Raw genomic sequence first — 56,336 nt, 5'->3', positions numbered from 1 at the left:
TTGAAGATATCCGCGAAGAATTCGTGCGCGATTTTGTCTTCCCGATGTTCCGCGCCAATGCGCTGTATGAAGGGCTCTACCTGCTGGGAACTTCGATCGCGCGCCCGCTGATCTCCAAGCGTCTGGTTGAGATCGCCGCTGAAACAGGGGCCGATGCCGTGTCACATGGTGCCACAGGCAAAGGCAATGATCAGGTACGGTTCGAGTTGTCGGCCTATGCGCTTAACCCCGATATTAAGGTGATTGCGCCTTGGCGTTTGTGGGACCTGACCTCGCGCACCAAATTGCTGGCCTTTGCTGAGGAAAACCAGATCCCCATCGCGAAAGACAAGCGCGGTGAGGCCCCCTTCTCCGTCGATGCAAACCTGTTGCACACCTCCTCCGAGGGTAAGGTTCTGGAAGACCCTGCCGAGGAAGCACCCGATTACGTGTACCAGCGCAGTGTCCACCCCGAGGATGCGCCCGATGAGCCCGAGATGATCGAAGTCACCTTCGAGCAGGGCGATGCGGTTGCGATCAATGGCGAGGCGATGTCACCTGCAACGATCCTGACCAAGCTGAATGAATATGGCGGCAAGCATGGCATTGGTCGTCTGGATTTCGTTGAGAACCGTTTTGTCGGTATGAAATCACGCGGTATCTATGAAACACCCGGCGGCACGATCTTGCTTGAGGCGCATCGTGGGATCGAGCAGATCACGCTGGATAGCGGCGCAGGCCATCTGAAAGATTCGATCATGCCTCGCTATGCCGAGCTGATCTATAACGGTTTCTGGTTCTCGCCCGAGCGCGAGATGCTGCAAGCCCTGATCGACAAAAGCCAAGAGCATGTCACAGGCACAGTGCGTCTGAAGCTCTATAAGGGCTCGGTGCGCAGTGTCGCGCGGTGGTCCGATCACAGCCTCTATTCCGAAGCGCATGTGACCTTCGAAGAGGATGCAGGTGCCTATGACCAGAAAGACGCGCAGGGCTTTATTCAGCTCAACGCGTTGCGCCTCAAACTTCTGGCCGCGCGGAACCGTCGCCTCAAAGGGTAAGTGCCAAAGCTGGCCGCCCTATAGGGTCGCGGCCAGCCTTGCACCTTGATCAATCGCGCGCTTCGCATCCAGCTCAGCGGCGACATCCGCGCCACCGATCACATGGGGTGCACGGCCATTGGCGCTCAATACGTCAGCCAGCGACCGCTCAGGAATTTGGCCTGCACATAGCACCACCGTATCCGCTTCGATCAGGGTCGGGTGCTCGCGCGCCTCGCCAAAGGTGATATGCAGACCATCAGCATCGATGCGTTCGTAATTCACGCCCGCGATCATCTTCACACCTTTCATCTTCAAAGCCGCGCGGTGGATCCAGCCCGTGGTTTTGCCCAAGCGCTTACCCGGCTTCTCGGGCTTGCGCTGTAGCAAGACAACATCACGCGCCGCAGCATCAGGTTGCGGCCCTTCAGGGGCCAAGCCGCCACGGTCAATCTCGGGGTCGCTGACACCCCATTCCTTGCGCCAAAGCTGCGGCTCCTCGGTCGGGCTTGGCCCCTCATGGACAAGAAACTCGGCCACATCAAACCCGATGCCGCCAGCCCCGATCACAGCAACCCGTTTTCCGACAGGGGCCTTGCCTGCCAAGACATCAATATAGCTCAGCACATTGGGGCCATTCTGCCCCTCAATTTCTGGATCACGCGGGCGCACGCCCGTGGCGATGACGACTTCATCATAACTGCCAAGATCATCAGCCTCAGGGTCAGCATTGAGACGAACATCAATCTGGTGGCGCTCCATCATCGTCTCGAACCAGCGGGTTAGAGCCTTAAATTCCTCTTTTCCCGGTATCTCGCGCGCCATCTTGAGCTGTCCGCCAAGAGAGGCTGATTTCTCGAAAAGGGTCACTTTATGCCCACGCTCAGCGGCGACCATCGCAGTCGCCAGACCAGCCGCACCACCACCGACAATGGCGATGGTTTTTGCGGCATCAGTAGCGTCATAGCTGAGTTCGGTTTCATGGCAGGCGCGGGGGTTCACAAGGCAGCTTGTCAACTTGCCCGAGAAGGTATGATCAAGGCAGGCTTGGTTGCAGGCAATGCAGGGCGCAATTTCATCGGCGCGCCCTTGTTCGGCCTTCACCACGAAATCAGCGTCCGCAAGGAAAGGCCGCGCCATCGAGACCATATCGGCGGCACCCTCGGCCAGAATATCCTCGGCCACATCAGGCATATTGATGCGGTTCGAGGTGATGACGGGAATGCCGACCTTGCCCATCAGCTTTTTGGTAACCCATGCAAAGCCCTTACGCGGAACGCTGGTGGCGATGGTGGGAATACGCGCCTCATGCCAGCCGATGCCTGTATTCAGGATCGTAGCCCCCGCTGCCTCGACGGCTTGGGCCAATTGCACGACCTCGGCATGGGTGGAGCCATTGGGCACCAGATCAATCATGGAGAGGCGGAAAATAATGATGAAATCGGGACCAACCGCTTCGCGCACACGGCGCACGACCTCAATCGCCAAGCGCATCCGATTCTCGTAAGCGCCACCCCAGCGATCGCTTCGCTTATTGGTATGGGTCACAAGGAACTGGTTAATGAAATACCCTTCACTGCCCATGATCTCGACCCCGTCATAGCCAGCCTCACGGGCGCGCGCGGCCGCTGTCACCATATCGGCGATCTGCTTTTCGATCCCCTCTTCATCCAATTCCTTCGGGGGAAAGGGCGAGATCGGGGATTTGACAGGCGAGGGCGCGACACAATCGGGGCTATAGGCATAGCGGCCTGCATGGAGGATTTGCATCGCGATCTTACCGCCTGCCTGATGCACGGCATCGGTGACGGTACGGTGATTTTCGATATCAGCATCGGTGAAAAGACCTGCCGCACCGGGGAAGACACCGCCCTCCTTATTGGGGGCCATACCGCCTGTGACAATCAAAGCCGCACCACCACGGGCCCGCGCCGCATAAAAGGCCGCCACGCGGGGCCAATCGCGTGTCTCTTCAAGGCCGGTATGCATGGAGCCCATCAACACACGGTTTTTCAGCGTGGTGAACCCAAGATCCAGCGGTTCGAATACATGCGGATAAAGCGAATGTGGCATAAGAAATCCTCCCGCATTCACAGCTACAGGCATGGGGGGTATTTTGTCACCTCCCAACGCCGCGTCATTCTCGGAGGATAGGGTTAGTCTTGCTCGGTCTCTGCGCAATGGCGGCGGAAAGCCACTTTGAGCATCTCAAGCTCATCGCGCATCAGCGCAACTTCGGCGCGAATATCTTCATCAAGCGCCTGTCCTGCCATCAAGGTGATCCGGTCCAGCACATCGCCCTCATCAGCTGTGCGTAGGCTTACAACCTGCACACCATCGCTAAGCACCGATACCGGCAACTCGAAATCAACCTGAAAACGGCCCGGTCCTTCATCACTGGGCGTGAGTTTGGCGGTGCCAACAACACGTTCCATATGGACGGCTTCAATGATCGGCGTTGCATCGCCTGCATCAAGGATGCCCTCATATCGCCCGCCGACCAAACGGATTTTTGTAAGCGTCATGGCGCTCAATGGATTGTCCCCCGACTACAGATCTGCGCGCGGTGCGCGCGTCAGATACATATCCCACATGATGATGCGATTCATCTGTGGCCCCTCAAAGATCAGATCAAGCCACATCTTCTCAAGACGTTTTTCATTGATCTTGGAATAGGCCAAGTCAAATTCGGCAACAAATTTCCCGTCCTGTCCCGAAAGCTGGCGCACCATTTGTTCCGTATTCGGCCCATGCTGGACGTTGAGCCGCGCATAGATTTCAATCTGGCGGTCCATATCGGCATACATGGTCATCGAAATGAAATGCCCACGGGTCAGGCCAACTAAGCCGTCATTGGGCAAATCCTGCACCAGTGACATGAACGAGCCATCAAACCGATAAACCTCCAGTTCCAGCCCGTAAGGGGCAGCGTGATGCGGCCCAGAATTCTGACGCTGTCGATAGGAAATTTCAGAACGTGCGCAATCATGGAACAGGCTCATCCCACCGACCAGCTTTTGCGGCGAGCCGACCTGCACCTGCCCTTTCGGAGCCATGGGTTCTGTCCAAGTGGCGGGCCGATAGCTCCAGTCGCATTGCTCGGGCCGTTCGATCCTGTCGTCTTGCCGAGATTTTTTCAGAAGCGCTTTTTCGGTGGCAACCTGCATTCGCGCGAGCTCGGTCTGTAGCCCGCGGGCGCGGTCATTGGCTTCACGCAGGTTATGCGCAGGCAAATCCTTTGCCTTTTGGGTCACCTGCCCAAAGCTCCGCATAACGCGGTCGAGCCGCTTGCGGGCAAAAAATCCATCAAAATCCAGCCCCATATCGGTGGTGCTCCGCGTTTCTTTAAATCTTGAGTGCTTATACTTGCAGGTTTCTAGTTAAATATACGTCGAAACAAGCCAATATTCCTGAGAATTCGTCCACCCGTCACACTGGCAGGTTCACGCGCAGGTTGTGGCCGTTCAAAACTCTGCTCTGGCTCGCTCTGAATTTCAACTGTTTGTGTCGTTTCCGTGCTTTGGCCAGGCAGGTCTGCCCCGGGACCATTCGCGGAGGTAACTGCAATCGCAAAACTGCGCAGTGTCTCGAGGCTTTGATCATTGGTGATCTCTTGATCGGCCAACCCCAAAACGCTGAGCGTTGCGATGCGGTTGCCCAGATCCAGATAGGCGCGCCAGTAATCCTCGCGCACGCCTTCGATACTGCCTGTGCTGCTATCGCGGGCATGCAAGAAGAACACATCCGCTTGGTGAAAGCTGTCCAACACCTCTACGGTTTCGGGGTCTTGATCACGGCTGAGCAGACGGCGGCCGTTTTCCGATGAAAAGAAGCTTCCCAGACTTGGGATAGACTCCCGCAAGGATGACCCCTCGGACGGCTCGGAGATTGAGGCCGTCAGCAAGGCAGGGACAGCGGGTTGCGGCAGGCGCGCGGAATTGGCGATGGCTGCGCAATTGCCCAACAGCACAAAGGCGGTTACGCCGCGATCTTGGGTGGCCTCAGGATCGACACAAAACCCGTCAGGGCCGCCAACTGTCAGCCTGTCAGAGGTGACCTGAATTTCAGTATCCGCCTGCGGCGGAGGCCCGAAACTGCCACCACCGCCACGCCCTCCACAGGCCGCAAGCGTCAAGGTCAGGGCCAGAAGGCCCAGACCTTTGAAAAGATTACAGGTCCATATAGACATGTTTCTCCTCATTGGCGCCGGGATGGGTGACCGCGCCAAAGCGGGCGGACCCGACAAGCTGTGAATATTTCCACAAGGCGCCTGACGCATAGATGGTTTCCTTGGGGCCTTTCCAATTTGCCTTACGCGCCGCCAGTTCGTCATCAGAAAGGGCCACGCTCAATTCACCTGAAATGGCGTTGATCGTAATCATATCACCATTCTCGAGCAAACCGATCGGACCGCAATGGGCCGCTTCTGGCCCGACATGGCCAACACAGAATCCACGGGTCGCGCCCGAGAAACGGCCATCGGTGATCAAGGCAACTTTCTTGCCCATGCCCTGACCGCTCAGCGCGCTGGTTGTGGCCAGCATTTCGCGCATACCGGGGCCGCCTGCGGGGCCCTCATTGCGGATCACGAGAACCTCGCCCTCTTCATAGGTGCGTGCCTTGACCGCAGCGAAAGCTTCTTCTTCGCTCTCGAAAACGCGCGCGGGGCCCGTGAAGACCTGCTCTTCCTCGGACATGCCCGCGACCTTCACGATCGCTCCGTCAGGGGCAAGGTTGCCGCTGAGGCCCACAACACCGCCTGTATCCGAGATCGGTGCCGCAACTTCATGGATCACTTTGCCATCGGCTTGGCGCACGATGATATCAAGCTCCTCACCCATGCTGCGGCCTGTTGCGGTCATGCAATCTTCATGGATCAGGCCCGCTTTACGCAATTCATTCATCACAACGGGAACGCCGCCTGCCTCATAGAGGTCCTTGGCGACATACTGACCACCTGGTTTGAGATCGACAAAATAGGGGGTGTCCTTGAAAATCTCGCAGACATCAAAGAGGTCAAAATCAATGCCCGCTTCATGTGCAATCGCTGGCAAATGCAGGCCCGCATTGGTCGAGCCGCCCGTGCAGGCCACAATGCGCGCTGCGTTTTGCAGGGATTTCAGCGTGACGATATCGCGCGCGCGAATGTTTTTCTCGATCAGGTTCATCACCGCCTCGCCCGAGGCGACACCATATTGGTCACGGCTTTCATAGGGGGCTGGCGCGCCAGAGGAATTCGGCAGCGCAAGGCCGATAGCCTCGGAGACACAAGCCATCGTGTTGGCCGTGAACTGACCACCACAAGCGCCAGCAGAGGGGCAGGCCACACGCTCGAGAACGGCGAGTTGTTCATCGCTGTAATTGCCCGCCTGATGCTGGCCAACAGCCTCGAAAACATCCTGAACCGTGACGTCTTTGCCCTCAAGCCGACCCGGAAGGATCGAGCCACCATAGATGAAAACCGAAGGAACATTCAGGCGCACCATCGCCATCATCATGCCGGGAAGGGATTTGTCACACCCCGCAAGGCCCACAAGCGCATCATAGCAATGGCCACGCATTGTCAGCTCGACCGTATCGGCAATCGCATCACGGCTGGCCAAGGATGAGCGCATGCCCTCATGGCCCATAGCGATGCCGTCTGTTACAGTGATTGTGGTGAATTCGCGTGGTGTGCCATTGGCATGTTTCACACCCATTTTCACCGATTGTGCCTGACGGTTCAGCGCGATGTTACAAGGGGCGGCTTCGTTCCAGCAGGTTGCAACGCCGACGAAGGGTTGATTGATCTCTTCCTCGGTGATGCCCATGGCATAGAAATAAGACCGATGCGGCGCGCGCGAAGGGCCTTCTGTTACGTGGCGGCTTGGAAGTTTGGACTTGTCCATCTTACCCTTCAACATGACGTCTCTCCCTTAAGTCATTCGCAAATTTCCCTTGGAATAGACGCCCCTGTCAAATGGCACAAGCGAGATTGCCGTTTGGGGCTGTTTTAGGGTAGACTTGGCTCAATAAGAAAAAGCAAATCGAGCAGGTCTATGTATTACGCGGCACATGATGCCTTTATCGCCCCCGCCAAGGGCTACCCGCAGATTTGGCGCTTTGTCGTCGGGCTAGGGCTTGCCATAGGGGTTTACGCTCTGGGTATTTTTGCCCTTATGGGGCTTATCGCATTGTTCAATGGCGGCCTGTCTGGCCTCCAGCCTTGGATGCAGCGGATACAGGTCGCCGATACACCAACGGCCACGCTGCTTATTCTGGGAACCTTTATCGGCATGGGCGGCGGCGCAATGCTGGCCACGAAACTGCTGCACAAACGCCCCATCGCAAGTCTTTTTGGCCCCCTTGCCACCATGCAGCGTCAGTTCCTGATCGCGATCGGAGTGGCCGCGATTGTTTTTGCGGCCTCCATGCTGATCCCGACTGATCTGATGCTGCAATCAAATCTTGAGCTGGCCATCTGGGCCTCTTTCATGCCCTTGGCACTTGTGGGTGTCCTTATCCAGACAGGGGCCGAGGAGATCCTGTTTCGCGGCTATATCCAACAACAGCTTGCCGCGCGTTTCTCCAACCCGATTATCTGGATGGTTCTGCCATCGGTTCTTTTTGCCTTGGCCCATCTGGACCCAACAACCTATGGCCCGAATGCATGGCTGATCGTGGCGGCCACTGGCCTGTTCGGCATTCTTGCCGCGGATTTGACCGCAAAGACAGGCAATATCGGCGCGGCTTGGGGGCTGCATTTTGCCAATAATGTTCTGGCGCTTTTGCTGATATCTCTCGATGGTCCTCTTTCGGGTCTAGCGCTTTATGTTATCCCGATCAGCGTCACCAGCGCTGATATCCTGCGGCCACTGATCTATATGGATATGGGGATCACATTCACGGCTTGGGCCGCGATCCGCTATGCCGTGACGAGGTAGGGCACCAGATGCGACATTGATTGCAATTTGTCGCTGAGCATCATATCTCCACCGAAAGACCGGCCAAGCAGGGTATTCCATGAACTGGATCACCAATTACGTCCGCCCGCGGATCAACTCGATTTTCTCGCGCCGCGAGATGCCAGAGAACCTCTGGACCAAATGCAGCGAGTGCGGAACGATGCTGTTCCACCGCGAATTGTCGGACAATCTCAATGTCTGCACAGGGTGCGATCACCATATGGCGATCACACCGCGCGACCGTTTTACAGCTCTGTTTGATGGCGGTATTTTCACCGAAGTGAAAGTTCCCAAGCCAATCGCGGATCCGCTCAATTTTCGGGATCAGAAAAGATACCCTGACCGTTTGAAAGCCGCGCAGAAAACAACCAGTGAGGCCGAAGCGATGCTGGTGGCCGAGGGTGAGATAGGGCGCACGCCGATTGTGGCGGCGGCGCAGGATTTCTCCTTCATGGCAGGCTCCATGGGCATGTATGTGGGAAATGCGATCATTGCTGCCGCCGAGCGTGCGGTGAAACTCAAACGCCCCTTGGTGCTGTTCTCGGCTGCGGGTGGCGCGCGTATGCAGGAAGGTATCCTTTCGCTGATGCAAATGCCGCGCACAACGGTTGCCGTGCAAATGCTCAAAGAAGCGAACCTGCCTTATATCGTTGTGCTGACCCACCCGACCACGGGTGGCGTGACGGCCTCTTACGCGATGCTTGGCGATATCCAGATTTCCGAACCCAATGCCCTGATCTGCTTTGCGGGACCGCGTGTGATCGAACAGACCATTCGTGAGAAACTGCCCGAAGGCTTCCAGCGCGCGGAATATCTGCTTGATCACGGCATGCTGGACCGCGTGACGCATCGCACCAAAATGCGCGATGAGCTGATTACGATCCTGCGGATGCTAACAGGTGAGCCGCCCGCCATTTCGGGCGAGTTGCCCGCGCCCGCTGGCGGCGAGATCAGCGATGCAAAAGCTGATCCGGTGGCATTGCCTGAAGCCGACGAAACACAAGCCGAGCCTGACAAGCCGTGAGCGCGGCATCCTCGGACATCCTCCTTGATCGGATGATGTCGCTCCACCCGAAGGTCATTGATCTGACGCTGGACAGGATGTGGCGCATTCTTGCTGCTTTGGACAATCCACAAACACGCATTCCGCCTGTGATCCATGTTGCAGGTACGAATGGCAAAGGCTCGACCCAAGCGATGATCCGTGCGGGGCTTGAGGGGGCTGGCAAGACCGCCCATGCTTATACCTCGCCGCATCTGGCACGGTTTCATGAACGCATCCGCCTTGCAGGTGCGCTGATCGATGAGGCGAAGCTTTCGGATATTCTGGATCGGTGTTTGGCCGCCAATGGCCCCGATCCCATCACCTATTTCGAGATCACGACTGCCGCTGGCTTCGTCGCATTTGCAGAAACCCCTGCCGATTACACCTTGCTGGAGGTCGGGCTTGGCGGCAGGCTTGATGCGACCAATGTGGTCGATGCGCCTGCGCTCAGCGTGATCACCCCGATCGATCTCGACCATCAACAATTCTTGGGCGATACCATCACCGCGATTGCAGGTGAGAAGGCGGGCATCATCAAGCGCGGTGTGACTTGCGTGGTCGGGCCACAGCAGGACGAGGCGCTGGAGGTGATCGAGACCACCGCCGCCCGCCTTGGCGCACCCCTTTTGGTGCATGGCCAGCATTGGCATTTCTGGGAAGAACGTGGCCGCTATATTTTTCAAGATGAAAACGGCCTTCTGGATTTACCGATGCCCAATCTTGCAGGCCCCCACCAGATGCAGAATGCAGGCAGCGCCTTGGCGGCCCTTCGTCATCTTGGCTTTGATGAAGACGCCTGCGAGGCCGCTGTGACCCGTGCGCAATGGCCCGCAAGAATGCAGCGCTTGCAAAACGGGCCATTGGTCGAGGCGGCAGCACAGGCCGAGCTTTGGCTTGATGGCGGGCATAACCCGCATGCCGCGCGCGCCGTTGCACGTACTTTTGAAGGCCTGCCTGAGCGTCCGACCCATTTGATCTGCGGCATGCTCAACACCAAGGATGTGACGGGTTTTATGGCCCCGCTGGCGCCGTTCACTCAATCGTTGCATGCGGTCTCGATTCCGGGTCAGGCGGCAACCCTTGCTGCCGCTGAAACCGTTGCGGCAGCCAAAAGCGTGGGCATCAAAGCGGTGGAAGCGGCCTCCGTGGCCGAGGCCTTGGCCCAGATCACTGCCGAAGATGCCACGGCACGGGTTCTGATTTGCGGATCGCTTTATCTTGCTGGTGAGATCCTCAAGGAAAACGGGTGAGCCCGCCCTTGACCCCAACAGCCAAGCGACCCATCTTTTCGCTTATGCGTCTGACTGCCCTTTTTCTATCCCTGCTGGTCGCGGCCAATCCCGCTCAGGCCGCCAAATTCCAGTTCTGCTGGATTGGAAGTTCGGGCTATACAATGCGCGGTTCCATCAGCTTTCCTGACACGCTTCTGGATAGCGGGATCATCACGCAGGACGAGGTCACGGATTTTGCGATTTACGGATATCTCGACAATTTCCCGATTGGCAGTTGGCGGCTTGATCAACGCACAACCCAAACCACTTGGGAGCTGTATTTCGACACGACCGCGTTGGAGTTTCCCATGGGCGGTATCGCGCTTGATCAAAGCTATCAGGCATGGAACGCCAATGGTGAGGTGAATGATTGCGGCGAAGGCGGGTTCGGCTTCAATGGTGGGAATTGGGCGCAGGATGTCTGCATCAACAACACTTGGATCGAAGACAGCTCGATCATCCCTGACACGCCTTTGCCCGCCTTTCCCGAAGGTGTGGAAATCCGCTGCGAAGCCGTGCTGAACCTGAGCTAGAGGCCTGAGCGCTCAAGCATCATTGCCCCAATCCGCACTTTGCATTTCCCGCAAGCGGCTGGCCGTGCGCTCGAACTCGAAACTGCCTGTGCCTTCGAGATAGAGCCGTTCAGGCGTATCAGCCGCCGAGACGACCAAGCGTGTCTTGGCCTCATACAGCGCATCAATCAGGGTGACAAAGCGCTTGGCCTCGTTGAAGTTTTCAATGCCCAATTGCGGCACATCTTCAAGGATCAGCAGTTTCAAAGCCCCCGTCAGGGCAAGGTAATCCGCAGGGCCCAAAGCCTTGCCGCATAATTCCCAAAAGGATGCGCGCGCCATGCCTGCCCAATACCGCTCCAGCACGACATGGCGGCCTTTGACCTCGAGGGTTAGAGCCTCCTCATTCGCGCCCGTCAGATCGCGCCAAAGCTGATCAAGCCTTTGCGTCACGTCGCTGGACAGGGGCGAGAAATAAACATCCTCGCCCGAGAGACGATCCTGCCTGTAATCGGTATCGGCATCGAGTTGCACGACATTGAGCCGTTCCTCCAGCAGCGCGATAAAAGGCAGGAAGAGCTGGCGGTTCAACCCGTCCTTATAAAGCGCGCTTGGATGGCGGTTCGAGGTGGTGACCACCATCACCCCCGCCTCAAAAAGCCGCTCGAACAAGCGCCCCACGATCATCGCATCGGCGATATCAGTGATCTGCATTTCATCGAAACAGAGAAGGCGGATAGTCTTGGCAATCTTATCGGCCACGGGTTTGATCGCGTCATCCACACCTGTTTTGCGGACCTCATGCAATTCGGACTGGATTTCCTGCATGAAGGCATGGAAATGGACGCGACGCTTTTCGGTGATGCCCGCATGGGCAAAGAACAAATCCATCAACATGGATTTCCCGCGCCCGACCCCGCCCCAGAGATATAACCCCGACGGCTCGGATGTTTCTGCTTTGCGGAAACGGTCAAGAAAGCTTTTGCGCTGAGATGTGTTCAGTTTCTCGCGCAACGCATCCAGTTGCAGCAGGATCGCGCGCTGCTCGGGATCAGGCCGCAAAAGGCCCTCCGACACGCGGGTGTCATAGATCGCTTGAAGATGCTGCGTCATGGTTTGTTGGTCATCCGTGCTTGGCTCCTCCATGACATAGATAACGGTATCTTAAGTGTCGAATAAGAATCTCTCATTTGACCTGCATGCCGTTCCACATCATGGTCGCGCTACTCAAAAGGACAAACGGCATATGACACGTCAAAACACGCTTTTTACGCCCGTCTTGATCGGCGGCTGCGTTATTATCATGCTCAGCTTTGCTATTCGGGTGAGTTTTGGCGTTTTCCAAATTCCAATTGCCGAGGAATTCGGTTGGCTGCGCGCCGAGTTTTCGCTCGCGATTGCCATCCAGAACCTTGCATGGGGCATTGGCCAGCCGCTCTTTGGGGCCTTTGCCGAAAAGTTTGGTGATCACCGTGCGATCATTCTGGGGGCTTTGCTCTATGCGGCGGGTCTCGTTCTGTCCTCTTTCGCAGTCAGCCCAGAACAGCACCAATTCCTCGAGATATTAGTGGGCTTCGGCATCGCTGGTACAGGGTTTGGCGTTATTCTCGCGGTGGTTGGGCGGGCGGCGTCGGATGAAAACCGTTCCCTCGCTTTGGGCATCGCCACTGCGGCAGGCTCGGCTGGTCAGGTTTTCGGCGCACCCATGGCCGAGTTCTTGCTGGGTCAATTTCCTTGGCAAACTGTGTTTTTGATTTTTGCAGGAATCATCCTTGCCTCGCTTCTGGTCTTGCCAATGATGCGCTCACCCCAGCCCGTGTCGAAAGCCGCACTGGAAGAGAGCATGGGAACCGTCCTCAAGAAGGCGTTCCGCGATCCATCCTTTACACTGATGTTTATCGGGTTTTTCTCCTGCGGGTATCAGCTGGCTTTCATCACCGCGCATTTCCCTGCTTTCGTGACCGAGCTTTGCGGCCCAATCGCACCAGGTGGAATGCTGCATAGCATTGGCATCACGACAACCTCGGCCCTTGGGGCGGTGGCGATCTCATTGATCGGTTTGGCCAATATCGTGGGCACCATCACAGCGGGCTGGTTGGGCAAACGCTATACCAAGAAATACCTGCTTGCGGGCATCTATGTGGCGCGGACCGTTGCGGCGGGCCTGTTTATCATGATGCCGATTACGCCCATGTCGGTGATCGTTTTCTCGATTGTTATGGGCGCGCTCTGGCTGGCAACCGTGCCGCTGACATCGGGCTTGGTGGCCTATATCTACGGGCTTCGCTATATGGGCACGCTCTATGGCATCGTGTTCTTCAGCCACCAATTGGGCGGCTTTCTGGGCGTATTCCTTGGCGGTTGGCTCTATGACATCTATGGCGATTACACTGCCGTATGGTGGGTCGGCGTGGGGGTTGGCGCGCTCTCGGCGATTGTGCATCTGCCAATCAAGGAAAAGCCATTGGGCGCACGCGAGGTTGCGGCCTAAAGGTTATCCTCGATCGCGGCGGCGACATCCTCGGGCCAAAGATAGGGCAGGCGATGGTCGGCCCAGTCAAAGATCACATGGCGGGCCTTGGGGTTGATCTTGCGCAGCGCGGTGAGCGCTTCAATCGGGATGACCCTGTCCTGCTCGCCCCACATCACCAGCATCGGAATGCCCGTTTTCGCGATCAGCATATGGTCTTCGGCCATATCCTCGGAAAGGAAATTCCGCTGGCTCGACAAGATCGCCTCAAGAGCGCCTTCCACGCGCAAATCCTCGCGTATCCACGCGTTGATATCTTCCTCAAACGGGATGTCCGAGGTGGTGCGGCCATATTGCCAATAGCTCAGCAAAGGCCCGATCACCTCCATCATCCAATCGCCCAGATAGGGGAGCTTGGCGGCAAGATCATAGAAACGGCCAAGCTCGACCCCGAGGCCCGTTGGGGCCAGAAGGATCAGGCGGTTAACGGTTTCAGGCGCCTCAACTGCGCGGGCAGTCGCCAAGGCACCACCCATGGAATACCCCAAAAGCGTGACACGATCCGTGATGCCTTGTGAGGCAAGCAATTCCCGCAATTGGCGCATAAAAAACTCGCGCGTCTGCTCACCCTCCACACGGTCCGAGCCACCGCGCCCATAAAGATCATAGCTCAGCACTCGGTAGCCCTGATCGATCAAGAGCGGGATCAGCGGTGCGAAGGCATAGGATGGCGTGCTCAATCCGTGGATGCAGACAATGATCGGCCCTGTCTCGGGCCCATGCCATTGGAAATGCGTCTCGCCATCTTGAAGCTGCACAAATTGACCAAGCGACACCTCTTTGCGTGCGGATAGCGGCACGAGGGTGACATGCGCCAGCAAATACGCGCCCGCCATCAAGGTGATCAATATGAGCAGCAGCCAGATCATGCGCGCCTTACCTCTGCCTCCACGCCTCGAGGATATAGCGGGCCGCCATCAGGTCGAGATGCGCACCACCCCCATTTTTGAACAAGGTGATCTCGTCATCAGATCTACGGGTGAAACCGCCGCTTGGCAGATCATAGTAATCGGCCTTGATATCCCCCTCCGAGACCACGCCTGCGGCCAAGGGAATTTTCAGCTCGCCAATATGCCCGATGGTGGTGGCGCGGCTATCCACGAAGACGGTTGCGCGCGTCAGCGCTGTGTCATCCGCTTCGCGCATATCGGGGCGATAGGCTCCGATCAGGTCCAGATGCTGCCCCGCGCGCAGCCAGTCACCTTTGATCACGGGGTCGGTCGACATTGTGGCGCAGGTGATGATGTCCGCCTGCGCAACCGCCGCCTCGAGGTCGGGGGCTACGGTCACATTCTCGAGGCTATCGGCAAAGCGTTCGGCCCCTTCGGTTGAGCGGTTCCAGATCAAAAAGCGCGCCTTGGGAAAGATAGCGCCATAGGCCGCATGAAGCGAGCGCCCCACAGTTCCTGCGCCTACGATCAGGATAGTATCACTGTCAGGGCGGGCCAGTTTGCGGGCTGCCAATAGACTGTCACCTGCCGTTTTCCATTTGGTCACAAGGTGGAAATCAACCAAGGCCTCCAACCCACCATCCAGATCAGAATAAAGGTTCACCGCGCCATTAACCGTCGGCTTTCCCGCTGCCTTGTTTTGAGGGAAAATCGTGGCGGTTTTGACCAATTGGCCCATCCCGTCGATCCATGCCGCCCGCGACAGCAGGGTATCGGGATCGCGGTAGAGAAACGTATCGCCTATCTCGGCACGCGGCAGGGAATGGCCCGCCTCCAAAGCATCGGTCAAAGCGCGCCAGTCAAGGCAGGCTTCCGCCTCTGGTCCGACGATCTCAATGCTCATGGGGCCGCTTCCTGCGCGGTCAGCAGACCATGGGCGACCAATTCATTGGCCCACCCTTCAGGGGTCTCGAAGAGATGCGCATTCCAACCACGGGCGCGGGCAGCCTTGATATTATCCACACGGTCATCCGCAAACAGCAGGCGGTCAGGCGCGATGCCTGAATGCTCCTCCACCATCTCGTAGATCCGCGCGGCGGGTTTGATCACGGCCATATGACCCGAGACATAGGCATGGTCGAATTCATTGAGAAAGTCGAAATGGGTCTGGGCATAGGCGAAGCTTTCGATCCCAAAATTCGTCAAGGCAAACACAGGCACGCCTTTGCCCTGTAATACGCGCATCAGCTTGACGGAGTGGGGGATAACGGGCTGCGCAAGCTCGATCCAGCGGTCATGCCAAAGCCGGATTTCATCGCGGAACTCGGGATAGGCCTCGGCGGTTTCATAAATGACATCTTGGAACCCTTCGCCCAGATCCACACGGTCATTCATGCCATGCAGATCAACCGTGGAAAACATGGCCTTGCGGCGGGCCTCACCGATTTCGCGGTCATAGAACCGCTCGGGCTGCCATTCGATCAGCACATTGCCGATGTCGAAGATAACGGCATCGATCTTGGTCATTCGCGCGCTCCGTACAAAGCCTCGGCATGGAAGGTGATATGATCTTCCATGAAGGTCGAGATGAAGAAATAGGAATGGTCATACCCCTCCTGCAAACGCAGGGTCGCGTTTTGACGTCGGGCGGCGATGGCTTGCGCCAAGGCCTCGGTCTTCAACAGGTCACCGAATTGATCCGCCGTTCCCGTATCGATCAAGACAGGGCCAGCAAAGCCCGTCTCCTGCATCAAAAGCGTCGCGTCATGCTTCGCCCATTGGGTCGTGTCCTCGCCGAGATAGGCGGTGAACTGCTTGCGGCCCCAATCGCTTTCGGTGGGGTTACAGATCGGCGCAAAGGCCGAGACGCTGGTGAAACGGTCAGGCAAGCTCATGGCGATGGTCAGTGCGCCATGCCCGCCCATGGAATGGCCCGTGATCGCTTGGCGTGTTTCGTCAAGCGGGAAGGTCTCGAACAGGGCTTCGGGCAGGTCTTTGGTGATGTAATCCCACATCTGGAAATGCTCGGCCCATGGGGCTTGCGTTGCATTCACATAGAAGCCTGCGCCTTGGCCCAGATCATAGGCCTCGTCATTGGGAACACCTTCGCCACGCGGTGAAGTATCGGGAAAAACCAGCGCAATGCCCTGTTCCGCGGCCCATGCCTGCGCACCCGCTTTGACCATCGCGTTTTCATGGGTGCAGGTCAGGCCGGAGAGGAACCACAAGACAGGAACGGGGCCATCCTGCGCCTCGGCTGGTAGGAACAGGCCAAAGGTCATATCCGTGCCAGTGGCCTTTGAGGCATGGCTATACACGCCTTGCATGCCGCCAAAGCAGCGGTTCTCTGAAATGGTTTCCATTCTACCCTCCATCTGTTGCGCCAAGGGGTAACGCGGCAAGGCAAAGGCGGCAAGCATCGCTTAGGGCAGAACGATGCCCGCAACACCCGACACCCAGCCAATGACCAGCGAGACCGTCACAATGCTGATCGCCGTTGAAATCAGGATCGAGGCCGAGACCCGCTGCGGCGCCACCCCGTAATGTTGCGCCAGCATATAGACATTGCCCGCCACTGGCAGCGCCGCCGCAGAGATCATCACAGCCGCATCAAACAACGGCAAGGGGAATATCAGCAAGGCCGCAATCCCCACTGCCAAAGGATGCAGGGCCAGTTTGCAAAATGAAATCCAAGCGGCAACCGAGACACGTTCGGCCGATTTGCCTGCAAGCGATGCACCGATTGCAAAAAGCGCACCTGGTGTCGCTGCCGCCCCGAGAATGGCAACGAATTCATCTACCACTGCGGGCAGCTCTATCTCGGCACCCGAGACGGCCAAGCCTGCCACCATCGACATGATCATCGGGTTTTTCACAAGCCCCATGCCAACCGTTTTCAAAATACCAAAAGACATGCGCCCGTCGCGACTGCCCGTGATCAGGATCACGATGAGACTGGAGAACACGATCAGATCCAGCGACAGCACCATCAAGACAGGGCCAGCAGCCGCAGGCCCGAGCAGCACGATCAACATCGGCACGCCCAGAAAGCCTGTATTGCCGATCACGGCGCATTGCGCTTCGATGGCGGCTTCTGTGATGGGGCGTTTGCGCAAAAACGCGACCCCCATCGCTAGGAAATAGACGACAAAACACCCCGTCAAATAGGCCGCGACGAACCACCAATCGAGAATCTCGGCCAAGGACAGGTTTGCGGCAAAGCGGAACAGCATCGCCGATAGTGCGAAATAGAATACGAATTTGGTGAGATAGGCCGTGGCCTCAGAGGTGAAGAACCCTGTTCGACCTGCCTGAAAGCCAAGCGCGATCAGCGCAAAGAAGGGCAAAGTCTTGAGGAAAATATCTATCATAGAAATTGGCTAGTCCAATGGCGAGGGACTGTCCAGAAATTGCGAGGGCGAAAAACCCGCAGCGGCGTCTTGAAAAGCAAACGAAACAGTTTAGTTCTGTTTTGTGGGTGGCAGGGCGAGAGCTGCTCCCCCCAGTGTTATATCTCGCCTTTCCCTTGCCCCTGAGGGACGCCATCCACCCCCTCTGGCAACCGCTATACCTGCCAGACCGGAGTGTTCAGCCAAGCTGGACACTCCGCAAGGGCGGGGCGATGGTTCATGTCTATTGCTGTAACTAAACTGTTCAGTCTATATACGGATGGAGGGAAGGACACCGCGCATATGAATATCGAGCCACAAATTAAGAAAGGTCGGAAATACGACCAAGTTGTTGCAGGTGCGCGCGATGTTTTCATGCGAGAAGGCTATGAAGGGGCCAGCGTCGATGTGATTGCACGCGATGCGGGCGTATCCAAAGCAACGCTCTATTCCTACTTCCCAGATAAACAACAATTATTCATGGCCGTCCTCCAGATGGAGTGTGACCTGCAACGCCGCGCACAGATGGATATCGAGTTTCTCCAACGCGATGTGCCTGATGCGCTGCACCACCTCGCCTGTTCGATGATGCAATTCCTGCTCTCCGAAACAGGTTTGGCGATGTTCAGGGTCTGCGTGGGCGAGGCGAACCGCTTTCCCGAGCTTGGTCAGGCCTTCTACGAAACAGGGCCCCTCACGGCGCAGCGCCAAGTGGCTGAATATCTCCAAACCGAGAAAGCCGCCGCCTTTCTGGATATCCAAGACCATATGACAGCGGCCGATACATTCATGCAGCTTTGCCGCACGGATTTGATGCTGCAACGCCTCATGCGGGTCAGTGGCGCTCCAAGCGAAACTGAGATCAAGAACACGGCATCCGAAGCCGTCACAACCTTTCTTGCGCGCTACCGTCGGGGCTGAGCGGTTATGCTCAAATAGCCTGCGGGAATAGCGTTTCCTCAAAATCATTACATTGCGCACGCCCGTGCCATAGCGCGCGGATTGCTTCACCGCGCAGGGCATTTGTACCGCTTAGGTAAAAGGCGCCCGCCACAGGCTGTTCAGGCACGGTGATGCGTTGCATGAGGTAGCCACATACCCGCACCTCCAGAACCTCACCTGTCGCATTCGTCAAAAAGCGATCAAAACGCATGGCAGCAGTGGTTTTGAAACGGAAGAATATATCAGTGATCCCGCCGCTTTCAGACATCTCGATCGCGGTGATTTCGCGGGGGCCAATCGGCAAAGCCGCTTCAGGCAAAACAAAGCTCACAACAGGGTCATAGTCCCGTGGCAGGCTTGGGTTTTCGATCTCTTGGGCGGCGGCACAGATCGGCACTGAAACCAAACCAAGAATTGCGAATACCGCAGCCCGCATGCCCTGCGCCTATTCCAGCGATTTGAACATCACCAAAGCATCGACATAACCGAGCTTTGGGTGATTGAAGGCTTTGGGCAGGCGGCCAACCGTCTCGAACCCTGCGCGCTTCCATGTCTCGACGGCGCGGGTATTGCTGGACACCACGAAATTATACTGCATCGCGCGGAAACCCTGCGCCTTGGCCTCATCCAAGGAATGGGCAAGCATGGCCCGCGCGACGCCTTTGCCTGCCGCATGCGATGCAGTGATATAGCCGCAATTGCACACATGCGCGCCCCCGCCCGCTTGGTTGGGTTTGATGTAATAGGTGCCAAGCAAGACATCCCCATCCTCGGCCACGAAAACCGATTTCTCAGCTGCTGTCCAAAAAGCGATCGCATCACCGCGCGAGATATCGGGATCAACGGTATAAGTATCGCCCGCGCGAAAAACCGGCTCGAGCATATCGCCCAGAGCCGGTTTGTCGGTATCCCGCAGGGGACGGATTTGCATGATCAGTACACCACCACGGCGCGGATGGATTTGCCCGCATGCATAAGGTCAAACCCTTCATTGATCTTATCCAGCGAAAGCTGATGCGTGATCATCGGATCAATCTCGATTTTGCCATCCATATACCAATCAACAAATTTCGGCACATCGGTCCGGCCTTTCGCGCCACCAAATGCGGTGCCTTTCCAGACACGCCCTGTGACCAGTTGGAAGGGCCGCGTGGAAATCTCGGCCCCTGCTGGCGCCACGCCAATAATCACCGAGACACCCCAACCGCGATGCGAACATTCCAACGCGTCACGCATGACCTGAACATTGCCCGTCGCATCGAAGGAGTAATCCACGCCACCGATCTGGTCGATATCGGTCTTGGTGATCTTCATGATCTCTTCCACAACCGTTCCCGAGATTTTCGTCGGGTTCACGAAATGCGTCATGCCGAATTTCTTGGCCATCTCGGCTTTGTCATCGTTCAGATCGACACCGATGATCTTATCCGCGCCCGCCATGCGCAGGCCTTGGATAACGTTCAAGCCGATGCCACCCAAACCGAAGACAGCGGCGGTGGAGCCGATCTCGACCCCCGCAGTATTGATCACCGACCCGATCCCCGTGGTCACGCCACAGCCGATATAGCAAATCTTGTCAAAAGGCGCGTCCTCGCGAACCTTGGCCAGCGCGATCTCGGGCATCACAGTGTGGTTCGCGAAGGTGGAGCAGCCCATATAGTGATAGATCGGCGTTCCATCGAGCATAGAGAACCGCGTGGTTCCATCAGGCATAAGGCCCTGACCTTGGGTATTGCGGATTGCGGTGCAAAGGTTGGTTTTGCCCGACAGGCAGGAATAGCACTCGCGGCATTCAGGCGTATAAAGCGGGATCACGTGATCACCGGGCTTGAGGGTTGTGACGCCTTCACCAACCTCCATGACGATGCCAGCCCCTTCATGGCCAAGGATCGCGGGGAAAAGCCCTTCAGGGTCCGCGCCCGACAGCGTGAACTCATCTGTGTGGCAAATACCTGTGGCCTTGATCTCAATAAGAACCTCACCCGCTTTCGGGCCTTCAAGGTTCACTTCCATCACTTCAAGCGGTTTTCCGGCCTCAATGGCGACGGCGGCACGTGTACGCATTTTAAAGTCCCTCCCAGTATGTAATTGAATTTCAAATTATGGAAACGGCAGGCCAGCGCAACCTCAAATAGAGGGTGGCAAAGTATATCTCTTGCAGGATCACCCGATTCCACCTATATGCATTTCAACACAGGCGCGCGCGGGTCCAAACCGAACGCTCCACCGGAAACGTATAACGGGCTCTGTGCCCGTTTTTTTGTGCTTAGAGATATGTCTGAACTAATCGCCAAAACCACAATGGACCGCCGCATGGCCGAGATCCTGACCCCGTCAATCGAGGGTATGGGCTTTGAGGTTGTGCGCATTCGCGTGATGGGTGGGGAAACCAAAACCCTGCAAATCATGGTCGAGCGCCCCGATGGCGGCATTGATGTCGATGAATGTGCGCAGGTCTCCAATGCGGTCTCTGCCATTCTTGATGTCGAAGACCCGCTTGAGGATGCCTATGCGCTTGAGGTCTCCAGCCCCGGCATCGACCGCCCGCTGACGCGCCTCAAGGATTTCGAGACTTGGGAAGGCTATGAAGCCAAGCTCGAGACGACCGAAATGATCGATGGCCGCCGCCGCTTCAAAGGCGTTTTGGCGGGGTTTGAAGGTGACGAGGTTCTAATCAATCTCGAACAGGGCAAAGAGACCGTGACCATCGGCCTGCATATTGACCGGCTTTCAGATGCAAAGCTGGTTCTGACAGATGAACTGATTTCGGAAATGCTGCGCCAACGCAAGGCAGCCGGAATTGTAGACGAGACCAAATTCGACGATATCGAAGAAGAGCCTACACAGGCGGAGGACTGAGACATGGCGATTACATCAGCAAACCAGCTGGAGCTTCTGCAAACAGCCGAGGCTGTAGCCCGCGAAAAGATGATCGACCCCGAACTGGTGGTTGAAGCGATGGAAGAGAGCCTCGCACGGGCCGCCAAGTCGCGCTATGGTTCCGAGCTTGATATCCGCGTCTCGATTGACCGCAAAACAGGCAAGGCAACCTTCACCCGTGTGCGCACCGTTGTCGAAGAGGTCGAGAACCATTTCATCGAAATGACCGTTCGCGATGCCAGCGCGCATAAAGAAGGTGCCGTTGTTGGTGATGAAATCATCGACGAAGTTCCCCCCGTTGAAATGGGCCGGATCGCGGCGCAATCGGCCAAGCAGGTTATCCTGCAAAAGGTCCGCGAAGCCGAGCGTGATCGTCAATTCGAAGAATTCCAAGATCGGGCTGGCACCATCATCAATGGTGTCGTCAAGCGCGAGGAATATGGCAATGTGATCGTGGATATCGGCCGCGGTGAAGGCGTTCTGCGCCGCAACGAAAAAATCGGCCGCGAAAGCTATCGCCCGAATGACCGTATCCGTTGCTTCATCAAGGATGTCCGCCGCGAAGCGCGCGGCCCGCAGGTTTTCCTAAGCCGCACCGCGCCAGATTTCATGGCCGAGCTGTTCAAGATGGAAGTGCCTGAAATCTATGACGGCATCATCGAGATCAAAGCCGTCGCCCGCGACCCTGGTTCGCGCGCCAAAATTGCCGTGATCTCCTATGACAACTCCATCGATCCTGTTGGCGCTTGTGTTGGTATGCGTGGTAGCCGCGTGCAGGCCGTTGTGAACGAATTGCAGGGCGAGAAAATCGATATCATTCCATGGAATGACGATGCGCCAACTTTCCTTGTGAACGCGCTTCAGCCTGCCGAGGTCTCCAAGGTTGTTCTGGATGAAGACGCAGGCAAGATCGAGGTTGTCGTTCCTGATGAGCAGCTTTCGCTTGCGATCGGTCGTCGTGGTCAGAACGTGCGTCTGGCCAGCCAGTTGACTGGTCTCGATATCGACATCCTCACCGAGGAAGAAGAAAGCGCGCGCCGTCAGGCCGAATTCGCGGAACGCACCAAGCTGTTCATGGATGCGCTCGACCTTGATGAGTTCTTCGCACAGCTTCTGGTCTCCGAGGGCTTTAGCTCGCTCGAAGAGGTTGCCTTTGTCGAAGCCGAGGAATTGCTGACCATCGATGGTGTCGATGAAGCCACCGCTGGCGAATTGCAGGCCCGTGCCCGCGACCATATCGAAGAGATAAACCGCAAAGCTCTGGAAACCGCCAAAGAGAAGGGCGTCGAGCAGTCGCTTATTGATTTCGACGGTCTCACTCCCCAGATGCTGGTGGCGCTTGCCGAAGACGGCGTGAAAACGCTTGAGGATTTCGCGACCTGTGCGGATTGGGAACTGGCTGGTGGCTGGACCTCGGTCGGTGGAGAGCGTGTGAAGGATGAAGGCTTGCTTGAATCTTTCGATGTGAGCCTTGAAGAAGCCCAGAACATGGTCATGACAGCCCGCGTTCAGCTTGGCTGGGTCACCATCGAAGAGCTGGAAGCAGATGCAGCAGCCGCTTCGGCCGCCGCAGCTGGCGACAGCGAAGAAGAGGAAGCCGGAGCCTGAGCGCAGGCGCCGGTAGAGGACGCACCCGATGTCCAGAGGTGGCCGACCCAAATCAAGCGATGACGCAGAACGTCGTTGCATCGCTACAGGCGAAACCCAGCCAAAGGCAGGGTTGATCCGCTTCGTGGTTAGCCCTGACGGGTTGGTCGTGCCGGATGTGCTTGAGAAACTGCCCGGGCGGGGGATTTGGGTCAGCGCCGATGCTGATGCTTTGGCCCTCGCGATTAAAAAGAACTTGTTCTCGCGCTCGGCCAAGCAGCAGGTGCAATTGCCTGATGATCTGGCTGACCTGGTTGAACGGGGCATTTTGCGCCGTGTGACCGACCTTTTGGCCTTGGCGCGCAAATCTGGCGCCGCTGTCGTCGGGTTCGAGAAAGTGAAAGACTGGCTGGCCTCCCGACCTGTTCGGGTGCTGCTACAAGCCTCGGACGGGTCCGTTCGGGGGAAATCAAAGCTTTGGACGCCCGAAGGCGCACGCTATTTCGATTGCTTGAGCTCAGATGAATTGGGTTTGGCATTTGGTCGCCAAAGTGTGATACATGGCGCGCTTGCGACTGGTGGACTCGGCAACCGTGTTGTAGAGGAAGCAGCAAAGTTGCAAGGCCTGCGTAAGGCGAGCGGCGGTGATACCGCCGGGAAGGAACAGAAAGACGCATGAGCGATCAAGACGGAAAGAAACCCCTTGGCCTGTCGGGCGGTGCCCGCAGCGGACGCGTGAACCAGAGCTTTTCACGTGGCCGTACCAAGACTGTTGTGGTGGAAACCAAGCGCAAGCGGGTCGTAGCACCCAAACCCGGCTCGGGCGGCGGAAGCACGGATGGTGGCAGCAGCAATGTCGCGAATTCCGAGCTTGAACGCCGTATGAAGGCCCTTCAGAATGCCAAAGCCCGTGAGGCCGAGGATCATCTGAAGCGCAAGCAGGACGAAGAGGAGCGCGAAGCAGAACGCGCCCGCCGTCGTGCGGAGGCCGAAGCCAAAGAACGTGAAGAGCGTGAACGCGTAGAAGCGATCCGCGCCAAGGAAGAAGAAGAAGCACGCGCCAAGAAAGAAGCAGAGGCCCGTCGCAACGCGCCTGCCGCTGCAGCGCCTGCGGCTCCCGATCCCGCCGATGCACCTGTCGGAGCGTCCGCGCCTCGGGGTGGCGGCAAGGCGGCCCCCGCGTCGCAGCAGCCGCCGCGTCGCAAAGAAGAAGACGACCGTGGCCGTGGCCGCGCTGCCGCCGCTGATCGTGAGCGTCGCTCAGGCAAGCTGACCGTGAACCAAGCCCTCACCGGTGGGGAAGGTGGACGTCAGCGCAGCATGGCCGCGATGAAGCGCAAGCAGGAACGCCAACGTCAAAAAGCAATGGGCGGCATGGTCGAGCGCGAAAAGATCGTGCGCGACGTAAAACTGCCCGAGGCGATTGTCGTATCGGAACTGGCCAACCGTATGGCCGAGCGTGTGGCTGATGTTGTGAAATCTCTCATGAATATGGGAATGATGGTCACGCAGAACCAGACAATCGATGCTGATACCGCAGAACTGATCGTCGAAGAATTCGGCCACCGCGTATCGCGGGTTTCCGATGCCGATGTGGAAGACGTGATCAAGGCCGTTGAAGATGATGAAGGCACGCTTAAGCCGCGCCCACCCGTCATCACCATTATGGGCCATGTCGACCACGGCAAAACCTCGCTGCTGGACCGAATCCGCCGCGCCAATGTTGTGTCTGGGGAAGCCGGTGGCATTACCCAGCATATCGGTGCCTATCAGGTCACGACCGAAGGCGGCGCGGTGCTCAGCTTCCTCGATACACCTGGCCACGCGGCCTTTACCTCGATGCGTGCACGTGGTGCGCAAGTTACTGATATCGTGGTCTTGGTCGTTGCGGCTGATGACGCCGTGATGCCCCAGACCGTCGAGGCGATTAACCACGCGAAAGCGGCAAATGTGCCAATGATCGTTGCCATCAACAAGGTTGACCGCCCCGCGGCCGATCCGATGAAAGTGCGCACCGATCTGCTTCAGCATGAAGTCGTCGTCGAACAGATGTCGGGTGACGTTCAGGATGTCGAAGTCTCGGCCCATACGGGTCAGGGCATTGACCAACTGCTCGAAGCCATCGCGCTTCAGGCGGAAATCCTTGAACTGAAAGCCAACCCTGATCGCAACGCCGAAGGTGCTGTGATCGAGGCGCAGCTTGATGTGGGTCGCGGCCCTGTTGCAACCGTTCTGGTTCAGCGCGGCACGCTCAAACAAGGCGATATCTTCGTTGTGGGCGAGCAATGGGGTAAGGTCCGCGCGCTGATCAATGATCAGGGCGAACGCGTGAAGGAAGCCGCTCCGTCGGTTCCAGTCGAAGTGCTCGGCCTCAACGGCACACCTGAAGCAGGCGATGTTCTCAACGTGGTCGAAACCGAGGCGCAAGCCCGTGAGATCGCAGAATATCGTAAACAAGCAGCCAAGGACAAACGTGCCGCCGCGGGCGCTGCAACCACGCTTGATCAGCTGATGGCCAAGGCCAAAGCCGATGAAACCGTGAACGAACTGCCCATCTTGGTGAAAGCGGACGTGCAGGGCTCTGCCGAAGCGATCATTCAGGCGATGGAAAAGATCGGCAATGATGAGGTGCGCGTGCGCGTGCTGCATTATGGCGTTGGTGCGATCACGGAATCAGATATCGGCCTTGCCGAAGCTTCGGGCGCGCCCGTGATCGGCTTCAACGTGCGTGCAAATGCCTCTGCGCGTAACTCCGCCAACCAGAAGGGCGTGGAGATCCGCTATTACAGCGTGATCTATGACCTTGTGGATGACGTGAAAGCGGCCGCCTCTGGCCTGCTCTCGGCTGAGGTGCGTGAGAACTTCATCGGCTATGCCACCATCAAGGATACGTTCCGCGTAACCGGTGTTGGTACAGTGGCTGGTTGTCTTGTCACCGAAGGCGTTGCCCGCCGCTCGGCAGGTGTGCGTCTCCTGCGTGACGATGTGGTTATCCACGAAGGCACGCTCAAAACGCTCAAGCGTTTCAAGGACGAGGTCAAAGAAGTCCAGTCCGGTCAGGAATGCGGTATGGCTTTCGAGAATTACGACGATATCCGCAAAGACGATGTCATCGAGATTTTCGAGCGCGAGGAAGTCGAACGCTCACTCGCCTAGAACCTGATTTCTTACTGAGAAAACACCATAAGGGCGCCCGTTGCGGCGCCCTTTTTCAATCGACCATCTGGTTGGATTGCTCAGGGTTCATCCACCAAATCGCGATGTTGAGCGCGCCTGCATAGCTGGCCCAGATCAGGTAAGGCACAAAAAGCCACCCTGAGAGAGGATCAAGCTGAAAAAAGCTCAGCATAGTGCCCAAGACCGCCGCCCAAAGGCAGGCAATCACCACAACCCCCGCTTTGATACGACGAAGCCCGAAGAAAACGGGCGTCCAAAGCGTGTTCAATGCGATCTGTAGGGCCCAGAAACCCATGCCATAAGCACTGTCGTCCAAAACCGCCACGCGGGACGCCGCATAGGCGGAGCTGAGATAAAGCACGGTCCAAGCAACGGGGAACAACCAGTTCGGCGGGGTCCATACAGGCTTGGACAGATCGCGATACCACGCCCCCGGTGGAAACAGGGACCCAGTGGCTGCTGCCGCGCAACATGCCCCAAAGAAGATAATGAATATTGAAAATTCCATAAGAGGTTAGATAGCCCTCTTAGGCATTTCTTTCCAGCCCTTCATCGCTTCGGTCGCGGGCCTCCAATTGGGCCAGCACCGAGATCACGTTTTCACCCCATGCAGATTTTGCAGGCGCTTGACGCGCGGCAGCCTCCACGAGGAAAGCTGTTTCGGGCAAAGGCCTTGCATGTAAAACGGCACTATTTGGCATTATAGACACTATTCCAGCCCGCAAAACAGATAGCCCCAGCAGCCCCAGCTTTTGCCCTCGGGTCGTGAAGGCGCGTTGGGTGATACTATCATGCCCGTTGCGCACAACCTTTCGCCCAATCGCGTCATAGCAATGCCGCGCAGCAAAGATTCCAGGGCGGGAGGAAAGCGGCAAAGCACCGATCCCGGCCTCAGAACGTTGGTAGAGCCGCGTCGCCTCGGCCAAAAGACGCCGCGTGATACGCCTGACTGATGGCGAAGCTTTGGGGTCGGCAAGGAAGGCCTCAGGATCAAGTCCTTCCTCGGCCATCCAATCTGTCGGCAAATAAAGACGGCCTGCGCGCGCATCCTCGCCGACATCGCGGCTGATATTGGTCAATTGCATCGCAACACCAAGATCGCAGGCGCGGGCCAAGGCATCGGCATCGCGCACTTTCATCAAAACACACATCATTGCGCCGACAGCCGAAGCCACCCGCGCCGAATAGGACCTCAGATCAGAGAGCGTCGCATAGCGATGCTCCATCCCGTCCCATGCAAGCCCTTCCAGCAGCGCTTCGGGAAGCGCGCGGGGCATGTCATAGGCCTCGATCAAAGCCGTAAAAGCACGATCAGCCGCCGCATTCTGGGGGCGGCCCGCATAGGCAAGGTCAAGCCTGTCGCGCAGACGCAAAACGGCGGCCGCTTTTTGATCATTTAGATCAACTTCATCATCCGCAATTCGGCAAAACGCGTAGAGCGCCAAGGCTGGATCACGGACCTTTGCGGGCAACAGCTTGGATGCCGCATGGAAGGAGTATGACCCTTCCCTGATCGCATCACGGCAATATTTAAGATCGGCATTATCAATCATTCTGCAGCGACCTTAAATGGCTTTGAAACGGCTCTATTGCGCAGATTAGGCACTAATTTATCCAATACTTCTGCAGACGAGATCACCCCCGGCAAGCCCGCACCAGGATGGGTTCCAGCCCCCACAAGGTAGAGGCCCGGTACCTCTTCCAACACATTATGCGGCCTGAAATAGGCGCTTTGAAGGATGCGGGGTTCGATCGAAAAGCCCGAACCGTTGGGGCTGAGATAGCGGGTCTGAAAATCCTCAGGTGTGAGCATTTCTGACGCGGTGATATGCGCCTCCAATCCCGGCAAAAGCTGATCTTCGAGCACGGCCTGAACCTTCTTGCGATAGGTCTCGGCCATCTCGGCCCAATCGACGGGGTTATCAAAGCCTAAATGCGGAACAGGCGAGAGGGCATAGAATGTATCATCACCCTCAGGGGCGCAGCTAGGGTCAGTGACTGTGGGCCGGTGGACATAGAGGCTCATATCCTCGGACAGCTTTCCATTGATGAAGATGTCATCCACCAAACCACGGTAGCGCGGGCCGTTCAGAATGGTGTGATGGCCCACATCCTTCCACTTATCGCGCGTGCCCTTGGTGCCGAAATACCAGACAAACAGCCCCATCGACCAACGCGTGCGGTCCAGTTTCTGGTCCGTCCAGCGTTTGCTGGGAATATTCCGCATCAAACGCGAATAGGTATGGCCCGCATCGGCATTGGACACGATGATATCCGCATCAAGCTGCTCGCCCGTTGCCAGCCTGACACCGGTGGCGCGACCATTGGTGCAGAGGATCTCGTCCACCTCTTCCCCCATACGCAGCAAGCCGCCCTGATCGGTAACCACATTGGCCATCGCTTTGGCAATCGCAGCAACACCACCCATGGCGTAATGCACGCCAAATTCCTTCTCGAGATGGCTGACCAACGTATACATGGAGGTCACGCGAAACGGGTCGCCACCGATGAAAAGCGGGTGAAAGCTGAAGGCCATGCGCAGGCGTTCATCCTTGAAGCGCTTGGCGGCATGGGCATAGACCGAACGGTCGGCGCGTAGCATGGCAAATCGGGGCAGGACCTTGATCAGATCCCAGAGCTTATGCATGGAACGACGGCCCAGATCTTCAAACCCGAACCAGTACCGCTTTTCGCTATCCTTGAGGAAACGGTCATAGCCCTTCCCCTCGCCGGGCGAGAGGCGTTCAACTTCCGCGCGCATCGCATCACTGTCTTGGCAGGCGGTAAAACTGGACCCATCCGGCCAGCGGATTTCGTAAAAAGGCTCCATCGGGCGAAGATCGACCTCGGCCTCGAAATCGCGGCCACAAGCGGCCCATAATTCTTTGAAAACCTGCGGCACCGTCACGATGGTTGGGCCGAGATCGAAACGGTACCCATCCTTGTGAATGGCCGATCCGCGCCCACCTGGCATATCCAGCTTATCGATTATCGTGACGTCATAGCCTTTGGCGCCAAGCCGCATGGCCGATGCCAAGCCCCCAAGGCCCGCGCCGATGACGATGGCCTTTGCGGGGGCCTTTGCTGGCGCTGCACGCAGATGTGTGATGTTTTCCATGCAATTATCGTAGACTGTCTAGTTTGATTTACAACATAAGATATCTTCACCACAGAAATTGCTTGGTTTTTTCTGATAAGACTATCCAGAGCGGCTCAATTCTGTAAGTATAAGTTGACACATGGAAAGACCGGCCATGCAATCTGTGACACTTAGTTTGTTTAGATTCAGCAGCGTTTCAGCGCGTCTTTGGGCTTTTGGCCAAATGGCGACCGCACGATTCGCCCTCAAAGCGATCCCCGAGATCAGCTTTTTCAAACTTTGCGGCTCAGGCACGGGCGAAGGATTCACACCTGTGCCCAATACGGAAGTCTATGCAATTCTCGCCACTTGGCCCAATCAGGATACCGCGCGGCGCGTCATGCAAAGCGCGCGCATTTTCCGCCGCTATCACGCGAAAGCCAGCGAGGCGATGACCCTGTTTATGACAGCGCAATCCGCACGCGGAGAATGGGCGGGGCAAACCCCTTTCAAACCGCTGGTCAAAACAGTTAACGGTCCGATCGCTGCGCTCACGCGCGCCACGATTCGTCCGAAAATTCTGTTGCGCTTCTGGGGGCGGGTTCCCGCGATTTCACAGGTGATCGGGCAAGACCCCAATGTCATGTTCAAGATCGGCATCGGCGAGATGCCTTGGCTGCACCAAGTGACATTCTCGATCTGGCCCGACACCCACAGCATGGCGCAATTCGCCCGTGCCGATGGCCCGCATGCGCGCGCAATTTCCGCCGTACGCTATGAGGGCTGGTTCTCGGAAGAGCTCTACGCACGATTTCAGGTTGATGCGGTAGAAGGCCAATGGGATGGCCACGCAGCCCTGAGCCAAGACATAAAACCAAAGGATATCGCCGCAGAATGAGACATGCATTTCCATTTTCCGCCATCGTCGGCCAAGAGGATATGAAGCGGGCGATGATATTGACCGCCGTTGATCCTGGCATTGGTGGCGTTTTGGTGTTTGGCGACCGTGGCACAGGAAAATCTACGGCGGTGCGCGGGCTGGCAGCCCTTCTTCCCCCGATTACAGCGGTCGAGGGATGCCCCGTGAATTCCGCCACTCAAGACGATATTCCCGATTGGGCAGAGGTCACCAAAACCGATCTGATTGAAAAGATGACCCCTGTTGTCGATCTGCCCCTTGGCGCGACCGAGGACCGTGTGGTCGGCGCTCTGGATATCGAAAAAGCGCTGAGCAATGGCGAAAAGGTCTTTGAACCTGGCCTATTGGCGCGCGCAAACCGTGGCTATCTCTATATTGATGAGGCGAACCTGCTTGAGGATCATATCGTCGATCTGCTTTTGGATGTCGCACAATCGGGTGAAAACGTGGTCGAGCGAGAAGGCCTTTCGATCAGACATGCCGCACGCTTTGTCTTGGTCGGGTCAGGCAACCCCGAGGAGGGCGAATTGCGCCCCCAGCTTCTGGACCGTTTCGGCCTATCGGTCGAGGTCACCAGCCCCAAAGACATTGAAACGCGCATCGAGGTGGTTCGCCGCCGTGATGCCTTTGACAGCGACCCCCAAGGCTTTCTTGCGACATGGGCCAAAGCCGATGCCGCCCTTCGCGACCAAATCGTTGAGGGCCGCAAACATCTGGCCTCGCTTGAGGCAAGCGATGATGTGTTGCGCGATTGTGCAACGCTCTGTATCGCGCTCGGCTCGGACGGGTTGCGCGGAGAGTTGACGCTTTTGCGCACGGCGCGGGCCTTGGCCGCATTTGAAGGGGCCAAAGCCATCACCCGCACCCATCTGCGCTCCATCGCGCCTTTGGCGCTTAGCCATCGTCTGCGCCGTGATCCTCTGGATGAGGCAGGCTCGAACACGCGTGTGACCCGCACGGTGGAGGAGGTGCTTGCATGAGCGAGCAGGGCGAGGAACGGTGGATCAGGGCCAATCTTGCCTTGGCCTGTTTCCTTGTGGACCCGAGCGCGCTTGGCGGCATTTGGCTCAGGGCACGCTTTGGCCCTGTTCGGGATCGGTTTCTTGACGGGCTGACCAAAGGGTTGAACGGCACCAAACCGCGGCGCTTGCATCCCGCTATGGGCGATGATGCCCTGTTTGGGGGCGTTGATCTGACGGCAACGCTGGCACAGGGCGCGGTTGTCAGAACGCAAGGGCTGCTTGGGCAATCTGGCGTGGTGATCCTGCCAATGGCGGAACGCGCCCAAGCGGGTTTGGTTGCGCGGCTTTCGGGTGCATTGGATGCGGATGCCAATCTGGTTCTGGTGGCCTTGGATGAAGGTGCAGGCGAGGAAGAACGCCTTGGGCATGGTCTGACCGAGCGTTTGGCGATCCATCTTGATCTGGACGGCTTGGCCATTGGCGATGCACCTGAACTGGAGCTTGATCTGCCCGGTTTAGAGGACGCCCGCGCGATTCTTCCTCAGGTCATTTTGCCTGATGAAGCGATCTCGGAATTGACGCAGGTTGCGGCACGGCTTGGCGTCACCTCCCTTCGCGCCCCGCTTCTGGCATTGGCCGTTGCCCGCGCATCTGCGGCGCTGTCAGGGGACGTCGAGGTTGGACCAGCCGATCTTCAGACAGCGGTTGAACTCGTCCTTGCACCGCGCGCCACGCAATTTCCCGCCCCTGACGAAGCGGACATGCAAGACAGCCCATCTGACCCTCCTCCCGATCCGCCTGAACAGGAGGATCAAGAGGAAACCTCCGAGCAGGAAGAGCCAGCCCTGCCCCCGACAGAGATGCTGCTGGAGGCCGCCAAAGCGATGTTGCCACCCGATCTTCTGGCGCGTCTGGGTGCGGCGCGGGCCGCGCGCTCTGCGAAATCCTCCTCAGGGTCTGGCGCAAAGAAAAAGGGGAATAATCGGGGCCGCCCGCTGCCATCGCGCACGGGTTCCATCGGGAATGGCGCGCGGGTTGATCTTGTGGCAACCCTGCGCGCCGCCGCCCCTTGGCAAAAAATGCGGCGGGCCGCATCGGGCCAGTTTGAGCGCTTGCATATCCGCGCCTCGGATCTCCGTATTCGCCATTATGAAGAAACCTCCGAACGCGCGATTATCTTTGTGGTGGATGCATCAGGTTCCTCGGCCATGGCGCGTATGTCAGAGGCCAAGGGTGCCATCGAAATCCTGCTGGCCGAGGCCTATTCCCGCCGCGATCATGTGGCGCTTGTTGCCTTTCGCGGAACAGGGGCGGAGGTGTTGCTGCCACCGACACGCTCGCTTGTGCAGACCAAAAAGCGCCTTTCGGCCCTTGCGGGCGGGGGCGGCACACCGCTGGCTGCTGGCCTGAAACTGGCGCTGGAACTGGGCGAGCTGGCCCGCAGCAAAGGCATGACGCCATCTGTTGCAGTTCTGACGGACGGGCGCGCGAATGTCTCTCTCATGGGTGAGGCCAACCGCGTCACAGCGGCCGAGGATGCAACCGCCATGGCGCGGGCCATTCGGGTCAAAGCCTTCTCAGGTCTGGTGATTGATACAGGGCTTCGCCCGACCAAAGGCTTGGGTGAACTGGCCAGTGAGATGGGCGCGCCCTATCTGCCGTTGCCCCGCGCTGATGCACGGTCACTCTCTGCGGCCGTGGAAACAGCGCTTTCGATCCAATGACGAAGCCTCCACCAGATTGGCCCCATGCTGAGATGAGCCAGATTTTGCAGGTAATGCCTCATCGCTGGCATGTGCAGATCATGGGCGAGGGGCCTGATCTTTTGCTCATCCATGGGGCGGGTGCTTCGACCCATTCGTGGCGGCATGTGATCGGTCCCCTCTCAAAGCAGTTTCGTGTCACGGCCTTTGATCTTCCAGGCCAAGGCTATACCCGCGCGGGAACGCGCAGCCGATGCTCCCTGCCTCTGATGTCCGAGGATATCGCAGCGCTTGTATTGGCCTTGAGGCTTGAGCCCAAGGTGATCATTGGCCATTCGGCAGGGGCGGCTTTGGCCTTGAGCCTGTCGCGTAATCTACCAACCCCACCCCGCCAGATCATCGCGATCAATGGCGCTTTGGAGAATTTCAAGGGTGCAACAGGCTGGTTGTTTCCCTTCTTGGCCAAGCTTTTGGTGTTTAATCCGCTGACAGGGCTTTTGCTGTCGCGCGGGGCAAGTGACGCCAAGATCCGCCAATTGCTATCCTCGACAGGGGCAAAAATCGATGAAGACGGGATCATGCTGTATCAACGGCTGATGTCGCAACGCAGCCATATTGAGGCCACCTTGGCCATGATGGCGCAATGGTCGCTGGAGGAATTGACCCGAAATCTACCAGATATCCCGACCCAGACCTTGTTTTTGCATGGCGCGAAAGACCTCGCCGTTGCGCCTGATGTTGCCCGCCGTGCAGCTCAGGCAATGCCGAATGCGACGCTCCAGATCCTCGAAAGGGTTGGTCATCTAGCTCAGGAAGAGGCACCCGATCAGGTGATTGAGGCGATCTTGGCCTTTACCGACCAGATTGCCGAAACAGAACAGGCGGCCCAAAGGACCGCCCGTTGAGGTAGATTAAAGCGCTATTTACTCAGCCGAGAGGCTGGCAAGATAGGCGTAAAGGTTCACAGCATCTTCTTCCGAGCGAACACGGAAGGCCATCGCGCCGCGCGCCGAGCTATCGCCCGTTGCTTCCCGAATATAGCCAGTCGGGTCCTGCACATAGGCCACGAAGGACTCTTCGGTGATTGTCCCGCCGGTTTCACCCAGAGCCGTCAGGCCAGGGGACCAGCGGAAATCCTCGATGCTGGCCCATCCACGTCCTGCGACACCATAGAGGTTCGGGCCAGTGCGCGCATTGCGGCCAGCCAATGTGTCGCCTGCGTCATTCACAACGACATGGCATGCGATGCATTGACGGAACGCAGCCTCGCCCGCTTCGGCATCGCCAGTTGCGGCATGGCCATCGGCCATCGCCATCGGTGCGCTTAGCAGCATAGCTGCGGTCGCGATCATCAATTTGCTCGTCATCTTAGAAATCTCCCAATTCATCTAGCTCACGGTCACTATAGGTAACCCGTTTTAAAGAAGGTCCAGAGGTTTTTTTGTAATCATGCAACAGCATGTGCGATTGCACACTGTTTCCAAAGGGTTTTGAGCGCCATCACAAGATATTCAATATCCTCATCTGTGTGCAGCGGGCCTGGTGTAAAGCGCAAACGCTCGGTGCCTTTTGGAACGGTGGGGTAATTGATCGGCTGCACGTAAATGCCGAATTGCTCCATCAGGATATCTGACAGCATTTTGCATTTCACAGGGTCTTTTACCATCACCGGAATAATATGGCTGGGGTTATGAACATGCGGAATGCCTTCGGCATCCAGACGCGCGCGCAGGCGTTCCACCTGCCGCTTTTGCATATCGCGCTCAAAACTCGAGGTCTTGAGATGACGGATCGAGGCTGTGGCGGCAGCCGCAACCGCAGGCGGCAGGGCAGTGGTGAAGATAAAACCGCTTGAAAAGCTGCGGATGAAATCAACCAAGGCATGAGAGCCCGTGATATAACCGCCGACAACGCCGTAAGCCTTGCCAAGGGTGCCCTCAATCAAGGTGATACGGTCCATCAGGCCTTCACGCTCGGCCACACCGCCGCCGCGCGGGCCATACATGCCAACCGCATGAACCTCGTCAATATAAGTCATCGCGCCATGCTTTTCGGCGACCTCCACGATCTCCTTGATCGGGGCAACATCGCCATCCATGGAATAGACGCTCTCGAAGGCGACGATCTTGGTGGCATTGGCGGGAAGGGCCGCAAGCTGGCGGTCAAGATCCTCGACATCATTATGTTTCCAGATTTTCTTATCGCAGCGCGCATGGCGGATACCTTCGATCATCGAGGCATGGTTCAACGCATCCGACAGGATCACCGCATTGGGCAAACGGCTGCCAAGCGTCGACAAAGCCGCCCAGTTCGACACATAGCCCGAGGTGAACAGCAGCGCCTCTTCCTTGCCATGCAGATCAGCGAGTTCACGCTCAAGGATTTTGTGGTGATGCGCATTGCCCGAGATATTTCGCGTGCCGCCCGCACCTGTGCCACATTCCTTGACGGTATCAACCATCGCCTGCACGACATCAGGATGTTGACCCATGCCGAGGTAATCATTCGAGCACCAAACCGTCACATCATCTTGGCCGTCACCATGGTTTTGAACCCGCGGAAACGCCCCGCATTTGCGTTGAAGTTCAGCAAAGACGCGGTAGTTGCCCTCTTCTTTCAGTTTGTCCAATTGCGTCTGGAACAGTGTGTCAAATTTCATCGGGCATCCTCGCTGTGTAGTCGTGCTAGGTTTGGGGGGCTTATCGCCCCTGTCTCTCGCTGCGGCAGCATCCAGCGCCACAGGCGTTCATCAGGCAGGGGGAGCACCATGAACCAGTGCTCCAACAAGGCCAGCGCAGTCAGCGCGGCAATCAGGGCATACCCCACGATCTCACCTTGGTCTTGCGCCGAAAGGCAGCTTGCCAGCGCCAAGCCAAGTGCAAGGCTGAGGCCAGTTATGGAGATCGGGAAAAGCCAATTCATCCGCGCGATACGGAAATGCGATGGCAGGTGATGGAGATGATCTGGAATAAACTCCAGATTGATTTTGCGCACACCCAGATAAAGATTCAGCTTGGCGCTGATGCGCGCCACAAATAGCAGCGTGAAGGTCAAAACACCGACCTGATTTTCAGCCCCGAAGGACATCAGGACAAGCGCCACCACCATAAAGACCAGCAGCAATTCATGATAGGCAATGGTGCCCCAAGCGCGAATGAAACGTTCCCATTCAGGGACACCGTCGCGCAGAATATTGCGGTTTGGGCCCGTGATTACACCCGCCAGAAAGGCCAGCTCGACCCAGCCCCAAAGGGCAAGGGCCGAGAGAAAGCCGATATAGGCGCCCGTGACCGAGCCATCCTCCAGAGTCTCGATAATGCCGATCGCGCCGATGATCAGGAAAGGCGTGTTCATCAGCACAGACCAAACCCGCGCATGCGGGCCTTCCTTATCCGCACGCCGCACCGCCACAAGGATCGCTCCGGTGGAGAACCACCAGAGAAACAGGGCCACGAGGGCCGCGATCCAGGGCGAATGCAGCATCAGTAAGCGGGCTCCATGCGGACGCTTTCGGGAAGCTCATGCTTTTTGACGGGGATCAAATAAAGCGACACAAACGCCATACCCGCCCGAAGGCTTGCGAAACCGCGTTTCAGGAAATTGCCGTTCTTCTTGGCCTCGGCCAGATCGACATTTGCCTTTTGCAACGCTTTGAGCCCCTTCATCCAGCGCGGATGATCGATATCAAGCGTGATCGGGAACACTTGCGTGGAGATCGCGCTGGTTTTGCGGAAGACCTCTTGGCCATACCAATCAGGATCAACGCCAAGCGCTTCATGGAAAGCAGGGCGCTGGTGGTCACGCACATACATCGTTGCATAGACCGCCGTCAGGAAGAACTTGATCCAAAGGACATTCCTGCCGCTGGTCAGTTTGGGGTCGGTCTTCATCAGCAGGGCAAATGCCTCGCCATGGCTGAACTCATCATTGCACCATTCACGGAACCATTTGAAAATCGGGTGGAAGCGCAATTCAGGGTTCTGCTCAAGGTGGCGGAAGATCGTTATATAGCGCGCATAGCCGATCTTTTCCGACAGATATGTCGCGTAATAGATGAATTTCGGCTGGAAATAGGTGTATTTCTTAGCCTGAGTCAGAAAGCCGAGATTAACCGCAATCCCAGCCTCGCGCAGGGCATCATTGATGAAACCCGCATGGCGCGCTTCATCGCGGGCCATAAGTTGGAACAATGTGGTGATATCCTCATTGGACCCGCGGCGCTTCATTTCCTTGTAGAGCACACAGCCCGAAAACTCGGCCGTGCAGGACGAGACCAGAAAATCGATGAATTCGGCCTTGAGTTTGGGCTCCATCCCGTCCCAATCAACCTTGTCCCAATCCTCGGTTTTCTTGAAATGCCCCTTATTCGGGTCTGCTTTCATCTGGGCGATCAGCGCGTCCCATTCCTCGCGAACAGGGCTGACATCGACCGCGTCCAATTCATCGAAATTGGTGGTGTAAAACCGCGGTGTCAGAAGGGTGTTCTGCAAGGCAAGTGCTGTTGCGCTTTCGCTATCGGTGATGGGCTGGTCGTAATTCTTGGCGGCCAGAGCCTCTTCGACAGTGCTTGCATCGGCGGAGTGGTTGACTTGAACATTCATACCGAAACCTCCTCGGAGAAACTGAACTCGCAAAGCTCCATGAACTCGAAATCGCCTGTGGCGCGGGTCCAGAGCTGTTCCAGCTTCGAGGCACGCTTGATCGTCGCCATGCGATCCTCGATCACGACCTCGCCATAAGGCGCCATCACGGGCGCGCCATGCACTTGCACTTCATCGCCTGGATTGATGGTTGCGCCGTTCAGAAACTTCACATGCGCATATAGGCTTTCAAATTTATGGCTCACTTCCACTTGGCAGGGAGCCGTCTCGATCTCTCTTGTAAACAATCCCATTGGTCATTCCTCCAGCAGGCGGGCAAAGGCCCGCTCGTTATCCGCGCCAAAACCCATGAGCTCGGCTCGGAAATCGGTGAAGTCATCGCGAAGGCCAAGACGCCCATCGCTAAAACGCACGAGGCGGATCGGATCGGACCCAGTCATGCCCAATGGGGCACGATTGCGTTCCAGAACCCGATAAACACCCGCGATGAACCCACCTTCGGCTTCATCAAGTGTAGCGATCACATTGCCGTCGAGATCCAGCACACGGGCCGAGCCGTCCATTGATCCGAAGATGCGGATCAGACGTTCTTGCGCGATTGGAACCTCGGCCACACTTGGTGGCATGGCTTCGAGCGGCCGGTCTGTCAGCCGCGCATAAGCCACAATGATCATTACACAGACACATAAAATAAACATCGCCCGCACGAGCAGAGTTGGAATCATCTCCTTGTCGCGTGTGACGAGCTTTTGTTCTTCAACATTTGCCATGATGAGACCCCCCCTATTCCGCAGCCACAGCATCACCCGAGGTCACACGTTCCACACGGGGCGTGTTCACTTCGGTTTCTGCTGCTTGGGCAAGAATCCCTGCAATTTTCTGCGCATCACGAATGCAACGCAGAGCAGGCTCGGGCTGTTTCATCCGCCAAGGGCGGATATGCGGCCATGTATAGATATAGGACAGGCGCACATTGTCTTGAGCAAGCTCCATCGCGATCGTCCCTGTGCCGTCTTTGCGCAGGGCAAGTGTCGCGTTGGAAATCTGCCTGAAGGGCAGGTTCAAGGTCATGGTCAAAGCCGCCCCGATGCGCATGGCAACGCGGCGGTTGGTGATCGTGTAGACTGTTGACTTGGCTTGCACGATGGAAACCACCAAAAGCAGGACGCAAACAAGCGCACCAAGAACAAGAAAGAAGGAGGCTGCCGTTGCGCTTTCGGTCCAGCTTGTTGTGGCCGCACCAGCAATGGTTCGCCACGCAAAGAGAAACCCGAAATACCCTGCAACCCACCAGAAGTTCAGAGCATCCTTGGCAAGAGCAAACCATTCCGGTTGCCCCTGCCAAAGGATCTCTTCACCCGAAGGGAGGTTCTCGGGTAATCCACGGACAGGCTCGGTCTGAAAGTCGTCGTGGGACATTGGTCATTCTCCTTCTTAACAACAGTATTAGAGAAGCGGGTCTGTCCGCTCCTGAGATGCGTAGAGAATGCCGCCAGCATAATAGCCGGAGATCTTATCCTCTTCGAGCAAGGTGACTTGGTTGGGTGATTTGATCGTGGGCACATTTTTGAAATGCTTCCCGAAGATCGAATTCACCTTCACACGGTTCGAGCGTACCAAGGCCATCTGCATCGGGATCAAACGCTTGCCACCGCCATTTGCGGCATCAAGCTCAACCTCCAGATAGCGGATCAATTGCTCGGGCGCGTCGATCCACATATCGCAGATTTTGCCGACAATCTCGCCGTCGCCCGCGACAACTGGCAAATCACGCGGGTCGTAGCCTGCGCTGATCTGGAAGTCCTCGGTATGGCTCATTGGCACGATCTTGGTATGGCCATGGCCATCAAGCTCGGGCAGGTCACGGCGCTTTGCCCATGACGCAGGCCCGACACCATCGATCATCGGGTCACCGGTTGGATCGAAGGGGAACCCGTTGGTCTGGCTGCTTTGACGCAAGGCAACGTCACCACGGCTCTGGAAATCCTCGCCGGGCAGGGTCACTTCACCGCGACCATGCATAAGCTTGAAGGTTTTTTCCTTGGGCAGCGGGAATGGCCCCTGATTGGCGGCCTGCGTGCCGTCATCATTTTCAAGCGGGTAACCTTCCCGCATGTTTTCAGTCTGGAGATAGTAGATGAGTAGGGCAAAAAAGACCCAGAATAGCCAGATAGACAGGCTAGCCAGATCAAAATTGCCGAAGAATGTAGCTTCCATGAGTATGTCCTCCGAATGCGGCGTTTACTAAGTGGGTAGGTCGGCGAGCCCGATCTTGCCGGCCTCCCCAGGTCTGGATTCACGCACGGTCCGCACCAGCGGCCCGAGAGCAACGAGCGTTGCAAAGAGCAACAGAATTTCGAAATGATAGACGACGGAATAACCCGTCGCGGGGCTCTCCAAGGCGCGCCCGAGCGTGCCCGAGATCGCCAATTGGTTCACGCCATCGCGCATCGCACCGCCAATCGCGATGGAAAGACCGGCGGCGGTCGCCTGCGCAGCGCCCCAAGCGCCCAAGGCAAGGCCGCGCCCTGCACGGCCCTTGGCCGGCATGGTCATCGCGGCGGTCAGCGTCGAGATCGCAAAAAGCCCACCCCCGAAACCGATGATGCAGGCCCCGACAAAGAACAGCACCTCGGATTGCATCGGGTTCGAGAAGATAACCGCGCAGAAGGCAATCACACCTGCAAGAATGCCGCGCGCACCCATGCGGTAGGGGTTGATCCCATCTGACAGCCAGTTCGAGGCAAAGCCAAATCCGATCAAGGCACCGGCGGCCCAAGTGGCGGTCAACATCGTGGTTTTCGACACCGACAACCCAAGGATTTCGCCGCCATAAGGCTCAAGCAGAACATCCTGCATATTGAAAGCCATCGTGCCAAGGAACACGACCACCAAAAGCCGCCCTGCGGGGCCACCTTTGGCAAAATCATTCCAAGCATCACGGAATTTCGGGTTGGGGGCGGCGCGCTCCTCTTTGGTCATGGGGCGCACGCGCTCCTGCTTCCAAAGGGCGATTGTATTCAGCACCAAGGTGGCGACAGCCGCGCCTTGCACAACCTTGATCAGCGTCAGGCCCGAGAAATCACGCAGCAGATACCCGATGATCAGCGCCGATGCGCCCATCCCGATCAGGAACATCACATAAAGCAAAGCCACAACGCGCGGGCGGGTCTCCTCGGTCGCGCGGTCCGCTGCAAGGGCAAGACCTGCCGTTTGGGTCATATGCATGCCCAAACCCGTCATCACAAAGGCAACACCCGCAAGCGCTTCGCCTGCGAAAGGAACATTATGGACGACATCGCCCCCCAGAACCAAAAGGCTGGCAGGCATGATCGCAAGGCCACCAAATTGCCAAAGCGTCCCGAACCAGAGATAGGGAATGCGCTTCCAGCCGATGGCGCTTTTGTGGTGATCAGATTTGAAGCCCAAAAGCGCACGGAAGGGCGCGATCAACACGGGCAAGGCCACCATCATCGCAACCAAAGTGGCAGGCACCGAAAGCTCCACGATCATCACGCGGTTCAAAGTGCCAAGCAGCATAACACCCGCCATACCAACCGAGATCTGGAACAGGCTCAACCGCAAGATTTGATCCAGCGGCAGACCCTCGCTCGCGGCATCCGCGAAGGGCAGATATCTGGTTGAGACGCGGGACATCTTGCTCATCGCGCATACTCCAGACAGGTGGAGATGTAGAAGCCGCGGCTGACGCGCTCAATCTCTGAAATAGTGCCTGTTGCGCCGTTTAGAGCCGTTTTTTTGGCGAGACTACGCGGTGCATGCGGGATCATGGTGGGTGAGCGATCCGAGCGTGGGAAGAGTTTTCCAATGCCAAAGAACGCCATCAGGAACGGCGTGCGCGGGGCCACTGTAAAGATGATGGAGGACGAAACACGCGGGCAAAGACCTGCCAGTGCACGGCCCAGATCATCAGCCTCGTAATAGATCATCGAATCCATCGCCATGACGTGATCAAACGCGCCCAAGCTTTCCGACAGCATATCGCCTGAGGTGAAACGCACCTGATCGGACAAATGCGCAGGCAATCTCTTGCGCGCGATCTCGACCAATTGCGGCGAGATATCGATGGCAACCACTTCCGCACCGCGCGCGGCCAGCTCGGCTGTCATCTGGCCAGCGCCACAGCCTGCATCAAGAATGCGTTTCCCGCGCAAATCCTGTGGCAAACGCCCCAACATGATGCCGCGCATACGGTCGCGCCCTTCGCGCACCGTTTGCCGAATACCAGAAACGGGCGCGTCCGAGGTCAGACGCTCCCATGTCTTGGTGGCCGTCCGGTCGAAATAATCCTCAACCCGATCGCGCGTTGCGCCATATGTTGGCGTTGCAACCATCAATCAAACCCCAGCAATTCAAAGATATGACGATCTTCCAGCGGCGCAGGGGCCAAGGGGTCGGTGCCTGCATAAAGACGCTCGGCCAAGCGGATATATTCCGCGCGGCATTGCACGATGTCTTCCTCATCGGGCATTTCAAACAATGTCTTTTTCTTCAGACGTGACCGACGGATGGCATCCACATCAGGCATATGCGCAATGCGCTTGAAGCCAACCTCATCGCAGTAGCGATCAACCTCATCGGTATCCTTGCTGCGATTGGCCACGCAGCCCGCCAAGCGGACGCCGTAGTTTTTCGATTTGGCCTGAACCGCGGCAATGATGCGGTTCATCGCATAGATCGAGTCAAAATCATTCGCCGTAACGATCACCGCGCGATCAGCATGCTGCAAGGGTGCCGCGAACCCGCCGCAAACCACATCGCCCAAGACATCGAAAATCACGACATCGGTGTCTTCCAAAAGGTGATGCTGTTTGAGCAGCTTAACCGTCTGGCCAACAACATAGCCGCCACAGCCCGTTCCCGCAGGCGGGCCACCTGCTTCGATGCACATCACACCGTTATAGCCTGTTGCCACGAAGTCTTCGGGGCGGAGTTCTTCGGCATGGAAATCAACATCCTTAAGGATATCGATCACCGTTGGCTGCAAATGCCCTGTAAGCGTGAATGTGCTGTCATGCTTGGGGTCACAGCCAATCTGCAGAACCCGCTTGCCCAATTTGGAGAAGGCCGCCGAAAGGTTCGAACTGGTCGTCGATTTTCCGATACCGCCCTTGCCATAAACCGCGAAAACGGTGGCGCCCTCGATCTTCATCGAAGCGTCTTGATGGACCTGAAGCGATCCCTCGCCATCTTCGCCTTTGGTCAAAACAGGCGGAGCACCAAGACCTTTGGCGCGGAGCCCGTCTTGCTCGCGGCTATTGGCACGTGCCGCAGGGGGGTGTTTATCATCCAACATCGGTCATTACTTCCTATTCTGCAGCCATTGTGAGGCCCTCAAGGCGGTCTTCCAGCTCATCTGCCCCAGCCTGAAGGGCGGCAAGCGTTGCCTCGTCGGGTTGCCAGTAATCCCGCTCGAACGCTTCGAGCAGGCGATTTGCCATGCGGGCCGAGGCCTGCGGGTTCAACTCCGCAAGACGGCGGCGCATCTCTTCATCCAGAACAAAGGTCTCGCTGAGCCGCTGATAGACCCAAGGTTCGACCTGTCCTGTGGTGGCCGACCAACCAAGCGTATTGGTCACCTGCGCCTCGATCTGGCGCACACCCTCATGGCCATGCTTGAGCAGGCCTTCGAACCATTTGGGATTCAAGCTGCGCGCGCGGGTCTCAAGCGCGACCTGATCTTGCAATGTGCGCACCTTGCCTTCACCGCGTGTCTGATCACCGATGAAAACGGGCGCTTCACTGCCCTTTGCCCGCTTCACAGCGCGCGAAATGCCACCAAGCGTGTCGAAATAGTGATCAACGGTGGTCACACCCAATTCAACAGATTCAAGGTTCTGATAGGCAAGATCGACATCGCGCAGGGTCGCTTGCAAAAGGCCCGCGTTTTTATGGGCTTTTCCATCGCAGCCATAGGCAAAGCTTTTGCGGTTCTCATAGGCTTGCGCCAGCTCGTCTTCCTCGCCCCATGCACCGCTATCGACCAAGGCATTCACATTGGAGCCATAGGCCCCTTCAGCATTGGAAAAGACACGCAGCGCGGCCTCTTCCATGGAGCAGCCCATCTTCTCGACATAATCGAGCGCATGGGCACGAACGAAATTCATCTCCAAAGGCTCATCAGCGGTTGCCGCCTTGAACGCCGCCTCGGCCAGCATCTTGGTTTGGAGTGGCAGCAGATCACGGAAAATCCCCGAAAGGGTCATCACCACATCAATCCTCGGACGGCCAAGCGCCTCAAGCGGTATCAAATCAGCGCCACAAAGCCTGCCATATCCGTCAAAGCGGGGGGTCGCCCCCAATAGCGCCAGCGCCTGCGAAATAGGGCCACCATCAGATTTGATATTATCCGACCCCCAAAGCACCAAAGCCACCGAACGCGGCATGGCACCTGCGGCCTCCAGCAAGCGATCCGCCTGTTTCGCCCCGTCTTGCAGCGCGAAGGCAGTTGGCATGCGGTAAGGGTCAAAGGCGTGAATATTACGACCGGTTGGCAAAACCTCGGGCGAGCGGATCAAATCACCACCCGGAACAGGGGCGATATAGCGCGCGGACAGCGCGCGCATCAGGCCTGAAAGCTCGGTTTCCTGACGCAGCATTTCAGCCATTTTTATCTGCGTTTCAGGGGTCTGATCGGCCATAACGCGCAGATGCTCGGTGATCTCGCTCTCGGCCATGGGGCGGCCAACAATATGCAACCCATCAGGGATCAAGGCATCTTCGGTTTCCAGCAGCTTGAGCCATAACCGATCAGGATCATGCCCCTCCAGATCCACGGCTTCCGCCTGCATGGCAATCAAATCAAGCATCTCAGCACGCTCATGCGCGTCAGGCGCCATGGAGCGGAACCGCATCAGGCTATCCTTGAGATCCTGCAGGCCCTTATAGAGCCCCGACGCCGCCAGAGGGGGCGTCAAATGCGTAACCGTAACCGCGTTCGAACGGCGCTTGGCCAGCGTCGCCTCGGATGGGTTGTTGGATGCATAGAGGTAGATATTGGGCATCGCGCCGATCAAACGATCAGGCCAATCCTGCGCCCCAAGCCCCGCCTGTTTTCCAGGCATGAATTCCAAAGCACCATGCATTCCGAAATGCAAAACCGCATCGGCCTGAAAGCTGTTTCTCAGCCACAGATAGAAGGTCGCGAAGGCATGGGTGGGCGCAAAGCCGCGCTCGAACAAAAGGCGCATCGGGTCGCCTTCATACCCAAAGCCGGGCTGGACCCCGACAAAGACATTACCGAATTGATGGCCAAGCACAAAAACGCCGCGCCCATCAGATTGCACCTTTCCGGGCGCGGGGCCCCAAACGGCCTCGATCTCGGCAAGCGGCGGTGTGGTGCGCACAATCGTATCCGCATCCACATGAGCGGCGACATTGGCATCCTGCCCGTATTGCTTGGAATTGCCGTTCAAAATGGCATCGCGCAGATCGTCAACGCTGGCGGGAACCTCAAGCGAATAGCCATCACTTTTCATCTGGTTGAGCGTATTCCAAAGGCTTTCAAACACACTAAGATAGGCCGCTGTCCCGACCGCGCCAGCATTAGGTGGAAAGCCGAACAACACGACCGCAACCTTCTTCTCGGCGTTTTCCTTGCGCCGCAGCAGCGCCATGCGCTTGGTCTTTTCGACCAGGCTGCCGATCCGCTCATGGCAAGGCGCCATCGCTTTGGTTGAGGAAGTGCTCTGGCACATATGGCGACAGCCTTGGCACCCATCTGTGCCATGACGCCCGCCAAAAACAGTCGGATTGGTTGCGCCGTCAATCTCAGGCAGAGCCACAAGGATCGTCGTCTCAACAGGCCCCAAACCTCCTGATGAGGCCGCCCATTGCCCCAAGGTTTGAAACTCGATCGGATGCGCCGCGATATAGGGCAGATCCAACTCTTTGAGAACTTCAACCGCAGCGGGGCTGTCATTATAGGCAGGTCCACCGATCAGGCTAAACCCCGTCAGCGACACCATTGCATCAACCTTGCCGCCTGCGAAATATTTCGAAATGGCAGGGCGCCCATCAAGCCCACCCGCAAAAGCAGGAACAACCGCAAGCCCTGCCTCCTGCATCTGGCGGATCACGCCATCATAATGTGCGGCATCCGATGCCAACACATAAGAGCGCATCATCAACAAACCGACCGTAGCAATCGGGTTTTCAGGCTGCGGCAGGTCAGCAACCTCAGTGGTGATCCGACCACCAGGAAGATCGGGGTGATACAGACCCACTTCAGGGTAATCGATCGGCGCATTGGCGGTCGCGCCATGCAAGGCCTCATCCTTGGCATAACGCCCGATCAGAAAGCGGACCATCTGCTCGACATTGTCATCCGAGCCACCGAGCCAATATTGCATGCTCAGGAACCAAGCGCGCAAATCCTGCGATTTACCTGGAATGAACTTCAAAATCTTCGGTAATCGGCGCAGCATCCGCATCTGCTTTTCACCGCTGCTGGCAGAGGGCGATTTCGCCCCGCGCAGCTTCTTCAGCAGCTTCATCGGGCCAGATGTGGGCTTGGACATATCCAAATCGCCCATGCGCGTGATGCTCACGACCTCTTTGGCCGACACCATACCAATCATCGCATCGCACTCATTCCGGCGCGCTTGCAGATCAGGCAGGATCGCCGTGATATGCTCTTCAATAAACAGAAGGTTCGCGATGATGATATCGCCATGCCTGATCGCCAGCCGCGCCTCTTCAAGCGCCTGCTGGTTCTCCGCCCATTCCGCGCTGGCATGAACCGAGACATTCAGGCCAGGGAACTCGGCCGCCAAACGCTCGGAAACCCGCGCGGCGGGTCCTGCAACATGGCTGTCCATCGTCACAATCACGACGCGGTAGCCGGGGATATGATCACCGTCACCGCGCATAATGGGCCTTTGCTTCATAAAGCGTATCGACGCTGATTTCCGCGACCCCGCGCTCGGCGGCATAGCTCTCGGTATTACGCTTGGCCTTGCCCCGCACAAAGAAGGGGATCTTTTTCAATTCACGCTCGGCGCAAGCAAGCCACACCATTACATCACCACTAAGGCCCTCCGCTTCCCCCACAGGCGCTGCGGCGTCCTTCATCTTTCCAGAAATACGAATATCCCCATCGGCCATATCCGCTGCCGTCAGAGGTTTAGGCGCATGGCCCCCATGATGGCTGGGGCCCGCCGCATCGTGAAACTCGAAATCCTCACGGAACATCGCCAGTAGATGCTCCTCCAGCCCCATCACAAGCGGGTGGATCCATGTATCGAAAATCACATTCGCGCCTTCCCAGCCCATCTGGGGCGAGTAGCGCGCAGGGAAGTCTTGCACATGCACAGGCGCCGAGATCACAGCGCATGGAATGCCAAGGCGCTTGCCGATATGGCGCTCCATTTGGGTCCCAAGGATCATCTCGGGCGCGGCATCCTCGATGGCTTTTTCAACCTCGAGGTAATCATCCGTGATCAGCGCGTCCAAACCGAATTCTTTGGCCAAAGCACGGATCGGGCGGGCGAATTCGCGGTTATAGCAGCCCATACCGACCACTTCGAAACCCATCTCGTCGCGCGCGATGCGGGCGGCAGATTGAACATGGGTCGCGTCACCAAACAGGAAAACCCGTTTACCCGTAAGATATGTAGAATCAACCGATTTACTCCACCAAGGCTGGCGCAGTCGGCTGAGGTCTTTTTTAGGTTCTATTCCGCAGATTTGTGCCACTTCTGCAACGAAATCATGCGTCGCAGCCACACCAATTGGAACTGTCTTCGTGAATGGCTGGTCGCAAACGCGCTCAAGATGGCGCGCGGCGGTTTCAGCATGTTCAGGATACATCAGAACATTGAAATGGGCTTGGCCCATCTTGGTGATATCTTGCGGTGTCGCATCAAAAGGCGCGACGACATTGATGCCCACGCCCATTTCCCAAAGCAGGGCCTTGATCTCCTCGATGTCATCGCGGTGGCGAAAGCCCAGCGCCAATGGTCCGATCAGGTTCGCCGTAACCTCAGGCGTGCGTTCCATCGGGCGCGCCAATGCTTTGACGATCTGGTAGAAGGTCTCATCCGTGCCGAAATTCTCTTTGCGCTGATAGGATGGCAGTTCCAGCCCAATGACGGGCACGGGCAGCCCCATGGTTTCGGCAAGACCGCTTGGATCATCCTGAATCAGTTCCGCCGTGCAAGACGCGCCAACAATCAGGGCCTGCGGCTTGTAGCGATCATAGGCCTCCTGACAGGTCTTCTTGAAAATACCCGCCGTATCGGCACCCAGATCACGGCCTTCAAATGTTGTGTAGCTGACAGGCGGGCGGTGGTCGCGGCGCTCGATCATCGTAAAGAGAAGATCGGCATAGGTATCGCCTTGGGGTGCATGCAGCACAAAATGCAGGCCCTTCATGGCGGTGGCGACACGCATCGCGCCGACATGGGGCGGGCCTTCATATGTCCAGACCGTCAGCTTCATTCTGCGGCCTCCAGCTTCAAAAGCTCGCGGCGGCGCACAGGGCGCGAGAAGAGGCCAGCCAGATCGCCAGCTTGCTCGTAGAAATGCACAGGGGTGAAGACCAGTTCGATCGCCCATTTCGTCGTCAGCCCCTCCGCCTCAAGCGGATTGGCAAGGCCGAGGCCACATACCGTCAAATCGGGCCGTGCGGCACGTACACGATCAAGCTGAAGATCGACATCCTGACCTTCCGAGATCACAGGGCCTGCGGGCATCAGATCAAGGTCGGGGCCAACAAGGCCTTTGTGGATATAAGGCTGGCCAATCTCGATCGCGTCCATACCGCATTCGCGGGTCAGGAAACGCGCAAGCGGGATTTCCAATTGGCTATCAGGCATGAAGAAAACGGATTTGCCGCTCAAGACAGCAGAGGCCGAGGCAATGGCCTTGCGCGCACGGGCGCGTGGTGCGGCGGTGACCTTTTCAAACAGATCGTCGCTGACACCAAATTCATCGGCAATGGCGCGCAACCAAAGCGTTGTGCCTTCCTCGCCGAATGGGAAAGGCGCTTGGATCATCCGTGCGCCACGCCGCTCAAGCGCTGCGGCAGTATCGCCCAAAAACGGCTGGAGACAGGCAAACACTGTATTGCTTCCCACCGCTGGCATTTCACCTGCGCGCGGGGCTGGTAGAACGCGAACAGGACCAATGCCCATCGCCTCAAGCAGGCCAAGCGCCTGATCTTCGACCACATCGGGCAAAGCACCAACAAGGAGCAACTCACGCGTGTCACTGGCGGGCAGAACAGGCACCATCGAGGCAAGGCAGGCATCCTCGCCTTGTGTAAAGGTCGTCTCGATCCCGCTGCCGGAATAATTCAGTACCCGCACATGAGGCGCATGTTCGATGGTCAGACGTTCTGCCGCGCGGGCCAGATCCAGCTTGATCACCTCAGAGGGGCAGGAGCCCACTAAGAAGAGCTGCTTGATATCGGGACGGCGCGACAGAAGGCGTGCAACTTCGCGGTCCAGCTCCTCATGGGCATCGGCCATACCAGCCAGATCGGTTTCCTCAAGGATCGCAGTCCCAAAGCGCGGTTCGGCGAAGATCATCACGCCAGCGGCGGATTGCAGAAGATGGGCACAGGTGCGGCTTCCGATCACAAGGAAGAACGCATCCTGCATTTTGCGATGCAACCAGATGATACCCGTCAGGCCACAAAACACCTCGCGCTGGCCCCGCTCCTTCAGAACGGGCGCATCGCGGCAGGTTTTGGCGGCAATCGGGGCGGGGTTGTTCACAGCTCACCCTCCAACCGCGCCATGCGCAGCTTCCAGATGAATTGGGCAGCGTTGATCACATAGGCAACATAGGCAGCCAGCGCGATGACCATTTGCTGCTCATGCGGCCAGCCCACGATCAGCGCCCAGACATAGGTCAGGTGCAGCGCGATCACGGCAAAGCTAAAGACATCTTCCCAGAAGAAGGCAGGCGCAAAGAGGTATTGCCCGAAGACGACCTTTTCCCAAATGGCACCAGTCACCATTATTGCCAGCAGAACGCCTGTCTTGAGGATGATGGAGATCGTCGCGGCCTCATAGCCCAGCCCCGTCCACATGAAGCGCAGCACCAGCGCGAGAGAGACAAGAAATACGACGAATTGAACGGGTGCGAGAATGCCCTGAACCAGCGTCCACACCGTAGCGTCACGCCGTGCACGTTCTTGCGCGGTGTACAGCCTCCGTGACGGGGCGCTGGTTAGCGTCTGAGCAGTCATTCCACACGATTCCTTTGGGCATTTATAGTGCCGCTAAGTCAAAGCTACGCGTGTGAAGGGCAAAGTGTCAATTTATATTTACACTATTCTCGAGTCTTTCCCGCTGAAAACGACCCTTTAGAGAAAGCCATTTATTGTATTATTTTCATATAGTTAGAAAAGTAATTCCTGCTGTTTTCTGGCAAAGGTGGGCCTAATCCCGATTTACTGTCAGTTTTCTTTGACACCACCCAAGCAATAGTGGACACTGACTCCATAGGCTGTACTCGCCTTGTGCTCGAAATTCTGCTGTAATGCGGGTACGGAACCCTCGGAGGGGTTGCACATGACCTTAGCCGATTACGACCCAACCACTCGCGTTTCTGATACCCATGGCTCCCATATCGCGGCCTTGGCGCGGAAAGCGCTCGAAATACTGGCCAAGGAGAAGACCCTTGCGCCAGGCAGTGTGGCTGAGCATTTGGACAAGTTATGTGACGCGTTTCTCTCGGATGATCCGTCCCTCCGAGAGAAAACCATCCAGCGCATTCTAAGCGAGAATATTTCTTCAACAGAAATCATAGATCACATCATCCCCGCCGCCTCCCGATTGATCGGCGAGCGTTGGGTGAATGACGAGATCGGGTTCGCGGATGTGACGATTGCCACGATGCGGCTCCAAGATGCCGCCCGTTCCCTGATGTCAGAGGGTCCGCAAGGCGTTGTCGACCCGCTTGGAACGGTGCTGTTGATCATTCCCAAAGGCGAGGATCATTCCTTGGGTGCGGTGATTGCGGCCGATCAATTCAAGCGGCACGGTTACGAGGTTGACCTCGTGGTCGGAAAGCACGCGCTTCAGATTTTCGAAATGGTGCGGCAAAATCGTTATTCTCTGGTTGGAATAACGGCAGCAAGGCTTAAAACCCTTGCAGAAATTAAGGTTTTAGTTGAAAGGGTACGTACGGGTGTTCCATGGCGAGTGCCAATCGTAGTTGGCGGGCCAATCGTACTGACCGACATCGATGTGCAAGGTGATACAGGTTCTGACCATGTCGGCTCTGATATCCAGCAAGTTTTAAGTATGTGTAACCTACAGTCAAAAAACAAATTTGGCATTGAGGCAGAAGCAGAATGAGCTTGATTGATCTATATTGTTATTCACTTTTGGGGACGGGATTTCGAGAATGAACAGCCGCGGCGACTTCTGGAGTGAGGCCACTGGCTTTCAAATCGCTCCGAAGCAATTCAGCGACATTGTTGCGACCGCTGCCGATATCGCTCTGGTATTGGACCAGAACGGTATCATTCAGGATGTTCTGGCGAACCCTCTCAACATGACCTTGGGCAAATTCGATCACTGGAAAAATCGGGATGTACGCGATTTTCTAACCATTGATAGCAAGCCAAAGGTTGAAAAGCAGCTGGCACGCCTTTCATCGGGCGAGGTCGATTTCGTCGACGGGATTGAGATCAATCACAGCGATAACGGCGCTTGGGAATTCCCCGTGCGCTACACCTTGCACAAAGCGAATGACGAGAACCTCTTTCTCATGCTTGGCCGCGATATGCGCCCCGTTGCGGAATTGCAGCAGCGTTTGGTCAAGGCGCAGATGGCGCTCGAAAAGGATTACGAGAGCCACCGCGATTACGAGACCCGCTTCCGCGCCGTTATGGAAGCCACGCGTGATGCCTTCATTCTGGTGGATGTAAAATCAGGCCGGATCACCGAGGCGAATACCTCTGCCACTGAATTGCTCGGTGCCGAGTCCGAGGCGCTTAGCGGGCTTTTGGTTGCGCAGGAATTTATCAGCCAGTCGAGCACTGATCTTATTGCGATGCTGGTCGATGGCTCTACCGACCGAGAAGACAAGCCGATTATTGTTGGAACAAAGCGTCTCGGCAGCGATATTGTTGTCTATCCAACCCTGTTCCGCGCAGGTGGCACAAAGACACTATTATGCCGATTAGAGACTGTTGGAAGCTCGGAAGCTGTTGCCAATGAACTGGCTGGCACCCTTTTGTCGATGTTCCGCAACGGGGCGGATGGCATTGCTATCACTGATCCACATGGCGTGATCCGTTCGGCCAATGAAAGCTTCCTGTCCATCTGCGATATCGGTCAGGTTTCCGAGGTTCGTGGCCGTTCGCTGGCCGATTTTTTCGTGCGCGGTGGCGTCGATCTGAAAGTCATGATGGATAATGCATCCCGCTCAGGCCAGATGCGCAATTATTCAACACGGATATCGACGGCTTTCGGCTCCAAGGTCACCGTCGAGATTTCGGTCACCAAGCTGAGCGCGCCAATCGATAACGGGTTTGCCTTCTCGATCCGCGATACCTCGCGGCTTGAGGTTATCCGTGAATCTGGCGCCGCAATCGTTTCAGCTGATGGGCAGCCATCTAATGAAGCCGTTGAGAATGTGGTTGGGCTTGTAGGCTCCGCGCCCTTGAAGGAAATTCTGGCCGCAACAACCGATGTCATTGAGAAGATGTGTATCGAAGCAGCCATTTCCCTGACCAATAATAACCGTGTGGCCGCCGCCGAGATGCTCGGGCTGTCGCGGCAGTCTCTCTATGTGAAACTCCGGAAATACGATATTCTGGATCGGCACGAAGAGAGCTGAAACGATGTAAACCTAAGTTTACACTTGCTCAGACTCATATTGTCATTCTAATCTGACAGTATGAGTGTAACGACCCATGTTCAGACCCATATACCGCCCCGCACCCTACCGGAGCCAAAGGCAGTTCTAACGCTGCTGAAACCCATCACATGGTTCCCGCCGATGTGGGCCTATCTCTGTGGGGTGATTTCCGCAGGCGTTGCGCCTTCGGGGCATTGGCTGGCTTTGGGGCTTGGTGTGATATTGGCAGGCCCCGTTGTTTGCGGGATGAGCCAAGCGGCCAATGATTGGTGCGACCGCCATGTTGATGCGATCAACGAGCCAAATCGCCCGATCCCCTCAGGCCGTATTCCGGGGCGTTGGGGGTTGTGGATTGCCCTGATCATGTCGGCTGGTGCATTGCTGCTGGCGACGGCCCTCGGCCCTTGGGGGTTTGGGGCCACCATCGTAGCGGTTGCTGCGGCTTGGGCCTATTCGATTGAACCGATCCGGCTGAAGCGTTCAGGCTGGTGGGGGCCAGGATTGGTGGGCCTGTCCTATGAAACCTTGCCATGGTTCACGGGGGCCGCTGTTTTATCGGCTGGGGCACCATCTTGGCCTGTTGTGATCATCGCGCTGCTTTATGGCATCGGGGCGCATGGCATCATGACCCTGAATGACTTCAAAGCATTGGAGGGCGACCGCCAGACGGGCGTCAATTCCCTTCCCGTCACCCTCGGCCCCGAACGCGCGGCAAAGCTGGCCTGTTGGGTCATGGCCCTGCCGCAAGTGGCTGTGATCGGCCTGCTGTTTTACTGGGATCGGCCTTGGTTTGCCTTCTTCATCACTGCCGCCCTTATGGCCCAATTCCTTGCCATGACCGTTTTGCTGCGTGATCCGAAAGGCAAAGCCCCATGGTATAACGGCACAGGCATCACGCTCTATGTGTCAGGCATGATGGTTGCGGCCTTTGCGATCCGAAGCTTTGAGGCATGGCCATGACCCTGTCTTGGCTTCAGATTATCCGCATGGGGCTGGTGCAGATGGCGCTTGGCTCCATCGTGGTTCTGACAACATCGACTCTGAACAGATTGATGGTAGTGGAATTGTCCCTGCCCGCCGTTCTTCCTGGCCTATTGGTCGCCCTTCACTACGGCATCCAGATCACGCGGCCACAATGGGGGTATAAATCCGATATGGGCGGGCATCGTACCCGTTGGATTATTGGCGGCATGGCCGTGCTTGCCCTTGGGGGGCTGACAGCCGCCTATGGTGTCTTACTTCTTGAAACCTCTTTCGCCCTAGGCATGGCGGTTTCCATTCTCGCTTATGCCGCGATCGGGTTAGGGGTGGGGGCCTCGGGCACCTCGCTACTGGCCTTGCTGGCCACAGCCACGGCCGAGCACCGCCGACCTGCCGCCGCCACCATCACATGGCTGATGATGATTTTCGGCATCGCCATTACGGCTGGTGTGTCGGGCCAATTCCTTGACCCTTACACGCCGCTACGCCTGATGCAGGTGGTGGCAGTTGTCACAGGCGGTGCTGTTCTTCTGACATCGCTGGCCGTTTGGGGCATCGAGCGGCGCGTGACAGCGCGGCGCGAAGCCGAAGCCATGCCCTTCATGGACGGCCTGCGCGAAGTTTGGGCCGAACCCAAAGCCCGCCGTTTCACCATTTTCGTTTTCCTCAGCATGACCGCCTATTTCATGCAGGAACTGATCCTTGAGCCCTATTCGGGCCTTGTGTTCAATTTCACCCCTGGTCAGTCGACAACCCTGTCAGGCGCGCAAAATGGCGGCGTCTTTCTGGGTATGGTTCTGGTCGGATTGGCAGGTACCGCGCTGCGCTTTGGCACGCTGCGGTCATGGGTCGTGACTGGCTGCATCGGCTCGGCTGCGATGCTGGTTGTAATCTCGGCGCTTGGCCAGATCGGACCATCGGCACCACTTTTGCCAACAGTTGTGGCTTTGGGCTTTTTCAATGGCATGTTCGCCGTTGCGGCCATCGGTTCCATGATGGCGCTTGCCGGCGTGGGGCGCGATGCGCGCGAAGGCACCCGCATGGGACTTTGGGGCGCGGCCCAAGCCATTGCGGCTGGTTTCGGCGGATTGGCAGGTGCAGCCCTTGTTGATCTGGCCCGCATCGGCCTGAGCGATGCCTCTGCCTTCGGCTCCGTCTTTATCTTCGAGGCGGCTCTCTATCTCGCCTCTGCTTTCATGGCCCTCCGCATGATGGAGGGCCGCCCTTCGGCCCAAACGCCAAATGGTGTTCCAGTACCGGGAGAATGACGATGAAATATGATGTAGTTGTTGTGGGTGGAGGCCCTTCTGGGGCCACGGCTGCCGAAGATCTCGCCCGTACTGGCCATAAGGTCGCGCTGATCGACAGGGCGGGGCGGATCAAACCCTGCGGCGGGGCGATCCCGCCTCGTGCCATTCGCGATTTCAACATTCCCGAAGACCAGCTTGTCGCCAAGATCACCACCGCAAGGATGATCTCGCCCACAGGGCGGCGCGTCGATATTCCCATCGAGAATGGCTATGTCGGCATGGTGGATCGGGAACATTTCGATGAATTCCTGCGCTGCCGTGCCGCCGAAGAAGGGGCCGAGCGCCTGACAGGGACCTATCTCAGGATCGAGCGTGATCGCGAGACAGGAACCAATGTAATCTACCGCGACAAAACCAGCGGCGAGGAACGGCGGCTGAACACCGATCTTGTGATCGGCGCTGACGGCGCGCGCTCCAATGTGGCGCGGACCGAGATCAAGGGCGGAGACCGTATTCCTTACGTGATCGCCTATCACGAGATCGTCGAGGCGCCTGGCCCACGCGGCGAATACGACCCTGACCGTTGCGATGTCATCTATGACGGGCGGATCAGCCCCGATTTCTATGGCTGGGTTTTCCCACATGGGAAATCTGCCTCAATCGGGATGGGTTCAATGGTGAAGGATGTTGATCTCAAGAAGGCCACCGCCGATCTGCGCAAAGCCTCGGGGCTTGAGGATTGCACCACAATCCGCCGCGAAGGCGCGCCAATCCCGCTGAAACCTCTGGATAAATGGGATAACGGGCGCGATGTTGTGCTGGCAGGCGATGCGGCAGGTGTTGTTGCCCCCTCATCTGGTGAAGGTATTTTCTATGCCATGCTCGGGGGCCGCGTTGCCGCCACCGCCGCTGCCGCCAAGCTGCAAACAGGCATGATCAAGGACCTGCAACTGGCCCGTAAAATGTTCATGCGCGACCATAAAAGCGTCTTCAAGGTCTTGGGTGCGATGCAGAACGCCTATTACAAATCCGATGATAGACGCGAACGCTTTGTCTCGCTTTGCCATGATGTGGATGTGCAGCGCCTGACCTTCGAGGCTTATATGAACAAAGAGCTTGTGAAAGCCCGCCCGCTTGCACATCTTAAAATCGGCGTTAAGAACCTCGCCCATCTAACAGGGCTGATACCAGCGACACGCGCATGACAGTAATGATCCCAACATGGGTGGATGGCACCCTAACGCCAGTGGAAAAGCTCGAGGCCCATCAAAAGGGTCTCAGGCATAAGGCGATTTCGGTGTTTTTGATGCGTGGCGATCAGGTGCTGCTGCAACAGCGCGCGCTATCAAAATATCACACCCCTGGCCTTTGGGCGAATACCTGCTGCACCCATCCTTATTGGGGCGAGAACGCGCTGGATTGTGCGACGCGGCGCTTGGCTGAGGAGCTTGGGCTGATTGAGGTATCGCTGATCTATAAAGACACCGTCGAATACCGCGCCGATGTCGGCAATGGCCTGATCGAGCATGAGGTGGTTGATATCTTTATCGGTGAACTGGCCGCGGGCCATGAACCCGTTCCCGAACCAAGCGAGGTTATGGATACGATCTGGCATCCTCTTGGCAGCTTGGCTGATGAGGTTTCAGCCCGCCCGAAAAGCTTCACGCCTTGGTTACAGATTTACCTGCGTGAACACGCCGCAAAGATTTTCGGGGAAGCGGCCGTTTAAGCGAAACCACGTGTTAAACGGGCCATCGCCGCGCCAATCAGGCGCGGCTTTTCTGTTCGAACCCTGCAACCGTCACACCAAGCGCGTC

Annotated in this window: 54 protein-coding genes (2 of these 54 cut by a window edge); 21 read left to right on the top strand and 33 right to left on the bottom strand. The window is 57.2% G+C overall.

What is annotated here, in order from left to right; translation table 11 throughout:
* Window positions 1–1,037: the 3' portion of an argininosuccinate synthase gene (locus tag ACTYEO_RS06590; protein ID WP_449322918.1), read on the top strand. The gene continues 190 nt to the left of window position 1, outside the view; the window shows 1,037 of its 1,227 coding nt (coding positions 191–1,227); its start codon lies off the left edge, out of view; the stop codon is at window positions 1,035–1,037.
* A gap of 18 nt (window positions 1,038–1,055) precedes the next feature.
* On the opposite strand, the gene ACTYEO_RS06585 is transcribed toward ACTYEO_RS06590, so the two are convergent.
* The 5 genes from ACTYEO_RS06585 to ilvD form a co-directional block, all read right to left on the bottom strand.
* Entirely contained in the window at window positions 1,056–3,089 is a 2,034-nt protein-coding gene (locus tag ACTYEO_RS06585; protein WP_449322917.1) for an NADPH-dependent 2,4-dienoyl-CoA reductase, read from the bottom strand.
* 83 nt (window positions 3,090–3,172) lie between these two features.
* Window positions 3,173–3,541, bottom strand: a complete 369-nt coding sequence (locus ACTYEO_RS06580) for a hypothetical protein (protein WP_449322916.1) — start codon at window positions 3,539–3,541, stop codon at window positions 3,173–3,175.
* 24 nt (window positions 3,542–3,565) lie between these two features.
* Entirely contained in the window at window positions 3,566–4,339 is a 774-nt protein-coding gene (locus tag ACTYEO_RS06575; protein WP_449322915.1) for a DUF6478 family protein, read from the bottom strand.
* Window positions 4,340–4,392: 53 nt separating this feature from the next.
* Window positions 4,393–5,205, bottom strand: coding sequence for a hypothetical protein (locus tag ACTYEO_RS06570; RefSeq protein ID WP_449322914.1), 813 nt, complete (start codon window positions 5,203–5,205; stop codon window positions 4,393–4,395).
* On the bottom strand, window positions 5,186–6,919 hold the full coding sequence (ilvD, locus tag ACTYEO_RS06565; protein WP_449322913.1) for a dihydroxy-acid dehydratase: 1,734 nt from the start codon (window positions 6,917–6,919) through the stop codon (window positions 5,186–5,188). The genes ACTYEO_RS06570 and ilvD overlap by 20 nt, the downstream gene beginning before the upstream one ends.
* A gap of 135 nt (window positions 6,920–7,054) precedes the next feature.
* On the opposite strand from ilvD, the gene ACTYEO_RS06560 reads away from it, so the two are divergent.
* The 4 genes from ACTYEO_RS06560 to ACTYEO_RS06545 all read left to right on the top strand — a co-directional run bounded on the left by ACTYEO_RS06560 (window position 7,055) and on the right by ACTYEO_RS06545 (window position 10,809).
* Window positions 7,055–7,939, top strand: a complete 885-nt coding sequence (locus ACTYEO_RS06560; RefSeq protein WP_449322912.1) for a CPBP family intramembrane glutamic endopeptidase — start codon at window positions 7,055–7,057, stop codon at window positions 7,937–7,939.
* 79 nt (window positions 7,940–8,018) lie between these two features.
* Window positions 8,019–8,984, top strand: coding sequence for an acetyl-CoA carboxylase, carboxyltransferase subunit beta (accD, locus tag ACTYEO_RS06555; RefSeq protein ID WP_449322911.1), 966 nt, complete (start codon window positions 8,019–8,021; stop codon window positions 8,982–8,984).
* A 32-nt stretch (window positions 8,985–9,016) separates the two neighbouring features.
* On the top strand, window positions 9,017–10,255 hold the full coding sequence (locus tag ACTYEO_RS06550; RefSeq protein WP_449323009.1) for a bifunctional folylpolyglutamate synthase/dihydrofolate synthase: 1,239 nt from the start codon (window positions 9,017–9,019) through the stop codon (window positions 10,253–10,255).
* Between the two features lie 44 nt (window positions 10,256–10,299).
* Window positions 10,300–10,809, top strand: a complete 510-nt coding sequence (locus ACTYEO_RS06545; protein WP_449322910.1) for a hypothetical protein — start codon at window positions 10,300–10,302, stop codon at window positions 10,807–10,809.
* Window positions 10,810–10,821: 12 nt separating this feature from the next.
* On the opposite strand, the gene zapE is transcribed toward ACTYEO_RS06545, so the two are convergent.
* Window positions 10,822–11,934 carry a cell division protein ZapE gene (gene zapE, locus ACTYEO_RS06540; protein WP_449322909.1) on the bottom strand — a complete coding sequence of 371 codons (1,113 nt, stop codon included), beginning with the start codon at window positions 11,932–11,934 and terminating at the stop codon, window positions 10,822–10,824.
* 100 nt (window positions 11,935–12,034) lie between these two features.
* On the opposite strand from zapE, the gene ACTYEO_RS06535 reads away from it, so the two are divergent.
* The gene (locus tag ACTYEO_RS06535) at window positions 12,035–13,279 is read left to right on the top strand and encodes an MFS transporter (RefSeq protein WP_449322908.1); all 1,245 of its coding nucleotides are present in this window, start codon (window positions 12,035–12,037) and stop codon (window positions 13,277–13,279) included.
* Here ACTYEO_RS06535 and ACTYEO_RS06530 read toward each other — a convergent pair.
* From ACTYEO_RS06530 to ACTYEO_RS06510, 5 genes are read right to left on the bottom strand one after another with little or no spacing between them, the layout of a single operon-like run.
* Window positions 13,276–14,187, bottom strand: a complete 912-nt coding sequence (locus ACTYEO_RS06530) for an alpha/beta fold hydrolase (RefSeq protein ID WP_449322907.1) — start codon at window positions 14,185–14,187, stop codon at window positions 13,276–13,278. The genes ACTYEO_RS06535 and ACTYEO_RS06530 overlap by 4 nt on opposite strands.
* A 7-nt stretch (window positions 14,188–14,194) precedes the next feature.
* Complete coding sequence (locus tag ACTYEO_RS06525) at window positions 14,195–15,112, bottom strand: ornithine cyclodeaminase family protein (protein WP_449322906.1); 918 nt, start codon at window positions 15,110–15,112, stop codon at window positions 14,195–14,197.
* Entirely contained in the window at window positions 15,109–15,735 is a 627-nt protein-coding gene (locus ACTYEO_RS06520) for an HAD family hydrolase (protein WP_449322905.1), read from the bottom strand. The genes ACTYEO_RS06525 and ACTYEO_RS06520 overlap by 4 nt, the downstream gene beginning before the upstream one ends.
* Window positions 15,732–16,571, bottom strand: a complete 840-nt coding sequence (gene fghA / locus ACTYEO_RS06515; RefSeq protein WP_449322904.1) for an S-formylglutathione hydrolase — start codon at window positions 16,569–16,571, stop codon at window positions 15,732–15,734. The genes ACTYEO_RS06520 and fghA overlap by 4 nt, the downstream gene beginning before the upstream one ends.
* 60 nt (window positions 16,572–16,631) lie before the next feature.
* Window positions 16,632–17,579 carry an AEC family transporter gene (locus ACTYEO_RS06510; RefSeq protein ID WP_449322903.1) on the bottom strand — a complete coding sequence of 316 codons (948 nt, stop codon included), beginning with the start codon at window positions 17,577–17,579 and terminating at the stop codon, window positions 16,632–16,634.
* A 258-nt stretch (window positions 17,580–17,837) separates the two neighbouring features.
* Here ACTYEO_RS06510 and ACTYEO_RS06505 point away from each other — a divergent pair, with 258 nt between their 5' ends.
* Window positions 17,838–18,518: a TetR/AcrR family transcriptional regulator gene (locus tag ACTYEO_RS06505; RefSeq protein ID WP_449322902.1), complete on the top strand. Its 681-nt coding sequence runs from the start codon at window positions 17,838–17,840 to the stop codon at window positions 18,516–18,518.
* 10 nt (window positions 18,519–18,528) lie between these two features.
* Here ACTYEO_RS06505 and ACTYEO_RS06500 read toward each other — a convergent pair whose 3' ends face one another.
* The 3 genes from ACTYEO_RS06500 to ACTYEO_RS06490 are packed head-to-tail and all read right to left on the bottom strand — an operon-like array spanning window position 18,529 to window position 20,603.
* On the bottom strand, window positions 18,529–18,975 hold the full coding sequence (locus ACTYEO_RS06500; RefSeq protein ID WP_449322901.1) for a hypothetical protein: 447 nt from the start codon (window positions 18,973–18,975) through the stop codon (window positions 18,529–18,531).
* Window positions 18,976–18,984: 9 nt separating this feature from the next.
* Window positions 18,985–19,470, bottom strand: a complete 486-nt coding sequence (locus ACTYEO_RS06495) for an N-acetyltransferase family protein (RefSeq protein ID WP_449322900.1) — start codon at window positions 19,468–19,470, stop codon at window positions 18,985–18,987.
* 2 nt (window positions 19,471–19,472) lie between these two features.
* Window positions 19,473–20,603: an S-(hydroxymethyl)glutathione dehydrogenase/class III alcohol dehydrogenase gene (locus ACTYEO_RS06490; RefSeq protein ID WP_449322899.1), complete on the bottom strand. Its 1,131-nt coding sequence runs from the start codon at window positions 20,601–20,603 to the stop codon at window positions 19,473–19,475.
* Window positions 20,604–20,813: 210 nt separating this feature from the next.
* Between ACTYEO_RS06490 and rimP the strand changes: the two genes are divergently transcribed.
* From rimP to infB, 4 genes are read left to right on the top strand one after another with little or no spacing between them, the layout of a single operon-like run.
* On the top strand, window positions 20,814–21,398 hold the full coding sequence (gene rimP / locus ACTYEO_RS06485; protein WP_449322898.1) for a ribosome maturation factor RimP: 585 nt from the start codon (window positions 20,814–20,816) through the stop codon (window positions 21,396–21,398).
* 3 nt (window positions 21,399–21,401) lie between these two features.
* Window positions 21,402–23,027 (top strand): transcription termination factor NusA, encoded by a 1,626-nt coding sequence (gene nusA, locus ACTYEO_RS06480; RefSeq protein ID WP_449322897.1) that lies wholly within the window; start codon window positions 21,402–21,404, stop codon window positions 23,025–23,027.
* A 28-nt stretch (window positions 23,028–23,055) separates the two neighbouring features.
* Complete coding sequence (locus ACTYEO_RS06475; RefSeq protein WP_449322896.1) at window positions 23,056–23,685, top strand: RNA-binding protein; 630 nt, start codon at window positions 23,056–23,058, stop codon at window positions 23,683–23,685.
* The gene (infB, locus tag ACTYEO_RS06470) at window positions 23,682–26,162 is read left to right on the top strand and encodes a translation initiation factor IF-2 (RefSeq protein ID WP_449322895.1); all 2,481 of its coding nucleotides are present in this window, start codon (window positions 23,682–23,684) and stop codon (window positions 26,160–26,162) included. Before ACTYEO_RS06475 ends, infB begins: the two co-directional genes overlap by 4 nt.
* 55 nt (window positions 26,163–26,217) lie before the next feature.
* On the opposite strand, the gene tspO is transcribed toward infB, so the two are convergent.
* The 3 genes from tspO to ACTYEO_RS06455 are packed head-to-tail and all read right to left on the bottom strand — an operon-like array spanning window position 26,218 to window position 29,301.
* Window positions 26,218–26,691 carry a tryptophan-rich sensory protein TspO gene (gene tspO / locus ACTYEO_RS06465; RefSeq protein ID WP_449322894.1) on the bottom strand — a complete coding sequence of 158 codons (474 nt, stop codon included), beginning with the start codon at window positions 26,689–26,691 and terminating at the stop codon, window positions 26,218–26,220.
* Between the two features lie 19 nt (window positions 26,692–26,710).
* The gene (crtB, locus tag ACTYEO_RS06460; RefSeq protein WP_449322893.1) at window positions 26,711–27,736 is read right to left on the bottom strand and encodes a 15-cis-phytoene synthase; all 1,026 of its coding nucleotides are present in this window, start codon (window positions 27,734–27,736) and stop codon (window positions 26,711–26,713) included.
* Window positions 27,733–29,301: a phytoene desaturase gene (locus tag ACTYEO_RS06455; protein ID WP_449322892.1), complete on the bottom strand. Its 1,569-nt coding sequence runs from the start codon at window positions 29,299–29,301 to the stop codon at window positions 27,733–27,735. Before ACTYEO_RS06455 ends, crtB begins: the two co-directional genes overlap by 4 nt.
* A 121-nt stretch (window positions 29,302–29,422) precedes the next feature.
* Between ACTYEO_RS06455 and crtA the strand changes: the two genes are divergently transcribed.
* From crtA to bchO, 4 genes are read left to right on the top strand one after another with little or no spacing between them, the layout of a single operon-like run.
* Window positions 29,423–30,160 carry a spheroidene monooxygenase gene (crtA, locus tag ACTYEO_RS06450; protein WP_449322891.1) on the top strand — a complete coding sequence of 246 codons (738 nt, stop codon included), beginning with the start codon at window positions 29,423–29,425 and terminating at the stop codon, window positions 30,158–30,160.
* Window positions 30,157–31,161, top strand: a complete 1,005-nt coding sequence (bchI, locus tag ACTYEO_RS06445; protein WP_449322890.1) for a magnesium chelatase ATPase subunit I — start codon at window positions 30,157–30,159, stop codon at window positions 31,159–31,161. Before crtA ends, bchI begins: the two co-directional genes overlap by 4 nt.
* Window positions 31,158–32,867: a magnesium chelatase subunit D gene (locus ACTYEO_RS06440; RefSeq protein ID WP_449322889.1), complete on the top strand. Its 1,710-nt coding sequence runs from the start codon at window positions 31,158–31,160 to the stop codon at window positions 32,865–32,867. Before bchI ends, ACTYEO_RS06440 begins: the two co-directional genes overlap by 4 nt.
* Window positions 32,864–33,751: an alpha/beta fold hydrolase BchO gene (gene bchO, locus ACTYEO_RS06435; RefSeq protein ID WP_449322888.1), complete on the top strand. Its 888-nt coding sequence runs from the start codon at window positions 32,864–32,866 to the stop codon at window positions 33,749–33,751. Before ACTYEO_RS06440 ends, bchO begins: the two co-directional genes overlap by 4 nt.
* Before the next feature lie 18 nt (window positions 33,752–33,769).
* On the opposite strand, the gene ACTYEO_RS06430 is transcribed toward bchO, so the two are convergent.
* The 15 genes from ACTYEO_RS06430 to bchF form a co-directional block, all read right to left on the bottom strand.
* Complete coding sequence (locus ACTYEO_RS06430; protein ID WP_449322887.1) at window positions 33,770–34,213, bottom strand: c-type cytochrome; 444 nt, start codon at window positions 34,211–34,213, stop codon at window positions 33,770–33,772.
* Window positions 34,214–34,293: 80 nt separating this feature from the next.
* A complete protein-coding gene (hemA, locus tag ACTYEO_RS06425) occupies window positions 34,294–35,505 on the bottom strand; it encodes a 5-aminolevulinate synthase (RefSeq protein WP_449322886.1) in 1,212 nt (403 codons plus the stop codon).
* Window positions 35,502–36,329 (bottom strand): putative photosynthetic complex assembly protein PuhE, encoded by an 828-nt coding sequence (puhE, locus tag ACTYEO_RS06420; protein WP_449322885.1) that lies wholly within the window; start codon window positions 36,327–36,329, stop codon window positions 35,502–35,504. The genes hemA and puhE overlap by 4 nt, the downstream gene beginning before the upstream one ends.
* Window positions 36,329–37,447, bottom strand: coding sequence for a magnesium-protoporphyrin IX monomethyl ester (oxidative) cyclase (acsF, locus tag ACTYEO_RS06415; RefSeq protein WP_449322884.1), 1,119 nt, complete (start codon window positions 37,445–37,447; stop codon window positions 36,329–36,331). Before acsF ends, puhE begins: the two co-directional genes overlap by 1 nt.
* Window positions 37,444–37,740, bottom strand: a complete 297-nt coding sequence (locus ACTYEO_RS06410; protein WP_449322883.1) for a hypothetical protein — start codon at window positions 37,738–37,740, stop codon at window positions 37,444–37,446. Before ACTYEO_RS06410 ends, acsF begins: the two co-directional genes overlap by 4 nt.
* A gap of 3 nt (window positions 37,741–37,743) precedes the next feature.
* Complete coding sequence (puhC, locus tag ACTYEO_RS06405) at window positions 37,744–38,217, bottom strand: photosynthetic complex assembly protein PuhC (protein ID WP_449322882.1); 474 nt, start codon at window positions 38,215–38,217, stop codon at window positions 37,744–37,746.
* Window positions 38,218–38,230: 13 nt separating this feature from the next.
* The gene (gene puhB, locus ACTYEO_RS06400; RefSeq protein ID WP_449322881.1) at window positions 38,231–38,866 is read right to left on the bottom strand and encodes a photosynthetic complex putative assembly protein PuhB; all 636 of its coding nucleotides are present in this window, start codon (window positions 38,864–38,866) and stop codon (window positions 38,231–38,233) included.
* 27 nt (window positions 38,867–38,893) lie between these two features.
* Window positions 38,894–39,664: a photosynthetic reaction center subunit H gene (puhA, locus tag ACTYEO_RS06395; RefSeq protein ID WP_449322880.1), complete on the bottom strand. Its 771-nt coding sequence runs from the start codon at window positions 39,662–39,664 to the stop codon at window positions 38,894–38,896.
* Window positions 39,665–39,691: 27 nt separating this feature from the next.
* Window positions 39,692–41,113, bottom strand: a complete 1,422-nt coding sequence (locus ACTYEO_RS06390; protein WP_449322879.1) for a PucC family protein — start codon at window positions 41,111–41,113, stop codon at window positions 39,692–39,694.
* On the bottom strand, window positions 41,110–41,802 hold the full coding sequence (gene bchM, locus ACTYEO_RS06385; RefSeq protein WP_449322878.1) for a magnesium protoporphyrin IX methyltransferase: 693 nt from the start codon (window positions 41,800–41,802) through the stop codon (window positions 41,110–41,112). The genes ACTYEO_RS06390 and bchM overlap by 4 nt, the downstream gene beginning before the upstream one ends.
* On the bottom strand, window positions 41,802–42,620 hold the full coding sequence (gene bchL, locus ACTYEO_RS06380; protein ID WP_449323008.1) for a ferredoxin:protochlorophyllide reductase (ATP-dependent) iron-sulfur ATP-binding protein: 819 nt from the start codon (window positions 42,618–42,620) through the stop codon (window positions 41,802–41,804). Before bchL ends, bchM begins: the two co-directional genes overlap by 1 nt.
* A 157-nt stretch (window positions 42,621–42,777) precedes the next feature.
* Window positions 42,778–46,338, bottom strand: coding sequence for a magnesium chelatase subunit H (locus tag ACTYEO_RS06375; RefSeq protein ID WP_449322877.1), 3,561 nt, complete (start codon window positions 46,336–46,338; stop codon window positions 42,778–42,780).
* A complete protein-coding gene (gene bchB, locus ACTYEO_RS06370; protein ID WP_449322876.1) occupies window positions 46,328–47,908 on the bottom strand; it encodes a ferredoxin:protochlorophyllide reductase (ATP-dependent) subunit B in 1,581 nt (526 codons plus the stop codon). The genes ACTYEO_RS06375 and bchB overlap by 11 nt, the downstream gene beginning before the upstream one ends.
* On the bottom strand, window positions 47,905–49,188 hold the full coding sequence (locus ACTYEO_RS06365; protein ID WP_449322875.1) for a ferredoxin:protochlorophyllide reductase (ATP-dependent) subunit N: 1,284 nt from the start codon (window positions 49,186–49,188) through the stop codon (window positions 47,905–47,907). The genes bchB and ACTYEO_RS06365 overlap by 4 nt, the downstream gene beginning before the upstream one ends.
* Entirely contained in the window at window positions 49,185–49,664 is a 480-nt protein-coding gene (bchF, locus tag ACTYEO_RS06360) for a 2-vinyl bacteriochlorophyllide hydratase (protein WP_449322874.1), read from the bottom strand. Before bchF ends, ACTYEO_RS06365 begins: the two co-directional genes overlap by 4 nt.
* Before the next feature lie 325 nt (window positions 49,665–49,989).
* On the opposite strand from bchF, the gene ACTYEO_RS06355 reads away from it, so the two are divergent.
* From ACTYEO_RS06355 to idi, 6 genes are read left to right on the top strand one after another with little or no spacing between them, the layout of a single operon-like run.
* A complete protein-coding gene (locus ACTYEO_RS06355; RefSeq protein WP_449322873.1) occupies window positions 49,990–50,778 on the top strand; it encodes a cobalamin B12-binding domain-containing protein in 789 nt (262 codons plus the stop codon).
* Between the two features lie 49 nt (window positions 50,779–50,827).
* Window positions 50,828–52,267, top strand: a complete 1,440-nt coding sequence (gene ppsR, locus ACTYEO_RS06350) for a transcriptional regulator PpsR (RefSeq protein ID WP_449322872.1) — start codon at window positions 50,828–50,830, stop codon at window positions 52,265–52,267.
* Between the two features lie 60 nt (window positions 52,268–52,327).
* A complete protein-coding gene (chlG, locus tag ACTYEO_RS06345; protein WP_449322871.1) occupies window positions 52,328–53,248 on the top strand; it encodes a chlorophyll synthase ChlG in 921 nt (306 codons plus the stop codon).
* Window positions 53,245–54,537, top strand: a complete 1,293-nt coding sequence (locus ACTYEO_RS06340; RefSeq protein ID WP_449322870.1) for a BCD family MFS transporter — start codon at window positions 53,245–53,247, stop codon at window positions 54,535–54,537. Before chlG ends, ACTYEO_RS06340 begins: the two co-directional genes overlap by 4 nt.
* A gap of 2 nt (window positions 54,538–54,539) precedes the next feature.
* On the top strand, window positions 54,540–55,724 hold the full coding sequence (locus ACTYEO_RS06335) for a geranylgeranyl diphosphate reductase (protein ID WP_449322869.1): 1,185 nt from the start codon (window positions 54,540–54,542) through the stop codon (window positions 55,722–55,724).
* The gene (idi, locus tag ACTYEO_RS06330) at window positions 55,721–56,248 is read left to right on the top strand and encodes an isopentenyl-diphosphate Delta-isomerase (protein WP_449322868.1); all 528 of its coding nucleotides are present in this window, start codon (window positions 55,721–55,723) and stop codon (window positions 56,246–56,248) included. The genes ACTYEO_RS06335 and idi overlap by 4 nt, the downstream gene beginning before the upstream one ends.
* A 37-nt stretch (window positions 56,249–56,285) precedes the next feature.
* Here idi and dxs read toward each other — a convergent pair whose 3' ends face one another.
* Window positions 56,286–56,336: the final stretch of a 1-deoxy-D-xylulose-5-phosphate synthase gene (gene dxs, locus ACTYEO_RS06325; RefSeq protein ID WP_449322867.1), read on the bottom strand. It continues 1,872 nt past the right edge of the window; 51 of the gene's 1,923 nt are visible here — the last part of the coding sequence; its start codon lies beyond the right edge, outside the window; it ends in the stop codon at window positions 56,286–56,288.

It is taken from the genome of Rhodophyticola sp. SM2404 (genome assembly GCF_053570515.1).
This window is presented reverse-complemented; position numbering and strand designations above follow the sequence as displayed.

What these genes read in the sequence shown, in the direction of transcription:
- ppsR (WP_449322872.1), top strand. Translation starts at nt 50,828, where the DNA reads ATGAACAGCCGCGGCGACTTCTGGAGTGAGGCCACTGGCTTTCAAATC.
- ACTYEO_RS06510 (WP_449322903.1), bottom strand. Translation starts at nt 17,579, where the DNA reads ATGATAGATATTTTCCTCAAGACTTTGCCCTTCTTTGCGCTGATCGCG.
- acsF (WP_449322884.1), bottom strand. Translation starts at nt 37,447, where the DNA reads ATGAATGTTCAAGTCAACCACTCCGCCGATGCAAGCACTGTCGAAGAG.
- nusA (WP_449322897.1), top strand. Translation starts at nt 21,402, where the DNA reads ATGGCGATTACATCAGCAAACCAGCTGGAGCTTCTGCAAACAGCCGAG.
- ACTYEO_RS06550 (WP_449323009.1), top strand. Translation starts at nt 9,017, where the DNA reads ATGATGTCGCTCCACCCGAAGGTCATTGATCTGACGCTGGACAGGATG.
- ACTYEO_RS06495 (WP_449322900.1), bottom strand. Translation starts at nt 19,470, where the DNA reads ATGCAAATCCGTCCCCTGCGGGATACCGACAAACCGGCTCTGGGCGAT.
- ACTYEO_RS06375 (WP_449322877.1), bottom strand. Translation starts at nt 46,338, where the DNA reads ATGCGCGGTGACGGTGATCATATCCCCGGCTACCGCGTCGTGATTGTG.
- ACTYEO_RS06390 (WP_449322879.1), bottom strand. Translation starts at nt 41,113, where the DNA reads ATGAGCAAGATGTCCCGCGTCTCAACCAGATATCTGCCCTTCGCGGAT.
- ACTYEO_RS06455 (WP_449322892.1), bottom strand. Translation starts at nt 29,301, where the DNA reads ATGGAAAACATCACACATCTGCGTGCAGCGCCAGCAAAGGCCCCCGCA.
- ACTYEO_RS06520 (WP_449322905.1), bottom strand. Translation starts at nt 15,735, where the DNA reads ATGACCAAGATCGATGCCGTTATCTTCGACATCGGCAATGTGCTGATC.
- bchF (WP_449322874.1), bottom strand. Translation starts at nt 49,664, where the DNA reads ATGACTGCTCAGACGCTAACCAGCGCCCCGTCACGGAGGCTGTACACC.
- puhA (WP_449322880.1), bottom strand. Translation starts at nt 39,664, where the DNA reads ATGGAAGCTACATTCTTCGGCAATTTTGATCTGGCTAGCCTGTCTATC.
- ACTYEO_RS06440 (WP_449322889.1), top strand. Translation starts at nt 31,158, where the DNA reads ATGAGCGAGCAGGGCGAGGAACGGTGGATCAGGGCCAATCTTGCCTTG.
- crtA (WP_449322891.1), top strand. Translation starts at nt 29,423, where the DNA reads ATGGAAAGACCGGCCATGCAATCTGTGACACTTAGTTTGTTTAGATTC.
- bchL (WP_449323008.1), bottom strand. Translation starts at nt 42,620, where the DNA reads ATGAAGATCGAGGGCGCCACCGTTTTCGCGGTTTATGGCAAGGGCGGT.
- puhE (WP_449322885.1), bottom strand. Translation starts at nt 36,329, where the DNA reads ATGCTGCATTCGCCCTGGATCGCGGCCCTCGTGGCCCTGTTTCTCTGG.
- ACTYEO_RS06475 (WP_449322896.1), top strand. Translation starts at nt 23,056, where the DNA reads ATGTCCAGAGGTGGCCGACCCAAATCAAGCGATGACGCAGAACGTCGT.
- hemA (WP_449322886.1), bottom strand. Translation starts at nt 35,505, where the DNA reads ATGAAATTTGACACACTGTTCCAGACGCAATTGGACAAACTGAAAGAA.
- ACTYEO_RS06585 (WP_449322917.1), bottom strand. Translation starts at nt 3,089, where the DNA reads ATGCCACATTCGCTTTATCCGCATGTATTCGAACCGCTGGATCTTGGG.
- ACTYEO_RS06355 (WP_449322873.1), top strand. Translation starts at nt 49,990, where the DNA reads ATGACCTTAGCCGATTACGACCCAACCACTCGCGTTTCTGATACCCAT.
- bchI (WP_449322890.1), top strand. Translation starts at nt 30,157, where the DNA reads ATGAGACATGCATTTCCATTTTCCGCCATCGTCGGCCAAGAGGATATG.
- zapE (WP_449322909.1), bottom strand. Translation starts at nt 11,934, where the DNA reads ATGGAGGAGCCAAGCACGGATGACCAACAAACCATGACGCAGCATCTT.
- fghA (WP_449322904.1), bottom strand. Translation starts at nt 16,571, where the DNA reads ATGGAAACCATTTCAGAGAACCGCTGCTTTGGCGGCATGCAAGGCGTG.
- ACTYEO_RS06545 (WP_449322910.1), top strand. Translation starts at nt 10,300, where the DNA reads ATGCGTCTGACTGCCCTTTTTCTATCCCTGCTGGTCGCGGCCAATCCC.
- crtB (WP_449322893.1), bottom strand. Translation starts at nt 27,736, where the DNA reads ATGATTGATAATGCCGATCTTAAATATTGCCGTGATGCGATCAGGGAA.
- ACTYEO_RS06505 (WP_449322902.1), top strand. Translation starts at nt 17,838, where the DNA reads ATGTCTATTGCTGTAACTAAACTGTTCAGTCTATATACGGATGGAGGG.
- ACTYEO_RS06525 (WP_449322906.1), bottom strand. Translation starts at nt 15,112, where the DNA reads ATGAGCATTGAGATCGTCGGACCAGAGGCGGAAGCCTGCCTTGACTGG.
- puhB (WP_449322881.1), bottom strand. Translation starts at nt 38,866, where the DNA reads ATGTCCCACGACGACTTTCAGACCGAGCCTGTCCGTGGATTACCCGAG.
- idi (WP_449322868.1), top strand. Translation starts at nt 55,721, where the DNA reads ATGACAGTAATGATCCCAACATGGGTGGATGGCACCCTAACGCCAGTG.
- ACTYEO_RS06580 (WP_449322916.1), bottom strand. Translation starts at nt 3,541, where the DNA reads ATGACGCTTACAAAAATCCGTTTGGTCGGCGGGCGATATGAGGGCATC.
- ACTYEO_RS06575 (WP_449322915.1), bottom strand. Translation starts at nt 4,339, where the DNA reads ATGGGGCTGGATTTTGATGGATTTTTTGCCCGCAAGCGGCTCGACCGC.
- bchO (WP_449322888.1), top strand. Translation starts at nt 32,864, where the DNA reads ATGACGAAGCCTCCACCAGATTGGCCCCATGCTGAGATGAGCCAGATT.
- ACTYEO_RS06500 (WP_449322901.1), bottom strand. Translation starts at nt 18,975, where the DNA reads ATGCGGGCTGCGGTATTCGCAATTCTTGGTTTGGTTTCAGTGCCGATC.
- puhC (WP_449322882.1), bottom strand. Translation starts at nt 38,217, where the DNA reads ATGGCAAATGTTGAAGAACAAAAGCTCGTCACACGCGACAAGGAGATG.
- ACTYEO_RS06340 (WP_449322870.1), top strand. Translation starts at nt 53,245, where the DNA reads ATGACCCTGTCTTGGCTTCAGATTATCCGCATGGGGCTGGTGCAGATG.
- ACTYEO_RS06490 (WP_449322899.1), bottom strand. Translation starts at nt 20,603, where the DNA reads ATGCGTACACGTGCCGCCGTCGCCATTGAGGCCGGAAAACCGCTTGAA.
- chlG (WP_449322871.1), top strand. Translation starts at nt 52,328, where the DNA reads ATGAGTGTAACGACCCATGTTCAGACCCATATACCGCCCCGCACCCTA.
- bchB (WP_449322876.1), bottom strand. Translation starts at nt 47,908, where the DNA reads ATGAAGCTGACGGTCTGGACATATGAAGGCCCGCCCCATGTCGGCGCG.
- ACTYEO_RS06410 (WP_449322883.1), bottom strand. Translation starts at nt 37,740, where the DNA reads ATGGGATTGTTTACAAGAGAGATCGAGACGGCTCCCTGCCAAGTGGAA.
- ACTYEO_RS06570 (WP_449322914.1), bottom strand. Translation starts at nt 5,205, where the DNA reads ATGTCTATATGGACCTGTAATCTTTTCAAAGGTCTGGGCCTTCTGGCC.
- ACTYEO_RS06335 (WP_449322869.1), top strand. Translation starts at nt 54,540, where the DNA reads ATGAAATATGATGTAGTTGTTGTGGGTGGAGGCCCTTCTGGGGCCACG.
- ilvD (WP_449322913.1), bottom strand. Translation starts at nt 6,919, where the DNA reads ATGTTGAAGGGTAAGATGGACAAGTCCAAACTTCCAAGCCGCCACGTA.
- rimP (WP_449322898.1), top strand. Translation starts at nt 20,814, where the DNA reads ATGTCTGAACTAATCGCCAAAACCACAATGGACCGCCGCATGGCCGAG.
- tspO (WP_449322894.1), bottom strand. Translation starts at nt 26,691, where the DNA reads ATGGAATTTTCAATATTCATTATCTTCTTTGGGGCATGTTGCGCGGCA.
- ACTYEO_RS06530 (WP_449322907.1), bottom strand. Translation starts at nt 14,187, where the DNA reads ATGATCTGGCTGCTGCTCATATTGATCACCTTGATGGCGGGCGCGTAT.
- infB (WP_449322895.1), top strand. Translation starts at nt 23,682, where the DNA reads ATGAGCGATCAAGACGGAAAGAAACCCCTTGGCCTGTCGGGCGGTGCC.
- ACTYEO_RS06560 (WP_449322912.1), top strand. Translation starts at nt 7,055, where the DNA reads ATGTATTACGCGGCACATGATGCCTTTATCGCCCCCGCCAAGGGCTAC.
- accD (WP_449322911.1), top strand. Translation starts at nt 8,019, where the DNA reads ATGAACTGGATCACCAATTACGTCCGCCCGCGGATCAACTCGATTTTC.
- bchM (WP_449322878.1), bottom strand. Translation starts at nt 41,802, where the DNA reads ATGGTTGCAACGCCAACATATGGCGCAACGCGCGATCGGGTTGAGGAT.
- ACTYEO_RS06535 (WP_449322908.1), top strand. Translation starts at nt 12,035, where the DNA reads ATGACACGTCAAAACACGCTTTTTACGCCCGTCTTGATCGGCGGCTGC.
- ACTYEO_RS06430 (WP_449322887.1), bottom strand. Translation starts at nt 34,213, where the DNA reads ATGACGAGCAAATTGATGATCGCGACCGCAGCTATGCTGCTAAGCGCA.